Source organism: Acidovorax sp. Root219 (genome assembly GCF_001428665.1).
Classification (GTDB): Bacteria; Pseudomonadota; Gammaproteobacteria; order Burkholderiales; family Burkholderiaceae_C; genus Acidovorax.
In genome coordinates this window covers 401-56,118 of sequence record NZ_LMIJ01000034.1, presented here as the reverse complement: position 1 = coordinate 56,118, position 55,718 = coordinate 401, and the positions used below count along the sequence as shown (strand labels likewise).

47 protein-coding genes, 2 tRNA genes and 2 pseudogenes are annotated in these 55,718 nt (G+C 66.7%); 22 read left to right on the top strand and 29 right to left on the bottom strand.

Annotated elements, in window-relative coordinates:
• Positions 1-424: 424 nt before the first annotated feature.
• Together ASE28_RS27035 and ASE28_RS27030 are read left to right on the top strand one after the other, a co-directional pair.
• Positions 425-1,930: pseudogene (locus ASE28_RS27035) on the top strand (MATE family efflux transporter); the annotation flags it as partial.
• Positions 1,931-2,251: 321 nt separating this feature from the next.
• The gene (locus ASE28_RS27030; protein ID WP_057269242.1) at positions 2,252-3,106 is read left to right on the top strand and encodes a hypothetical protein; all 855 of its coding nucleotides are present in this window, start codon (positions 2,252-2,254) and stop codon (positions 3,104-3,106) included.
• A gap of 343 nt (positions 3,107-3,449) precedes the next feature.
• Here ASE28_RS27030 and ASE28_RS27025 read toward each other — a convergent pair whose 3' ends face one another.
• The 5 genes from ASE28_RS27025 to ASE28_RS27005 all read right to left on the bottom strand — a co-directional run bounded on the left by ASE28_RS27025 (position 3,450) and on the right by ASE28_RS27005 (position 8,873).
• Entirely contained in the window at positions 3,450-4,445 is a 996-nt protein-coding gene (locus tag ASE28_RS27025; protein ID WP_057269241.1) for an aldo/keto reductase, read from the bottom strand.
• A 72-nt stretch (positions 4,446-4,517) separates the two neighbouring features.
• The gene (locus tag ASE28_RS27020) at positions 4,518-5,498 is read right to left on the bottom strand and encodes an aldo/keto reductase (RefSeq protein WP_057269240.1); all 981 of its coding nucleotides are present in this window, start codon (positions 5,496-5,498) and stop codon (positions 4,518-4,520) included.
• A 131-nt stretch (positions 5,499-5,629) separates the two neighbouring features.
• Positions 5,630-6,604 (bottom strand): PDR/VanB family oxidoreductase, encoded by a 975-nt coding sequence (locus ASE28_RS27015; protein WP_057269239.1) that lies wholly within the window; start codon positions 6,602-6,604, stop codon positions 5,630-5,632.
• Complete coding sequence (locus tag ASE28_RS27010) at positions 6,601-7,809, bottom strand: aromatic ring-hydroxylating dioxygenase subunit alpha (RefSeq protein WP_057269337.1); 1,209 nt, start codon at positions 7,807-7,809, stop codon at positions 6,601-6,603. Before ASE28_RS27010 ends, ASE28_RS27015 begins: the two co-directional genes overlap by 4 nt.
• A 41-nt stretch (positions 7,810-7,850) precedes the next feature.
• Positions 7,851-8,873, bottom strand: coding sequence for a tripartite tricarboxylate transporter substrate binding protein (locus ASE28_RS27005; protein WP_057269238.1), 1,023 nt, complete (start codon positions 8,871-8,873; stop codon positions 7,851-7,853).
• 84 nt (positions 8,874-8,957) lie between these two features.
• Between ASE28_RS27005 and ASE28_RS27000 the strand changes: the two genes are divergently transcribed.
• Complete coding sequence (locus tag ASE28_RS27000; RefSeq protein WP_057269237.1) at positions 8,958-9,878, top strand: LysR family transcriptional regulator; 921 nt, start codon at positions 8,958-8,960, stop codon at positions 9,876-9,878.
• A 59-nt stretch (positions 9,879-9,937) separates the two neighbouring features.
• On the opposite strand, the gene ASE28_RS26995 is transcribed toward ASE28_RS27000, so the two are convergent.
• Both ASE28_RS26995 and ASE28_RS26990 read right to left on the bottom strand, forming a co-directional pair.
• A complete protein-coding gene (locus tag ASE28_RS26995) occupies positions 9,938-10,564 on the bottom strand; it encodes a TetR/AcrR family transcriptional regulator (protein ID WP_057269236.1) in 627 nt (208 codons plus the stop codon).
• A gap of 30 nt (positions 10,565-10,594) precedes the next feature.
• A complete protein-coding gene (locus ASE28_RS26990) occupies positions 10,595-11,200 on the bottom strand; it encodes an NAD(P)H-dependent oxidoreductase (RefSeq protein WP_057269235.1) in 606 nt (201 codons plus the stop codon).
• Between the two features lie 245 nt (positions 11,201-11,445).
• Here ASE28_RS26990 and ASE28_RS26985 point away from each other — a divergent pair, with 245 nt between their 5' ends.
• Positions 11,446-11,790 (top strand): hypothetical protein, encoded by a 345-nt coding sequence (locus ASE28_RS26985; RefSeq protein ID WP_057269234.1) that lies wholly within the window; start codon positions 11,446-11,448, stop codon positions 11,788-11,790.
• Positions 11,791-11,863: 73 nt separating this feature from the next.
• On the top strand, positions 11,864-12,175 hold the full coding sequence (locus ASE28_RS26980; RefSeq protein ID WP_057200907.1) for a hypothetical protein: 312 nt from the start codon (positions 11,864-11,866) through the stop codon (positions 12,173-12,175).
• Positions 12,176-12,520: 345 nt separating this feature from the next.
• Here the strand turns inward: ASE28_RS26980 and ASE28_RS26975 are convergent, their stop codons facing one another.
• The 8 genes from ASE28_RS26975 to uvrC all read right to left on the bottom strand — a co-directional run bounded on the left by ASE28_RS26975 (position 12,521) and on the right by uvrC (position 20,939).
• On the bottom strand, positions 12,521-14,323 hold the full coding sequence (locus ASE28_RS26975; RefSeq protein WP_057269233.1) for an AAA family ATPase: 1,803 nt from the start codon (positions 14,321-14,323) through the stop codon (positions 12,521-12,523).
• Between the two features lie 328 nt (positions 14,324-14,651).
• Positions 14,652-15,008, bottom strand: coding sequence for a hypothetical protein (locus ASE28_RS26970; RefSeq protein WP_157422140.1), 357 nt, complete (start codon positions 15,006-15,008; stop codon positions 14,652-14,654).
• A 155-nt stretch (positions 15,009-15,163) separates the two neighbouring features.
• Positions 15,164-15,239, bottom strand: a tRNA-His gene (locus ASE28_RS26965).
• 50 nt (positions 15,240-15,289) lie between these two features.
• The gene (locus ASE28_RS26960; protein ID WP_057269231.1) at positions 15,290-17,221 is read right to left on the bottom strand and encodes a SurA N-terminal domain-containing protein; all 1,932 of its coding nucleotides are present in this window, start codon (positions 17,219-17,221) and stop codon (positions 15,290-15,292) included.
• 65 nt (positions 17,222-17,286) lie between these two features.
• Positions 17,287-17,362, bottom strand: a tRNA-Val gene (locus ASE28_RS26955).
• Positions 17,363-17,377: 15 nt separating this feature from the next.
• On the bottom strand, positions 17,378-17,650 hold the full coding sequence (locus tag ASE28_RS26950; protein WP_007858657.1) for an HU family DNA-binding protein: 273 nt from the start codon (positions 17,648-17,650) through the stop codon (positions 17,378-17,380).
• 514 nt (positions 17,651-18,164) lie between these two features.
• Positions 18,165-18,731, bottom strand: coding sequence for a CDP-diacylglycerol--glycerol-3-phosphate 3-phosphatidyltransferase (pgsA, locus tag ASE28_RS26945; RefSeq protein WP_057200909.1), 567 nt, complete (start codon positions 18,729-18,731; stop codon positions 18,165-18,167).
• 156 nt (positions 18,732-18,887) lie between these two features.
• Positions 18,888-20,939: an excinuclease ABC subunit UvrC gene (uvrC, locus tag ASE28_RS26940; RefSeq protein ID WP_057269230.1), complete on the bottom strand. Its 2,052-nt coding sequence runs from the start codon at positions 20,937-20,939 to the stop codon at positions 18,888-18,890.
• A gap of 181 nt (positions 20,940-21,120) precedes the next feature.
• Between uvrC and fabV the strand changes: the two genes are divergently transcribed.
• The 4 genes from fabV to ASE28_RS26925 all read left to right on the top strand — a co-directional run bounded on the left by fabV (position 21,121) and on the right by ASE28_RS26925 (position 25,176).
• Positions 21,121-22,326: an enoyl-ACP reductase FabV gene (gene fabV, locus ASE28_RS26935; protein ID WP_057269229.1), complete on the top strand. Its 1,206-nt coding sequence runs from the start codon at positions 21,121-21,123 to the stop codon at positions 22,324-22,326.
• A gap of 189 nt (positions 22,327-22,515) precedes the next feature.
• The gene (locus tag ASE28_RS31665; protein ID WP_200964003.1) at positions 22,516-22,680 is read left to right on the top strand and encodes a hypothetical protein; all 165 of its coding nucleotides are present in this window, start codon (positions 22,516-22,518) and stop codon (positions 22,678-22,680) included.
• Between the two features lie 439 nt (positions 22,681-23,119).
• Positions 23,120-24,184 (top strand): DUF4034 domain-containing protein, encoded by a 1,065-nt coding sequence (locus ASE28_RS26930; protein ID WP_057269228.1) that lies wholly within the window; start codon positions 23,120-23,122, stop codon positions 24,182-24,184.
• Positions 24,185-24,216: 32 nt separating this feature from the next.
• Positions 24,217-25,176: a hypothetical protein gene (locus ASE28_RS26925; protein ID WP_157422139.1), complete on the top strand. Its 960-nt coding sequence runs from the start codon at positions 24,217-24,219 to the stop codon at positions 25,174-25,176.
• Positions 25,177-25,194: 18 nt separating this feature from the next.
• Here the strand turns inward: ASE28_RS26925 and ASE28_RS26920 are convergent, their stop codons facing one another.
• Entirely contained in the window at positions 25,195-26,166 is a 972-nt protein-coding gene (locus tag ASE28_RS26920) for a LysR family transcriptional regulator (RefSeq protein ID WP_057269226.1), read from the bottom strand.
• A gap of 238 nt (positions 26,167-26,404) precedes the next feature.
• On the opposite strand from ASE28_RS26920, the gene ASE28_RS26915 reads away from it, so the two are divergent.
• Both ASE28_RS26915 and ASE28_RS26910 read left to right on the top strand, forming a co-directional pair.
• The gene (locus ASE28_RS26915) at positions 26,405-27,598 is read left to right on the top strand and encodes a CynX/NimT family MFS transporter (protein ID WP_057269225.1); all 1,194 of its coding nucleotides are present in this window, start codon (positions 26,405-26,407) and stop codon (positions 27,596-27,598) included.
• Between the two features lie 90 nt (positions 27,599-27,688).
• The gene (locus tag ASE28_RS26910; protein WP_057269336.1) at positions 27,689-28,099 is read left to right on the top strand and encodes a DUF4279 domain-containing protein; all 411 of its coding nucleotides are present in this window, start codon (positions 27,689-27,691) and stop codon (positions 28,097-28,099) included.
• Between the two features lie 33 nt (positions 28,100-28,132).
• On the opposite strand, the gene ASE28_RS26905 is transcribed toward ASE28_RS26910, so the two are convergent.
• A complete protein-coding gene (locus tag ASE28_RS26905; RefSeq protein WP_057269224.1) occupies positions 28,133-28,843 on the bottom strand; it encodes an alpha/beta hydrolase in 711 nt (236 codons plus the stop codon).
• Between the two features lie 89 nt (positions 28,844-28,932).
• Here ASE28_RS26905 and ASE28_RS26900 point away from each other — a divergent pair, with 89 nt between their 5' ends.
• Positions 28,933-29,379 (top strand): GNAT family N-acetyltransferase, encoded by a 447-nt coding sequence (locus ASE28_RS26900; RefSeq protein WP_057269223.1) that lies wholly within the window; start codon positions 28,933-28,935, stop codon positions 29,377-29,379.
• Here the strand turns inward: ASE28_RS26900 and ASE28_RS26895 are convergent.
• Positions 29,360-30,205, bottom strand: coding sequence for a sigma-70 family RNA polymerase sigma factor (locus ASE28_RS26895; protein WP_057269222.1), 846 nt, complete (start codon positions 30,203-30,205; stop codon positions 29,360-29,362). The genes ASE28_RS26900 and ASE28_RS26895 overlap by 20 nt on opposite strands.
• A 113-nt stretch (positions 30,206-30,318) precedes the next feature.
• Between ASE28_RS26895 and ASE28_RS26890 the strand changes: the two genes are divergently transcribed.
• Together ASE28_RS26890 and ASE28_RS26885 are read left to right on the top strand one after the other, a co-directional pair.
• The gene (locus ASE28_RS26890) at positions 30,319-30,924 is read left to right on the top strand and encodes an ATP-dependent Clp protease proteolytic subunit (RefSeq protein ID WP_057200915.1); all 606 of its coding nucleotides are present in this window, start codon (positions 30,319-30,321) and stop codon (positions 30,922-30,924) included.
• Positions 30,925-31,120: 196 nt separating this feature from the next.
• Positions 31,121-31,756, top strand: a complete 636-nt coding sequence (locus ASE28_RS26885) for a hypothetical protein (protein WP_157422138.1) — start codon at positions 31,121-31,123, stop codon at positions 31,754-31,756.
• A 100-nt stretch (positions 31,757-31,856) separates the two neighbouring features.
• On the opposite strand, the gene ASE28_RS26880 is transcribed toward ASE28_RS26885, so the two are convergent.
• The 5 genes from ASE28_RS26880 to ASE28_RS26860 all read right to left on the bottom strand — a co-directional run bounded on the left by ASE28_RS26880 (position 31,857) and on the right by ASE28_RS26860 (position 38,854).
• Positions 31,857-32,162, bottom strand: a complete 306-nt coding sequence (locus ASE28_RS26880) for a hypothetical protein (protein ID WP_157422137.1) — start codon at positions 32,160-32,162, stop codon at positions 31,857-31,859.
• A gap of 28 nt (positions 32,163-32,190) precedes the next feature.
• On the bottom strand, positions 32,191-32,595 hold the full coding sequence (locus tag ASE28_RS26875; protein ID WP_057269219.1) for a VOC family protein: 405 nt from the start codon (positions 32,593-32,595) through the stop codon (positions 32,191-32,193).
• Positions 32,596-33,018: 423 nt separating this feature from the next.
• Positions 33,019-34,437 carry an AdeC/AdeK/OprM family multidrug efflux complex outer membrane factor gene (gene adeC / locus ASE28_RS26870; RefSeq protein ID WP_057269335.1) on the bottom strand — a complete coding sequence of 473 codons (1,419 nt, stop codon included), beginning with the start codon at positions 34,435-34,437 and terminating at the stop codon, positions 33,019-33,021.
• Between the two features lies 1 nt (position 34,438).
• On the bottom strand, positions 34,439-37,600 hold the full coding sequence (locus ASE28_RS26865) for an efflux RND transporter permease subunit (protein WP_057269218.1): 3,162 nt from the start codon (positions 37,598-37,600) through the stop codon (positions 34,439-34,441).
• A 21-nt stretch (positions 37,601-37,621) separates the two neighbouring features.
• Complete coding sequence (locus ASE28_RS26860; protein WP_235516234.1) at positions 37,622-38,854, bottom strand: efflux RND transporter periplasmic adaptor subunit; 1,233 nt, start codon at positions 38,852-38,854, stop codon at positions 37,622-37,624.
• Positions 38,855-39,025: 171 nt separating this feature from the next.
• Between ASE28_RS26860 and ASE28_RS26855 the strand changes: the two genes are divergently transcribed.
• Entirely contained in the window at positions 39,026-39,673 is a 648-nt protein-coding gene (locus ASE28_RS26855; protein ID WP_057269216.1) for a TetR/AcrR family transcriptional regulator, read from the top strand.
• Positions 39,674-39,776: 103 nt separating this feature from the next.
• Positions 39,777-40,403, top strand: coding sequence for a hypothetical protein (locus ASE28_RS26850; RefSeq protein WP_057269215.1), 627 nt, complete (start codon positions 39,777-39,779; stop codon positions 40,401-40,403).
• Between the two features lie 60 nt (positions 40,404-40,463).
• On the opposite strand, the gene ASE28_RS26845 is transcribed toward ASE28_RS26850, so the two are convergent.
• From ASE28_RS26845 to ASE28_RS26820, 6 genes are all read right to left on the bottom strand, one after another.
• Positions 40,464-40,856, bottom strand: coding sequence for a hypothetical protein (locus tag ASE28_RS26845; RefSeq protein WP_057269214.1), 393 nt, complete (start codon positions 40,854-40,856; stop codon positions 40,464-40,466).
• A 57-nt stretch (positions 40,857-40,913) separates the two neighbouring features.
• Complete coding sequence (locus ASE28_RS26840; protein ID WP_057269213.1) at positions 40,914-41,219, bottom strand: DUF2845 domain-containing protein; 306 nt, start codon at positions 41,217-41,219, stop codon at positions 40,914-40,916.
• A 264-nt stretch (positions 41,220-41,483) separates the two neighbouring features.
• On the bottom strand, positions 41,484-42,470 hold the full coding sequence (locus ASE28_RS26835; RefSeq protein WP_057269212.1) for a tripartite tricarboxylate transporter substrate binding protein: 987 nt from the start codon (positions 42,468-42,470) through the stop codon (positions 41,484-41,486).
• 70 nt (positions 42,471-42,540) lie between these two features.
• Positions 42,541-43,536, bottom strand: coding sequence for a tripartite tricarboxylate transporter substrate binding protein (locus ASE28_RS26830; RefSeq protein WP_057269211.1), 996 nt, complete (start codon positions 43,534-43,536; stop codon positions 42,541-42,543).
• Between the two features lie 69 nt (positions 43,537-43,605).
• A complete protein-coding gene (locus ASE28_RS26825; protein WP_057269210.1) occupies positions 43,606-44,628 on the bottom strand; it encodes a hydroxymethylglutaryl-CoA lyase in 1,023 nt (340 codons plus the stop codon).
• Entirely contained in the window at positions 44,625-45,836 is a 1,212-nt protein-coding gene (locus ASE28_RS26820) for a CaiB/BaiF CoA-transferase family protein (RefSeq protein WP_057269209.1), read from the bottom strand. Before ASE28_RS26820 ends, ASE28_RS26825 begins: the two co-directional genes overlap by 4 nt.
• Before the next feature lie 156 nt (positions 45,837-45,992).
• Between ASE28_RS26820 and ASE28_RS26815 the strand changes: the two genes are divergently transcribed.
• From ASE28_RS26815 to ASE28_RS33635, 6 genes and pseudogenes are all read left to right on the top strand, one after another.
• Positions 45,993-46,895 (top strand): LysR family transcriptional regulator, encoded by a 903-nt coding sequence (locus ASE28_RS26815; protein WP_057269208.1) that lies wholly within the window; start codon positions 45,993-45,995, stop codon positions 46,893-46,895.
• A complete protein-coding gene (gene earP / locus ASE28_RS26810) occupies positions 46,892-47,992 on the top strand; it encodes an elongation factor P maturation arginine rhamnosyltransferase EarP (RefSeq protein ID WP_057269207.1) in 1,101 nt (366 codons plus the stop codon). Before ASE28_RS26815 ends, earP begins: the two co-directional genes overlap by 4 nt.
• A 151-nt stretch (positions 47,993-48,143) precedes the next feature.
• Positions 48,144-48,698: an elongation factor P gene (gene efp, locus ASE28_RS26805; RefSeq protein ID WP_007852467.1), complete on the top strand. Its 555-nt coding sequence runs from the start codon at positions 48,144-48,146 to the stop codon at positions 48,696-48,698.
• Positions 48,699-48,854: 156 nt separating this feature from the next.
• The gene (locus ASE28_RS26800) at positions 48,855-49,301 is read left to right on the top strand and encodes a hypothetical protein (RefSeq protein WP_057269206.1); all 447 of its coding nucleotides are present in this window, start codon (positions 48,855-48,857) and stop codon (positions 49,299-49,301) included.
• A gap of 343 nt (positions 49,302-49,644) precedes the next feature.
• Positions 49,645-54,360, top strand: a pseudogene (locus ASE28_RS33640) (DUF4347 domain-containing protein); the annotation flags it as partial.
• Between the two features lie 968 nt (positions 54,361-55,328).
• Positions 55,329-55,718, top strand: a 390-nt coding sequence (locus tag ASE28_RS33635) for a calcium-binding protein (protein WP_369818307.1), incomplete at its 3' end; no start/stop codon positions are given.

Sequence of the window (55,718 nt, the reverse complement as noted above, 5' to 3'; positions counted from 1 at the left end):
CCCTCGGGCGAGGGGGACACGGGCAGCGGGGTCGCCTTTCTTTTGGGTACTTTTCTTTGGCGACGCAAAGAACAAGTGCCTCGGCCGCCGGGCCGAGACCCGGCCTCCGCCCTTGATACAAGCACGTCGTCACAGCGCCATCAGCCATCGAACGCCCCTCGGTCTCCGCCCATCGTCAACGAGGCGCGTAACGCTTCCGTGTCCTCCAGCAGACCCAGTTGATTGACCTTGCGCACCAGTACCACGGCTGCAAGGACCGCGGGGTTCAACAGGCTCCCTGGGAAGGTCCGGCCCTTGCCCCAAAAGGCCGCCAAGCCTGCGCCGGCCTCCGTGCGCTCGTGCTGCAATAAGATCATCCTGGCGGCGACGTCCTACGCGCACGGGCACGCCAGCACGTAGACTGCCTGCACCCCACGCCCCGCCAATGAATACCCCACCTCCCCGCCGAGCCCCCAACCGCGACCTCACCCAGGGCCCCATCGCCCGCACGCTGATCGCCTTTGCGCTGCCGGTGCTGGGCGCCAACGTGCTGCAGTCGCTCAACGGCTCGGTCAACGCGATCTGGATCGGCAACCTGCTGGGCGAAGAGGCGCTGACGGCCACCTCCAACGCCAACCTGGTGCTCTTTTTGCTGCTGGGCGCGGTGTTCGGCGTGTCCATGGCAGCCACCATCCTCATCGGGCAGGCCTACGGCGCGCGCGACATCGAGCGCGCCAAGTGCGTGGTGGGTACGGGCGCCACCTTCTTCCTGGCCGTATCGGCGCTGATAGCGGCCGCCGGCTGGGTGTGGACGCCCGAGATCCTGGGCCTGCTCAAGACGCCCGAGGCCGCCCTGCCCTCGGCCGTGGCCTACCTGCGCGTGATCTTCGTGGCGGTGCCGATCATGAATTCGTTTGCCTTCGCCATGGCCGTGCTGCGCGGCTCGGGCGATTCGCGCACGCCGTTTTATTTCATGGCCTTGTCGGTCGCCATCGACGTGGCCTTGAACCCGCTCTTGATTCGCGGCGCCGGGCCGCTGCCGGCCCTGGGCATTGCCGGCTCGGCCCTGGCCACGCTGCTGGCGCAGGGCATCAGCTTCACCGGCCTGCTGGTGCTGCTGGCGCGGCGCCGCCACCCGCTGCTGCCGGGGCGGCATGAGCTCTCGCACTTTCGCCCCAGGCCGCAGCTGTTGCGCACCATCGTGGTCAAGGGCGTGCCCATGGGGCTGCAGATGATCGTCATCTCGTCCGCCGCGCTGGTGATGATGGGCCTGGTCAACGGCTATGGCGTGCAGACAGCGGCGGCCTATGGCGTGGCCGCGCAGCTGTGGACCTATGTGCAGATGCCGGCCCTGGCCACGGGTGCGGCCGTCTCGTCCATGGCCGCGCAGAACGTGGGCGCGGGCCGCTGGGACCGCGTGGAGCAGATCGCGCGCGCGGGCGTGCTGTTCAACCTGCTGCTCACCGGCGCGCTGGTGCTGCTGCTGTATGGGGCCGACCGCTATGCGCTGGGCCTGTTCCTGCCCGGTGACAGCGGCGCCATCGGCGTGGCGGTGCACATCAACAACGTGGCCAGTTGGTCGTTCGTGCTGTTCGGGGTGACCATCGTGATCTTCGGCGTGGTGCGCGCCACGGGTGCGGTGCTGCCGCCGCTCATCATCCTGTTCATCTCCATGCTGCTGGTGCGAGTGCCCTTTGCCTGGGGCCTGCAGGATGCGTGGGGCGCCGAGGCGGTGTGGTGGAGCTTTCCGCTGGGCTCGGTCACCTCGGTGGTGCTGGCGGGGCTGTACTACCGCTATGGCGGCTGGCGCAGAAACTCGCTGGCGGCAAGGCCCCTGAAGGAAGAAGACCCGCCCGCCACCGGCACCGCAGCCGATACCGGCGTGGCCATGCCGGCGATGGACCGGGAGGCCAATTACGACGGCGCGGCCGCTACCGCAGGCACCAAGCCTNAGGCAGTACGAGCAGTACGACAAGACGCTGCAACGACGCCAGAAGAGTTTTGTTAGCCGCTCTAACAGCCCCGCAGCGCCCGCCAGTGGGCGTCCATGGGCCATGCGATTCATGCGGTGGGTGACCCTGCGAATTGAAGGGAATAGCCCCCTTGATAACGCCCCCTCTCCACGAAACCTCAGGTACGCTGCGCCGCTTCAACGCCCCGACGTCGCTTTAGCAATGAGCAGAGGCCCCCACCAAGAATGGCAGTTCATGCCCAGGGTGGGGCCGGCCAGGGGCGGCCAGCGTTTGCCGAGCGTAATTTTTGGAGTGTTTCAATGAGGTCCCTGTTTCTGGTATTTTTGGCGGCGTTCAGCACGTTTGCACAGGCTGCAAACTTTCTGTCGATTCACCAGCTCCCGCACAAAACGCCACTCCCCCCCGCAGCCGGCAGCTTCACCTACCCCTTTGACACCAAAGTCGGGTTCAAGGAGCAGTACGCCCCGACCGGCGTGACGGGCTGCGCGATCGGTTTTGGCACGGGCGGCTGCGCCTTCCCGGGCGGAGGCTCCCTGCCGCTGACCGAATTCACCGGCGCCCAACTGCAACACCACAAGGAGTTCAAGATCTTCATTCCCGCAGGCACGCGCTCGCTCCTGCTCTCGGGGTATGCCCCCCTCGCCACCCAATCGGCCTTTGTGCTGAGGTACGGCAAGGAACCTGTCCGTCTGGCCCCACTGAGCGATGCCGAATACCAGGCCGCCCGAACTGGCAAGCATGTCGAGGCCTTGTTCTCTCGCCTGGTCAAGGAAGATGCCGAGCAGTTCGTCGTGCACGATGGCAGCGGCAGCCTGCGCTTCATGGGCGGCCAGCTCGATGCCCATCGCGGCAGCACCGACCAGGGCCAGTGGCTCTATGTGCGCCAGCTGAGCGGCGCCCCGCTCATGACCTACCAGGGCGCCATCGACGTCGACATGCCCAAGTACGCCGCCGGCTATGCTGCGATCACCTGGAACACCCGCAGCGCTCCAGATCCCATCGACCCCGTCAGCGGTGACGGCCCTGCCGCCCCGCCGCCGGTGGCCACAACGCCCACCGCCCCCGAAACCAGGGCCCGCACCGCGATCATGACCGCCTCCGGCCTGCCCGTGATGCTGGGCCACCAGGGCGCCGTTCTTCAGGCGGCTGACTGATTCTTCTTTTGGCCCTGGTTGCCATAACCCGCCCAGGCAGGCCCGCAGCGCCGCAGCATGCTCTGCCCTCGACGGGCGTCCTGTCCACCACCGGCAGATCCAGCCGGTCGTGCTGGCCGGTGAACAGCGCCACCACGGTCCCGCGAATGGCCCAGCGCCGGTCCTGCCAGGCGAACTCCAGCGTCTCGACGATGCGTGTGCCGTGCTCGGCCTCTTCGGCTTGCGCCTGCGCATCCGCGGGCGGGTCCTTGGGCACCAGGGCGTAGCGCAGCATCACCCGGCCCAGAAAGGGCCGTACGGGGTGGCCAGGGCCAGAAACAGCGCGGCATCGCGGGACACCACATCACCCCTCAATGCCGACAAAGCCGGCATCCGGGTAGCGCGCACCAGTCACCTTGGCGGGGTGGAACAAACGGTCCAGCTCGGCCACCTCGGCGGGGCTCAGCGCCACCTCGGCAGCATGGGCATTGCTCTCCAGCCACTGGATGCGCCGCGTGCCCGGTATGGGCAGCACATGCGGCTGCCTGGCAAGCAACCACGCCAACGCCACCTGCGAACTGGCCAGACCGCGCGCCGTAGCAAACGCAGCCAGCGCCTGCACCAGTTGCCGGTTGGCGGCCTCGGCATCGCCCACGAAGCGCGGGTTGTGCTTGCGAAAATCATTGTCGGCCAGCGCCGTCACGTCCACCGTGCCGGTGAGAAAGGCGCGCCCCAACGGGCTGTACGCGACGAAGGCCGTGCCCAGCTCAGCGCAAAGGTCCAGCATGCCATCCTCCGGCCCCCGGCTCCACAGCGAATACTCGCTCTGCAGCGCCGCGATGGGGTGCACGGCATGGGCGCGGCGCAGGCTGTCGGCTGACACCTCGGACAGGCCGATGGCACCCACCTTGCCAGCCGCCACCAGCTCGCCCATGGCACCCACCACGTCTTCGATGGGCACCTCGGGGTTGCGCCGGTGGCAGTAGTAGAGGTCGATGCGTTCAACCCCCAAGCGCTTCAGTGACGCCTCGCACGCCTCGCGGATGTAGGCCGGCGAGTTGTCGATGCGCCGCTCGTACTGCCCGGCCTGGCGCACGATGCCGAACTTGGTGGCCACCACCATGCGCTCTCGCGCAGCCGGCCCGGCAGCGGCGATAAAGCGGCCCAGCAACGATTCGTTGTGGCCCAGGCCGTAAGTGTCGGCCGTGTCGAAATGGGTCACGCCGATGTCGAGCGCACGCGCCAGGGTGCGCAGCGAGCTGTCGTCATCGCTCGCCCCATAGAACTCACTCATGCCCATGCAGCCCAGGCCGATGGCGGAGGTCAGGGGCCCGTGGGCTCCCAGGTGGCGTTGCTGCATCGACAATCTCCTGGTGTGCTGGGGCACAGGCCCCTGCGGCATGCGCATGGTAGCCGGGTCATGCGCGCCCCTTCAGCTGAACCCGACCACCTGGTGGGGAATGTAAGGCGCCTGCAGTTGCTCGATTTCCTCGGCGGTGAGCTCGATGGCCAACGCCGCCAGCGCATCGTCGAGGTGCCCGGGCCTGGACACGCCGACGATGGGCGCCGTCACCCCGGGCTTGGCGAGCACCCAGGCCAGCGCGACCTGGGCCCGCGGCACGCCGCGCGCCGCCGCCACGCGGGCCACGGCCTCAACCACCTGGCGGTCGGCATCGGCGGTGCGCGCAAACAGGCCCTTGCCGAACTGGTCGCTCTCCATGCGCTCGCTGCTCTCGTTCCAGTCGCGCGTCAGGCGCCCGCGTGCCAGGGGGCTCCAGGGGATGACGGCGATGCCCTGATCGGCGCACAGCGGCAGCATCTCGCGCTCTTCTTCGCGGTACAGCAGGTTCAGGTAATTCTGCATGGACACGAACTGCGTCCACCCGTTGGACTTGGAAGCGTGCAACATGCTCGAGAACTGCCAGGCGAACATGGACGACGCGCCGATGTAGCGCACCTTGCCCGCCTTCACCACGTCGTGCAGCGCCTGCAGCGTCTCCTCGATGGGCACACCGTAGTCGAAGCGGTGGATCTGGTACAGGTCCACATAGTCCGTGCCCAGCCGCTTGAGCGACGCATCGATCTCGTGCAGGATGGCCTTGCGGCTGAGGCCCGCGCCGTTGGGGCCAGGCCGCATGCGGCCGTGGACCTTGGTGGCGATCACGATCTCCTCGCGCCGCGCAAACTCCTTGAGCGCCCGGCCCAGGATCTCCTCGCCCGTGCCGTCCGAATAGACGTTGGCCGTGTCGAAGAAGTTGATGCCTGCCTCCACGGCCTGGCGGATCAGGGGGCGGCTTTGGTCCTCGTCCAGCGTCCAGGGGTGGTTGCCCCGGTCGGGCACACCATAGGTCATGCCGCCCAGGCACAGCCGTGACACCTCCAGGCCCGTGCGGCCCAGCTTGCGATACTGCATGCGGTACTCCAGAAAGTCGTCCAGAACATCGAACGGAAGGCAGCAAGGTTACGCCCATCCGCCCAGGCTGGAAGGCCGCCAGGAGAAAGCCCTTCAAGACACGGCCTGCAACGCGGCAGGCCGCGGGCACCTCACCAATCCACCGTCAGCCGCGGCGTGAGCGAGCGCGAACAGCACGGCAGGAACTGGTCGTTGGCCTGCTGCTCCCCGGGCGAGAGGTACAGGTCGCGGTGGTCGGGCCGGCCGGCCGTCACGCGCAGCAGGCAGGTGCCGCACACGCCCTGCTCGCACGAGGTGGGCACGGCCACGCCGGCATCGGCCAGCGCCTCGGCCGCCGTGCGGCCGGCAGGCACGGGCACCACGCGGCCCGAGCGGGCCAGCACCAGCTCGAAAGCGGCATCGCCATCGTGGTGCACTGCCTCGGCAGCAAACCGCTCCACATGCACCCGCTCGCCGGCCCAGCCCTGGGCAGCCGCCGCCTCTTGCACCGCCTGCACGAAGCGCGCCGGCCCGCAGGCATACACATGGGTGCCGGCCGGCGCACCGGCCACCAGGGCGGCAATGTCCATGCGCGTGCCTGCGCGGTCACCGCTGCAGTACAGCGTGGTGTGCGGTGCCAGGCCCGCCTCGTCGATATCTGCCAGCAGCGCTGCGCGCTCGCGCGCCTGCACCGCGTAGTGCAAGGCGAAGCGGGCCCCCTCGTGCGCCAGCGCATGCGCCATGCTCAAGAGCGGCGTGATGCCGATGCCCCCGGCCAGCAGCAGGTGGTGGCTGGCCCCCTCGGCCAGCGCGAACAGGTTGCGCGGGCGGCCGATGCGCAGCATGTCCCCCTCGGCCACGGCATCGTGCAGCGCGCTCGATCCGCCGCGCGAGGCGGGCTCGCGCAGCACGCACAGCCGGTAGCGCGAAAGCTCGTGCGGCGCGCTGCAGATCGAATACGGCCGCACGGTGGCGCCGGGCAGGTGCACGTCCACATGCGCCCCGGCGCAAAAGGGCGGCAGCGCCTGCCCCTCGGGGTGCACCAGCTCGAAGCTGGCGATGTCCTGCGCCTCCTGCCGCTTGCGGGCGACCCGCACGGGAAAGGTCTCGTCGCTGGCAATGCTCATGCTTCTTCGAGATAGTTGCCTGCATCGAACACCACGGGCGGCACATCGGGGTCAAAACTCACGCCGGCAGGGTCTTCCCCGCGCTGCACCTTGTCCACCTGCTGCTGCAGCAGCCGGCGCAGCATGACGATGCCGCGGTCGGTGGTGGCCAGGTGCTCTTCGGAATGGTGGGCGATGGCGCCCTGGCTCACCATGGCCTCGTAGTCACCGGGCATGGCACGGTGTTCGGCCTCGGTCAGCTCCTCCCACAGCTTGCCATTCATGCGCGAGCGCATGCGCGCCAGCTCGCCCACCTCCTGCACGCGGCCCACCACGTAGATGCGAAAGTGGTGGTCGTCGATGGGCAGTATCCAGCCCAGCGATTCCACACGCCCATAGCGCCCCAGCCGGGGGCTCGGTATCACCCGCAGCGTGGGCAGCCCGGCCTGGCTGATGCGCCGGAACACCTTGCCGTCGGGCATGGCGCGGACGGACGTGGTGCGCACGCCCAGGGGCACGGTGTCCCAGGTCACCTGGGGCATCTGCGCCATCTGCTCGACGAACTGCGTGCCGCTGAAGGTGGAGTGCAACACGACGACGTGGAACGGGTCCACCAGGTTCTCGTAATGCTGCAGCCAATTGCAGGGCACGATGGCCGGCCCGCCGCCGCCGATGCTGGCGTCGTTGGCCTCCAGCAGCTCGCCTTCGTCCAGCCGCTCCAGCGCCTCGTAGCGCGGCAGCACGGGCTTCTTGTCAGCAGGGCCAAGGTAGGCCCAGACCAGGCCGTACTGCTCCTGCACGGGGTACCAGGGCTGGCGCACCTTGCCGCGTGCGCGGCCCAGCTCGGGCTCGCAGGGTTGCTCCACGCAGTGGCCCTGCACGTCGAACAGCCAGCCGTGGTAGCAGCAGCGTATGCCGCGCTCTTCCACCTTCCCGTAATACAGCGAGGTGCCGCGGTGCGCGCAGTGCGGGTACACCAGGCCGGGCCGGCCGCCCTTGTCGCGAAACAGGATCAGGTCCTCCCCCAGCACGCGCACCTTGCTCGGCGTGTCGGTGGCATCGGCCGCCAGGCCGATGGGGTGCCAGTAGCGGCGCAGCAGCTCGCCCATGGGCGTGCCCGCGCCCACCTGCGCCAGGGTCGTGTTGGAGCTGGGCGCGGGCAGGCCGTAGGCAGTGCCGGTGTCGACAGCTATGGGGATCACCCTGGGTGCGGTGCTGGGGTTCATGGTTCGGTCTTTCGGGAAATCCATCGAGGGATAGCGGTCCATCAATCAGCGGTCACGCCGGCGGCCTTGATCAGCTCGGCCACGCGCGGGTAGTCGGCTGCATAGCTGGCCTTGAACTGCGCGGCGGTGTTGCCCAGCGGCTCGAAGCCGAAGCTCGCCAGCTTGTCGCGCACGTCGGGCATCTTGGTGATCTCGCGCAGCGCGTCGTTCCACTTGCCCAGCACGGCGGGCGGCGTCTTGGCGGGGGCGTACACCCCGATCCAGCTGTCCAGATCGAAGCCGGCGAAGCCCTGCTCGGCAAAGGTCTTCACATCCGGCAGCGACGACACGCGCCCGCTGGCCGCGATGCCCAGCACCTTCATGCGCCCGCCCTGCACCTGGGCGCGTGCGGTGGCCGGGTTGGCCCAGGCAAAGTCCAGCTGGCCGCCGAACAGGTCGTTGTGCGCGGCCGACTCGGACTTGTAGGGCACGTGGATCAGCGCCAGCCCGGTCTGGCGCTTGAGCAGTTCGGCCATCAGGTGCGCGGCCGAGCCATTGCCCCAGGTGCCGTAGGTGAGGTTTTTCTGCTGCTTGCCGAAGGCCACGAACTCCTTGACGTTGCTGTACGGCGCATCGGCCCGTGCCACCAGCATGGGCCCGCCCAGCGCCAGCTGCGAGATGGGCTCGAAGTCTTTCACCGGGTCGTACGGCAGTTTGGGCTGCAGGATCGCGTTGTTGATGTGCGTGAGCGGCAGGGTCAGCATCACCGTGTGCCCGTCGGGCGCGGCCTTGGCCACCGCATCGGCGGCAATGATGCCGCTGGCCCCCGGCTTGGCATCCACGATCACGCTCTGGCCCCAGCGCTGCTGCAGCTTGTCGGCATACACGCGGGCAATGGCATCGATGGGGCCGCCCGCCGTGCCGAAGGGCACGATGCGGATCACCCGCGCAGGGAAGGCGGCCGCAGCGGCCTGCTGCGCCCATGCAGCCGCTCCGGGCAGTGTCAGGGCCGCGCCCATGGCCGCCACCATGGTTCTTCTGCGCACGCGCAGTCCATCCGGGCTGTTGCCAGCATTCTTCTTCATGTCTTGTCTCCGTTGTTTTCGTTGGGTGCCGGTACGATAGGAGACAACCCGATATGGATCAATTCAAACGTTTGGATAGCTGATATGGCCCAGTCTGATATCCGGGGCCTGGACCTGCCCATGCTGCGCACCTTCGATGCGCTGCTGCGCGAGGGCAGCGTGTCGCGCGCGGCCGCGCGCCTGTTCCTGAGCCAGCCGGCGGTGAGCGCCTCGCTCAAGCGCCTGCGCGAGGTCTTCGACGACCCGCTGTTCACGCGCACCGGCCACGGCATCGTGCCCACGCCGCGCGCACTGGCCCTGGCGCCACGCGTGGAGGCGGTGCTCAACGAGATGCACAAGCTGATGAACCTGGAGCAGGCGTTCGACCCCGCCACCTCCGACCGCATCCTGCGCATCACCGGCAGCGACCACACCTGCCGCGTGATGCTGCCGCTGCTGTGCACCGAGCTCTCGCAGCGCGGCTCGCGCATGCGCCTGTCGTGGGAGCTGGCCGACTACGGCCGCCTCACCGAGCGCCTGCGCAAGGGCGATGTGGACGTGGGCCTGCACCCGCGGCTGTCGCCGGCCACCGGTGTCGAATCCACGCTGCTGTACGAAGACAGCTACGTGGTCGTGGCGCGCCACGGCCACCCTGCCCTGGCCTCGTCGCCCATGCCGCTCGATGCCTTCTGCACCACACCGCACCTGGTGCTGGGCCAGACCCGCTCGGTGCTGGACGACACCGTCGAGCAGGCCCTCTCGCGCAAGGGCCGCGAGCGGCACGTGCAGGCCGCCGTGGCCACCTTCAGCCAGATGGTGGACCTGATGTGCGCCAGCGAGCTGATCGCCGTGTTCCCGCGCCGCGTGGCCCAGCACTACGCCAGCCAGCTCGGCAGCGCACCCCTTCCCGTGGAGCTGCCCGACTACCGCCTGTACGTGTGCTGGGCCGAGCGCTCCAACGCCGACCCCGCCGTGCTCTGGCTCAAGGACGAGATCCTGCGGCACGCCTGCGCATTGGCGGAGTGACGCACTTCCAAAGCCTCACGCCTCGGATCAGCCGCCGGGCTCAGAGTTTTGTTAGCCGCTCAGCGCTGCGTAGCGCTGCGCCGCACCATGGCCATGATGGTCTGCTGCAATTCATCGCGCGCCTGCACGTCGGTGATGTCGCCGCCCACTGCCGCGTCCGACAGCGCATCGGCCGCGCCCAGCATGGCCCACATCCCGGCGCGCGCCAGGCCCTGCTCGACGGCAAACGGCGCCAGGATGGCCTGGCACTTGGCGATGAAGGCCTCCTGGTACTGGCGCTTGACGGCGGCCATCTCGGGCGAGCCCTGCAGCGCCGCCAGCACCTGGGGTATCTCGCTGCCCTGCGTGAGCACGCACTGCACATAGGCCGCGGCGATGGCTCCGGCCTTGTCCCTCAGGCTGGGGCGCGCGGCGGAGATGGCAGCGTCCATGACCGCCGTCTGGCGCCCGTCGAAGTCCTGGTACAGCGCGGCCAGCAGCCCTTCGCGCGTGCCGAAATGGTCGTACACCACGGGCTTGGTCACGCCGGCCTCTTCGGCCAGGCGCCCGAGCGTGAGGGCGTCGGCGCCCTCGGTGCGCAGCAGCGTCCACGCCACATCGAGCAACTGCCGCGCACGCTCGCTCCGCGCCATGCGGCGGCGGGGTGCGTGCTCTGGCGGCGGCACAGCGATGGGTTTGCGGGGCATGCGGACGAGATGAGGGGAAAAGGGGAATGCTCAGGACGAGGGTGGAAACAGGCAACTGCCCAGCTCTCGCGCTGCCGCCAGATGCGCTGCCGCCATGTCCTGCTGCGACGACTGTAGCAGCAGCCTGGACGTGGCCACCGGCGCGCCGCAGTAGCCAAAAATGCCATGGTCGATCTGCGTCTTCATGGCTTCGGAATAGCCATGCCGCTCATAGGTGCCCGTGTCGGCGCCGCCAATGCCCAGCAAGTGCACCTGCAGGTGCCCGAGCTTCTTCGCCAGCTTGCCGCCCGCCCCCTCTTCATAGGCGTAGCCCTGGGTGAAAACCCGGTCGATCCAGCCCTTGAGCAGGGCCGGAAACGACCACCAGTACACCGGGTACACCAGCACCAGCGCATCGGCCCGGTCCAGCCGCGCATGCTCGGCCGCCACGTCGGGCGGGGGTGGAGCGTGCTGGAGGTGCAGCGCCAGGTCAGCCGCGGTGAAGCGCGGATCGAACCCCTCTGCGGCCAGGTCGGCGAGCTCGGCCGTGTGTGTACCTGGCGCAGTTGCTGACTGAACACTATGGCATACCTGCTCAGCCACAGCGTGGGTGAGGGAGCCCGGGTCGGGATGCGAGACGACGATAAATGCGTGCATGGCGAAAGCCCTGTAGGTTGCTATATACCCATGGTAACTTACCAATGGTACATAACGCACTGAAAGCGGCTTCGCCACACCATCGCCAAGGGTCGCGCAGAGGTGATCAGCCGCAGCTCCCCAATCGTCCGCGACAGCGATCCCTGGCCTTGTGTAACCAACGTGTCCGTTCGCCACAAAGGCCGCCCAAACGGGTATCAGAGCCCGCACCGCTGCTACATTGCGGCGAGGAGATCCCCACACCCATGCGCAGCAAGCCCGCAGTCACTTCAGCCGCCATCGCCAGCCCCAACGCCCCCGCCGCCTACCTGCTGCGGCAACCCGCCTTGCAGATCGCCTGCCTCATGGTCTTCGCCCTCGCCCACCCGGCCATCTTTGCCGACCGGCAGCCCGTGCTGGCCTGGGTGTCGGCCTGGGCCATCCCCATGGCGTTTGCGCTGTCCGCCTGCGCGCTGCATGGGGCCCTGCGGCAGGGGCGCTCGCCCGCCGCCTGGCCCGGGCGCTTTGCCGCCGTGGCCTGGGTGATGATGGTGCTGTCGATGGCCGGGCCGTGGATGGAGCAATGGGGCCAGCGCCTGCAGGGTGCGTAGCCATCCATTGAGGCCGCCCCACTGCCATAAAATCGGCCAGAACCGCCCCGTCGGGCGGCACAGACATGCACTGATGACGAGTTCCAAACAAACCATTGTGGACCGCGAGTTGTTCACCCAGGCCCTGCGCCACATGGGCGAAGAAGACCTGCTCTACCTCAACCGCATGGTGATCGAACGCCTGAACCTGCTGGCCCAGGCCAAGAGCACGGTAGCGCTGGCCCAGTTCACCGAAGGCGACCGGGTGCAGTTCACCGCCACCGATGGCAGCGTCAAGCAGGGCATCGTGCAGCGCCTGAACAAGAAGACAGCCAGCGTGCGCACCGACGAAGGCCAGGGCTGGAAGGTCTCGCCGGGGTTGCTGCGCAAGGTGGGTGCGGGGTGAGCCGGTTTCTACCGGGCGCCTCTAAAAACCCCTGATTTTTCAAAAGAAGCGAGCGTAAGTCGTTGATTCATATGGGGACGAATTTCAAGAATTGAGGTTTTTAGAGGTGCCCTACCGTTGTGGGCAACCCAGATGTGAGCCTGAAGCGCGTGCAAGAGCCGGCTTCTTAAACGACTGAAAGACGCCGCGAAATCCGGGATTGACTCCCAGCCTCGTGGAGGGACTAGAAAGAAATTTATCTGGCATTGCGGTTACGCCGTAGCGTCTGGTGCTTCGAATGCCTTCGTAGTGGCTGCGATAGCGCAGTCCGCCTCTGGGGAAAAGGGTCATTCAGAAGAAGGCCCCTCACTCCTCGACGGCCTCTGGGGGTACAGCCCGCGCGAAAAGAGTCTGCAACAAATTCAGCTTTTCAGTCACTTCCTGCGCAATGGAAGCCACAGGGGCGTAAGTCACGAGGCGATGCAATTCGCCCTTCGTCAGCAACATGGGACCACCCAGGCGCTGCGCCAGCCTACGGAAAAATTCCTGTGCGAACGTGCTCAGCTTGCGCCGCTCCGTCTTGCTCACCCAGACCAGCTGGGCTGCATCCTGTGGCAGCCCATTCCACGTGTCAAGGTCACTAGTTATCCCATCAAAAATCTGCTCCAGAACAAGCCCATCCAGCACCTCGTCGATTTCCGCGCGATGCCCTCCGAACAGGTCCATGTCTCCATACTGCCTTTGCGCATATTCGCGCAATAGCGACGGTGTGACAAAGTAGTTTTCGGCCTCGTAACGCCTCCAATAGCTGATGGTTAGCGCTCCCAAGGTAGCGCCAGAACGGTCCTTGCCATCGTTGTCGAGAATCGCAAGGCCCTTGAGAGCCGGCAGCAGTTTGCGCAAACCGTTGAAATGGTCGCGCGGCGTAATGCCAAAACCGCCTTCGACCCGCTCCAGTTCGGCTTCCGTGTCCTGAATAGGATAGTTGTTCTGTACATAGAACGAATTGATGCGCTCATCCCAAACCTGCGCAATGGGATGATCCAGCCGCTCGGCCAACGCGCGCAACATATCAATATCCGTAGCGCCTTCCACATACAGTACGTAGCCGCGTGCGCGTGCCTTGACATAGTGATCCGCGCCAAAATGCTTGAGGCTGTTTCGGATATCGGTCTTGTTGGCCAAATCGTCGGCACGCCCGTCCATCAGCAGGGTGAGATTCGTGTCGAGCGCCTCGTCCAGAATCACCTCGGAGTGTGTAACCAGCACCACCTGAGAGCCGTTCTCGGTGGCGATATCGCGCAGCAAGACATACACCTGCTTCTGACGCAGAATCTCCAAATGGGCATCGGGCTCATCCACCAACAAAACGCTGCGTTTGTGCGAGTAAAGGTACGCAAATACCAGCAGCATCTGCAGAAAGCCCCGGCCCGCAGAAGAAACGTCCAGCGCCTCTTTCGCCCCCGGCTGCCGGTACTGCATAGAAATGCTGCCACGGGCGGTCTCTTGTGGAGCCTCCAGTTCCACGCTGAACAAGCGCTTCATAAGCGCCACGATGCGCGCCCAATCCTCCTGCGAAGACTTGACGACAGAAAGGCACAAATTGCGCAGAACATCAGCAGTGCGCCCTTGCCCGAGCAGAACATCCACCCGACCCGGTTGGAGTATGGGCTCTTCCGTGTCCAGACCCGACATGGGATAGAGCAATTCCACTTTCAGCGAGGCGGCATGAGCGATAAGGCCCAGGTCTGCCATTGCCTCTTGGGTGTCCGGTGTGCAATAGATCAGCTCGTCACCCTGGTTGCGAAAGCGCATGGGCAACGGATGCACCTCCCCCTTGTATTCAACCCCCACCGTGATGACGAGAGCAATGTCTTTATTACCCGTTCTCACCTGCGTGTTGTGCCAAAAGAAACGGGTGCGCTGCACGGGGACCGAGACAATGTTCAGCCGGTTCATCGATGTAGCAGTACGCTCCTTGGCAGACGATGTTTTGCGCGTGTCATACCAAGTTTGCACGGCCTGTGACCAAAGCGCCAGTGCCTGGATGGCACTAGTCTTCCCACAGTTGTTGGGGCCGATCAGGACGGCAGGGTGGTCCAGCACAATACGCTGGCGCTCACCAAAACGCTTGAAATTCTGTATTTCGAGGTAGTGCAGAAGACGCATGCAAGAGATTCCGGTCAGGTTTTCAGATTGTTGCGCACGTCGATCTGACCCACAACTGCAGGTAACGAGAGTGCTGGGTCGTTCTTAGAACACAACGACTGCGCGCCCAAAACACTTAGACAGAGTATCCAGTTTCGCGGCCACCCCCGAAAGAAATCAGCGGAAGACCTGACGAAGGACACGAGGGCTCGGCGATTCATCGGACGGCAAAGGCCTGCTTCAAGGCGAGGCCAGCACAACTCACTAGGATACCTGCTGCATCCGGCAAGTCACGGTCGTGAAGTGTGCGCCAGCGTGCTCAACCAGCTACCGCGGGAGATGATCTGCCCTACAACCCAATCTTCGCCTCATTGAAGCACTGCACCTCGCCGCGCTCATGCTGGCGGCCCACGGCGCTGGCCATGTCTTGCGGCAGCTCACAGCCTGCGCCCTGCCCCAGCTTCTGGCAGTGCTCGGCCCGGGCGGCCCGGGTGCCTGAGCCTACGGCGCCCAGGCAGCGCGCGTAGTTGACGGTGCGGTCCACATCCCGGGCGTGGACCTCGGTGCGCTGGTGGGCTTCCAGGGCCTGCTGGTCGGCCTGCTCGCCCGGGAGGACCACGGCGTGGCGGTAGAGCGCGCCGCCCCCGGCCGCCAACAACAGGCAGCCCAGCGCCAGTGCTGTGCCGACGATGATCATCCGGTTCACGTCCATCACCCCCTGGGGAGGTTCACCCGCCCCTTGAGAAATGAACTCTAGCACCCGGCCCCGACCAGCGCCATGACCCGAAAAGGTGGCTACAGGGGGCCGCAAAAGACAAAACCCGCCAGCGCTTCACAGCACTGGCGGGTTTGTTTTTTATCTGGGGTGGCTGATGGGGCTCGAACCCACGACAACAGGAATCACAATCCTGGACTCTACCAACTGAGCTACAGCCACCGTTTGAGATTCAAATTATAACCCGGGTTTTTACCCTCCGGGCCCAATTTTCAATTTTCTGTCTGGCTGATGGTGAACTCGGAGGGGCGGGTCACCTTGATCTCGGTCTTGAAGCGCTCCTTGAGCATCTCGTAATAGGCCACGCCCTCGGCGGAGCTCCACCACTGCATGAGCTGCATGCGCTCTTGCTGGGCGCGCTGGGCTTCGGGCTTGTCGCGGGGGACGATGCGGTTGACCTTGATCACCGCGTAGCCCTGGCCTGCGCCCAGGTCGACGCTGGTCCAGGCGGGCAGCTTGTCGGCGTTGGCGCGCAGGGCGGCGTCGATCAGGGGGCGCGGGTAGTTCATGGGCGTGTCGCGGGCGATCACGGCGGGGGCCGTGAGGCCGCTGGCGGTGTCGGGCTTGGCGGTGTACTCGGCCAGCTTGGCCTCGCCTTCCTTGCGCGCCAGCTCGGCAGCCTTTTCGGCCACATACAGGGTGCGCACCTTGTCGCGGACCTTGTCCAGCGGCAGGGTTTCGGCCGGGGTGTACGAGACGATGCGGCCAGACGCCATCTGGCTGGGGCCCACTTCGACGGCTTCGGTGTTGCGCTTGTTCTGCACCGAATCCGAGGAGAACAGGGCTTCGAGGAACTTGGCGTTGGCAAACGCGCCGGTAGCGCCGGGCACGGGGGTGCGGGTCACGCCGTTGGCGGTCTGCACCTTGAGCTTGAGCTTCTCGGCCACGGGGGCCAGGCTGTCGGCCTGCTCGTACACGCCGTTGGCAAAGGCCTCGGCCACTTCGGCGTACTTGCGCTGGGCCTGCTGGGCCTTGAGCTCCTTCTCCATGGAGGGGCGCAGTTCTTCGAAGGTGGGCTGGCGCGGCGTCTTGATGTCGGTGACCTGGATGATGTGGTAGCCGAAGTCGGACTCCACCACGTCGCTGATATCGCCCTTCTTCAGGGCAAAGGCGGCGTCTTCAAACGGCTTGACCATGGCTTCGCGGGCGAAGAAGTTCAGGTCGCCACCCAGCGCGGCAGAGCCGGTGTCTTCCGACGACTTCTTGGCCACGTCGGCAAACGTGGCGGGCGCCTTGCGCACCTGGGCCAGCAGCTCGGTGGCGCGGGCCTTGGCCTTTTCGCGGTCGGCGGCGGACATGTCCTTGGGCGCCTTGATCAGAATGTGGCTCGCGCGGCGCTCTTCCTTGCCGGCCAGGCGGGCCACGTTTTCCTTGTAGTAGGTGCGCAGGTCGTCTTCGTTGAGCGTGATGCCGTCGCGCACGGAGTCGAGCGTGAGCAGCAGGTACTCGACGTTGGCCGATTCGAGCTGCTTGAACTGGTTGGGGTGGGCCTTGTAATAGGTTTCCAGGTCGGCATCGGTGGGGGTGACCTTGGCGGCGAAGTCAGCGGCGTTGAAGCGGGCGACCTGGATCTCGCGGCGCTGGTACAGCGCGTCGAGTGCCTGGCCGGTCTGCGCGTCGGTCACAAAGGCCGAGCCGACCACGCCACCCAGGATCTGGTTGACCGAGAGGTCGTTGCGCACGCGCGCCTCAAAGCCGGCGGGCGTGAGGCCCTGGCTGGCGACGAGGGTGCGGTAGCCTTCGGTGTCCATGGTGCCGTCGGGGCGCTTGAGCGCGGCGATCTGGGGGATCTCGGCCAGGCTGCGGGCCAGGCGGGCGTCGCTGGTCACCATGTGCATCTTCTGCGCGGCGGCGGCCAGCACGCGCTCGCGCACCATGCGCTCCAGCGTGGCGTAGCGCGCTGCGGGCGAGTCGAGCATCTTCGCGTCCATGGTGGGCTGCTGCGCACGGATGCGGTCGCTCTCCGCGCGGTGGGCATTTTCCCAGTCGGACTGGGTGATCTTGTTGCCATCAACGCGGGCGACCACTTCGCTCTTTTCAGAGAAGTACTTGCTGTCGATGCCCACCAACACGAAGGAGGGAATGACCAGCAAGAACAACAAGATCATGACGATCTTGGAGTGCTTGCGGATGGATTCAAACATGATCAAACTTTCAGTGACAAAAAAACAAAAGGCGAACTTGCGTTCGCCTTTTGGTCCGGTGGGGGTGGTGGGTCCTGACGGTCTCGAACCGCCGACCTACTCCGTGTAAAGGAGCCGCTCTACCAACTGAGCTAAGGACCCCACCTAAACGGGTCTTCAGTTCAAGGCGTCTTTCAAAGCCTTGCCTGGACGAAACTTCGGCACTTTAGCAGCTTTGATCTTGATCGTATCGCCCGTACGGGGATTACGGCCGGTGCGGGCAGCGCGCTTGCCCACGGCAAAGGTGCCAAAACCGACGAGCGAAACGGTACCACCCTTTTTCAGGGTCTTCTTGACGGCCTCGATCGTGGATTCCAGGGCACGCGCTGCAGCGGCCTTGGAGATGTCGGCGTTGTTAGCGATGTGCTCGATCAGTTCGGTTTTGTTCACAAGAAGCCTCTCGGGAAAAGCGTTGATGAATGAAGTGTGTCTTGGGGTATCTGGTCTTCACACGTCAGAAGGCTCAACCGAGTGAGGCTGGATGTCTGCAGACGGGGGAATGACTGGCGTACACAGCAGGGGCTGCTGCATCAGATTAAAGCCATCGACTTTCAAGGTGTCAATACAACACGCCGTATTGCAACAGCGTTGGGCTGAATTCTAGTCGTATTTCACGCCCTGGCCGGGCTTGCGGCGCGCTTTTGTCTCAAACGCGCCGTATGCGCGCGATTCCCGATTGACAGCCTTGCCAGGCCTGCGCTTGCAGGCTTTGGGTGCCCCAACACGGGGCACAAAAAGAGCATAGCAGCCATGCCGATGCGCGATTTCAGAGCAAGCTTATACACAAAGAATTGATCGGCCCACAAAACTCAGCGCAGCGGTTCTGGCTAGGCGCTGCGTCGCAGGCAGTACCAGCGGTACGACAAGACGCAGCAACGATGCCAGAAGAGTTTTTTGGGTCGATCTACTTCACACGGGCGCGGATTTCGGGCAGTGCCTTCTGCAGGTAGTACACCATGGACCATACCGTGAGCACAGCAGAGGCCCAGATCAGCCAGGTGCCCCACACGCCCGTATCGATCACGCCGAGGATGCGTCCGTCGTACAGCAAGAAGGGGATGGCCACCATCTGCACGGTGGTCTTGACCTTGCCGATCATGTGCACGGCCACGCTCTTGCTGGCCCCGATCTGCGCCATCCATTCGCGCAGGGCCGAGATGGCGATCTCGCGCCCGATGATGATCAGCGCCACGAACACGTCGGCGCGCTGCAGATGCACCAGCACCAGCAACGACGCGCACACCAGGAACTTGTCGGCCACCGGGTCGAGGAAGGCGCCGAAGGACGAGGTCTGGTTGAGCTTGCGCGCCAGGTAGCCGTCGAGCCAGTCGGTGGCGGCGAACACCACGAACATCACCGTGGCGATGAGGTTGCGCATGCCGGGGTCGATCGGCGCATAGAACACCCCCACGATCAAAGGTATCGCGACGATGCGCGTCCACGTCATCAGGGTGGGGATAGTCCAGAACATGGCCGCGATTGTGCACCACTGGTGGATAGCCTTCAGGCCTGAACTGACGCTCCGCCTGAACCGCGCATCGCGCTGGCACAAGCCCCCTGCAGCCGATGGCCATGGCGGGGCGCCTGCCAGCGCGGTTGCGGCATGCAGGCGCCACGATGACGCCCCCTACCTCAGGGCCTTGTAGATCTCTTCCGCCAGGTCGCGCGATATGCCATCCACCGTGATCAGATCCTCCACGCTGGCGCTGGCCACGCCGCGCACGCCGCCAAAGCGCTGCAGCAGGCGCGCGCGCTTCTTGGGGCCCACGCCGGGGATCTCTTCGAGCTGGCCGCCGCCCACGCGCACCTTGGCGCGCGCGGCGCGCATGCCGGTGATGGCAAAGCGGTGGGCCTCGTCGCGGATCTGGGCCACCAGCATCAGTGCAGCCGAGTCCTTGCCCAGGTAGACCTTCTCGCGGCCATCGGCAAACACCAGTTCCTCCAGGCCCACCTTGCGGCCCTCGCCCTTTTCCACGCCGACGATGCGCGTCAGGTCCAGCCCCAGGGCGGTGAACACCTCGCGCGCCACGCCCACCTGGCCCTTGCCGCCGTCGATCAGTACCAGGTCGGGCAGGCGCGCCACGCCCTTGGGCTTGACCGCCCCCTCGGCATTGCCGGTATCCGGCGGCGGCGCGGCAGCAAAGTCGATGCCACCGGCCTCGCGTGCGGCCTCCACCACCTTGCTGTAGCGGCGCGTGAGCACCTGGCGCATGGCGGCATAGTCGTCGCCGCCGGTGATGCCCTCGATCTTGTAGCGGCGGTACTCGCTGCTCTGCATCTTGTGGTGGTGGAACACCACGCACGAGGCCTGCGTCGATTCGCCCGCCGTGTGCGAGATGTCGAAGCACTCGATGGTGAGCTGGTCCAGGTCCTCGGGCGGCAGGTCCAGCGCCTCCACCAGGGCGCGGGTGCGCGCCTGCTGCGAGCCCTCTTCGGCCAGCAGGCGGGCCAGTTGCAGGTCGGCATTTTTTTGTGCCATGTCCAGCCAGGCGCGGCGCTGCTCGCGCGGCTGGTGGATGGCGTTCACGCGCACACCGGTCTGCTCCGACAGGGCCTCCATCAGCGCCTTGTCCACCGGTTCGCTGCACACCAGCACCGGCGGCACGGGCACGCCGATGTAGTGCTGGGCGATGAAGGCTTCAAGCACCAGCGCCTCGACGCGGCGCTTGCGCGCTGGGGAGGCAGGGGCAGTATCGGCGCCGCCCTCCCCTTCGGCTAGCGCTGGCACTGCGGCATCCTCTTCCTCTTCATGGATGGCCGCGGCGTCTTCCACATGCACCGGAAAGTACGGCCGGTCGCCCAGGTGGCGCCCGCCGCGCACCATGGCCAGGTTCACGCAGGCACGGCCGCCCTGCACGCGCACGGCCAGGATGTCCACGTCCTTGTCGTCCGTGGTCTCGATGGACTGCTGGTGCAGCACGCGCGACAGTGCCTGCATCTGGTTGCGCACGTCGGCCGCCTGCTCGAACTCCAGCTTGTCCGAGTGCGCCATCATGCGCACCTCCATGGCCTTGAGCACCTCCTGCGTCTCGCCGCGCAGCAGCGCCTCGGCGTGCTGCACGTCGGCCGCATAGGCCTCGGGCGAGACCAGGTCCACGCACGGCCCCGAGCAGCGCTTGATCTGGAACAACAGGCAGGGCCGCGTACGGTTGGCGAACACCGTGTCCTCGCAGGTGCGCAGGCGAAACACCTTCTGCAGCAGCTGAATCGACTCCTTCACCGCCCAGGCGCTCGGGTACGGCCCGAAGTAGCGGTGCTTCTTGTCCACCGACCCCCGGTAATAGGCCATGCGCGGAAACACCTGCGAGGGCGAGCCCTGCCCCACTGGTGCGCCCGGTGCGCCGGTGATCTTGAGGTAGGGGTAGCTCTTGTCGTCGCGAAACAGGATGTTGAACTTGGGGTTCTGCGTCTTGATCAGGTTGTTTTCAAGCAGCAGCGCCTCGGCCTCGGAGCGCACCACCGTGGTCTCCATGCGCGCGATCTTGCTCACCATGTGGCCGATGCGCGTGCCGCCATGGTTCTTGGTGAAATAGCTCGACACCCGGCGCTTGAGGTGCCGCGCCTTGCCCACGTAGAGCAGCGCGCCCTGCGCGTCGAAATAGCGGTACACGCCCGGCAGGGGCGGCAGCGCGGCCACCTGGGCCAGCAGTTCTTCGGAATGCAATTCTTCTTCGGACATGGGGGCTATTGTCGCGGCAACGCAGGCAGGGCTTACAGACCACGCGGCCCGGCATCCGATGGGCAGGGGCCGGGCAGGTAAGGGGCAGGTGAGGGGCAGGTGAGGGGCAGGCGCCATCGCGTGGGCGCAGTTACGGGTGCGGTATTCTCAAGCCAACTGGCACTCTATCCCCGGATTTTTCATGATCATTCAACCCCGCATACGCGGCTTCATCTGCGTCACGGCGCACCCCCTGGGCTGCGCGGCCAACGTTCGCCAGCAGATCGATTACGTCAAGGCGCGCGGCCCCCTCGGCGGTGCAGGCGGGGCACCCAAGCGGGTGCTGGTGATCGGCGCATCCACCGGCTACGGCCTGGCCGCCCGCATCACCGCTGCCTTTGCGGGCGGCGCGGGCACGCTCGGCGTCTTCTTCGAACGCCCCGGCACGCCGGACAAGCCAGGCTCCGCCGGCTGGTACAACACCGCCGCCTTCCACCAGCAGGCGGCAGCCGAGGGCCTGTACGCGGCCAGCATCAACGGCGACGGCTTCTCCGACGAGGTCAAGCAGCAAACCATCGAAACCATCCGGCGCGACTGGGGCCAGGTCGACCTGGTCGTCTACAGCCTTGCCGCACCCCGGCGCAAGCATCCCCGCACCGGCGAAGTCTTCAACTCGACCCTCAAGCCCATCGGCCAGGCCATCCAGGTGCGCAGCCTCGACACCGACAGCGCCGTGATCAAGGAGACCGCCCTGCAGCCTGCGACACAGAAAGAAATCGACGACACCGTGGCGGTGATGGGCGGTGAGGACTGGCAGATGTGGATCGACGCCCTGCAGGCCGCCGGCGTGCTGGCCGACGGCGCCAAGACGACCGCCTTCACCTACCTGGGCGAGCAGATCACCCGCGACATCTACTGGAACGGCTCCATCGGCGCCGCCAAGAAAGACCTGGACCGCCGGGTCATCGGCATCCGCAGCCAACTGGCCGCCCACGGTGGCGATGCGCGCGTATCGGTGCTCAAGGCCGTGGTCACCCAGGCGAGCTCCGCCATCCCCATGATGCCGCTGTACCTGTCGCTGCTGTTCAAGGTCATGAAGGCGCAAGGCACCCACGAAGGCTGCATCGAACAGGTCGACGGGCTTTTTCGCGACAGCCTGTATGGCGCGGCGCCCCACCTGGACGAAGAGGGCCGACTCAGGGCCGACGAGAAGGAGCTGGAAGAAAAAGTCCAGGCCCCCGTCGGCCAGGCCTGGCACCAGGTGACTACGGAGAACCTGCGCGAGACCACGGATTTCGCAGGCTACCAATCGGAATTCCTGCGCCTGTTCGGTTTCGGGGTCGAAGGCGTCGACTACGGGGCCGATGTGGCGACCGATGTGCAGATACCCGGCGTCGTGAGCGTCTGAACGAAGTCTGGCGCCTGCCAGTCTGCAGGCTTTGCGCCTATGGACTGGATCAGGGAGCCTGCGGGCCGGTGCCCCATATCACCACACCGCATAGACACATGCGGTTTTCGCGCTTGGCGGCCCTGCGGGGAATGCTACCTTGGCGGTGACGTGTCACGCCACGTTTCACCCCTGCCCACCAGCCACGCCATGACCTACACCCCCACCTACCTGCAGGCCCGCTACGGCGCCCAGGCCGCCACCTGGCCCGTGCCCCGCCACCCCGTGGTCGAGCACATCCTGTCGCACCGCTCGGTGCGCAACTTTCTGCCCGACGCCCTGCCGCCCGACACGGTGCAGACCCGAGTCCACTGAAGCGGGGAAATCAGCTGTGCGTGAGGGTCTGGCAGGGCCGCAATCTAGGCGCCAGGCGCAGCCGGGTTGGATACCCAGCGAGCACGGCAACGACAAGTGCGGCCCTGCCAGACCCTCACCCTTCGGGCCGGGTGGCAGCGGGCGCATCACGGCGTTGCGGACTTTGCCAAGGCGTGCACTTTGCAAGCGCGGGCAACGCCGCAGACGGCTCCCAGGCCAGGCAAAGCGATCCCTGAAAACAGGGTTAACAGGCCCTGGCGACCTGGTGCTGCAGCGCCTGGCCAATGCCGATGCGCTCAAGGGCCGGCACCGGCTGGTGGAGGCGCTCAAGGGCGCGGGGTTTGCGCTGCGGTGAACGGGCCCTGAACAATCACTTGCATTTGCGCGCCACACAAGCGGTGTAAATTCCCTCCCATCAAAAAAGAGAGGGAATCGAATCATGAGGAAACTCACCACGCGCTGGGCAGCCGCGGTTGCCCTGGCTTTGCCATTGTTCATTGCACCCGCCGGCCCAGCCCATGCCGGCGATGCCGAGGAGCGCAGCGAAATCGCCGTGCTGTTCATCAAGAATTATTCGTCGGGCGAGTACGCGAAGCTGGACGCTTGGTACACCAAGGCGCTGCGCGAGGACGCCCGCATGCCCTCCGGCGTCTACCGCGCCAACCGCATGGTGCGCTCCATCGCCAGCGGATTCGGCGGGGCTTCACCCCCGCCCCCGTGCGCCAAGGAGCCTTGCCCGCGCGTGAACGACGCCTTCTGGGTCGAGCACCAGCAACGGGCCCAGGCCTGGCTGAAGCAGAACCCCCAGTCCACCCTGGCCGCGATGACCCTGGCCAGCGCCTACAGCAAGCAGGCCTGGGCGCACCGCGGCGGCGGCTACGCCAACACCGTGCGTGACGAGGACATGAAAAAATTCCAGGAGCTCAACCAGCAGGCCTTGCGCACCTTGTTCGCGAGTGCCGAATACGGCCGCAAGGACCCCAACTGGTGGTCCGAGTTGCTGACCTACGCGCAGTACGGCCAGGCCAGCCGCCAGGACTATGCCAAGCTGGCCCAGGACGCGATCGCTGCCTTCCCCCGCAACCACGACGTCTACTTCACCATCTCGCAAAGCCTGCTGCCGCAATGGGGCGGCAGCTACAAGGCGATTGCCGACCTGGCGGCGCAGGCGGTGGAGAACACCAAGGCCGAACAAGGCCAGACTTTCTACGCCCGCATCTACTGGAACGTGTACTACGGCCTGAACCACCAGGGCGCCGCGGTCTTCGCCCGCCCCGACGTGGACTGGCCGCGCATCCGCGCAGGCTTCGAGGACTTGGTCAAGCGCTACCCCGACAACTACAACCTCAACTCGTACGCCCGCATGGCCTGCGTGGCCGCCCAGGACAAGAAGACCACGGCCGAGGTGCTGCAGCGCATCGCCCAGGACGTGGTGCCCGACGCCTGGGAAGGCCGCAACGAGTACGTGCGCTGCAAGAGCTGGTCGCAGGGCAACGCCTCGTGATGCGGCGCCCATCGCTGGCGGTAGCCACCGCCTTGCTCCTGTATCTCGGCATGGCCGGCACGGGACTGGCCCAGCCGACCTTTCGCGACTACATGGGCGCCTACCAACTGCTTGAACGACAGGCGTTCTCCCAGGTGGAGAGCCTGTACGCCGCAGCGTCGGAGCAGCCCGCCACCAACTCCAGCCGCAATGGTGCCGAGTCCTTCTTCAGCGCCCTGCGGGCGCGCAGCGGCGGCGTGGGCGGCAACACGCCCGAAGCCACAGCCGCCTGGGACGTGGCCAGGCAGTGGGTGCAGGCATCGCCCACCAGCGTGCCGGCTGCCATCTTCCTGGGCCGGCTGGCGGTGCGCGATGCCCCCGCCAACCGCGACTGGGCTGCGCAGGAACGCCAGACATCAGAGGCCATCCAGGCGCTGGACAAGGTGAAGGAGCAAGGCCGCAAGGACCCGATGTGGAACGCCACCTACATCGCCCTCAAGACCATGGGCGGCGCCACTCCCGCGCAGACGGTGGCCCTGGTCAAGGCCCACCTGCCCGCCATGTCGGAGCCAGGGGAAATGTTCTTCGAGGAAGTGGTGACCGCGCTCGACCTCAAGAGCACCGACGCCCTGCCCCAGTTGCGGGAGCTGGCGGACATGGCCGTGCAGCGCACGGCCAAGACCCGGGGCAAGGGCATGCACGCGGTCATCTACCTGTCGGCCTTCTTCCACGCGCCGGCCCTGCGGCTGGCACCCTTCAAGCCCGGGGTGACCGACTGGAACACCATGGACACAGCACTCACTGACCTGGTCAGCCACCGCCCCAGCAGCACCGACCTGGTCCAGCACGCCGCCATGGCCTGCGTGGCCCAGGACAGGAAGCGCACCACCGAGCTCATGGGCCGGGCCCCTGGCACCAACGGCCCGGAGGCCGCCTTCTGGCGGGCCTGGGGCGGCGAGCCCTTCTACGAGCGGTGCAAGGCCTGGGCGTTCGGGCGGCAGGTGCCGGCCTGAATGGCGCCGGCAGCCCGCTCAGGCTGCCTTTGCACCCGCACCAACCGGAGACTCACCCGGCACTCGCCTTCGCACTCGCGCAACCGGAGCCGCCGCCAGCCGGTGCAGCACTTCCCGCAACGCCAGCGCCGCAACCCCCAAGGCCCGGTCCGTGCGCCAGGCCAGGTAGGTCTGCGTCTGCGCCACGCCCTGCGGGCCCAGGGCCGTGGCGGGCAGGGGCAGCAGGTGCCCTTCGGCCAGCTCGCGCTCCACCGCCCATTGCGGCAGGCGGCCCCAGCCCACGCCGGCCAATATCAGGGCGCGCTTGGCGTCCTGGGTGCCTACGCGCAGGGTCTGGGGTGAGAGGACGCCAAAGTCGCGCCCTTCAGACAGGTCGCTCGGGTCCTCCAGCACGATCTGCAGGTGGTCGGCCAGGTCCGCGCCCGCCAGGGTCTTGGTGCGGCGCTGGGCCAAGGGGTGTGCCCGGGCCGCCACCGCCACGATGGGCACCGCCTGCAATGCCTCGGTCTCGATGCGCGGGTCGCGGAAATCCTCGCCCGCCATGATGGCCAGGTCGCAGGCCTCGTCGCGCAGTGCCTGCAGCGTGCCGCCCAGCGGTGCGGTGGCCAGGCGCAACCGCACCGATGGCAGTGCGGCGCGCAACTCGCCCAGCGCTGCAGCCGCCAGGGGCAGCGGGTAGAGCGTGTCCACCATCAGGGCCAGCTCGGTCTCCACGCCCTCGCCCAGGCCGCGCGCACGCGCCCGCAAGAAGTCCACCTTGAGCAGCACGGCGCGCGCGTCCTCCAGCAGGGCGGCGCCCGCCGCCGTGAGCGTGGGCCGGTGGCCACTGCGGTCGAACACGGCCACGCCCAGCTGGTTCTCGAGGTTGGCGATGGCATGGCTCACGGCCGACTGGGCGCGCAGCAGGCGCGCGGCCCCGGCGCGAAAGCTGCCGGCCTCGGCCACAGTGACGAACATGCGGATCTGATCGAGGGTGAGGGCGTCGAGCATGAAGGGCCTTGTTGATCTGTTTCATAGATCAAGATGGCCTGAATTTTATGGCTTCCGTAGATCAATCCATGTGCCGATACTTGGACTCATCCCGATCACAGAAAGACGTTGGCGCCACCATGACCCAGGCTCTCGTTCCCTCCTATCCCTCCTGCGGTCACACCACACCCACGTCCCAAGGCATGCGCAGCCCGGGTAGCGGCACCGAGGCGCTCGGGTTTGCGCAGGGGGTGGCGTGATGCACGCAAACGAAATTGCACGACCACTACCCGCCCCGCCACCCACCGACTGGCGCGCCGTGGCCGTGGTGGTGGCCGCCGGCGTGGCCTCGTCCTTCCACCTGGGCAAGGTGGCCATTGCGGCACCGCAGCTGCAGTCCGGCCTGGGGCTCAGCCTGGCCATGCTGGGCGCCCTGGGCGGCACCTTCGCCGTGCTTGGCGCGCTGGGTGGCGTGGCTGCGGGCTCTGTCATCGCCCGTGCGGGAGACCGCCGCATGCTGGCCCTGGGCCTGGTGGCCACGGTGCTTGGCGCGCTGCTCGCCGTACTGTCCGGCAGCTATGCGGCGCTGCTCGCCTCGCGCGGGGTGGAGGGGCTGGGCTTTGTGCTCATCACCGTGGGCGGGCCCACCGTGCTGGCGCGGCTGGTGCAGGCCGCCGACCGCAGCCGCGCCATGGCGCTGTGGAGCTGCTTCATGCCCACCGGCATCGCGCTGGCCATGCTCACTGGGCCGTGGTTTGGTGGCTGGCGCAGTCTGTGGGTTGCCGTAGCGCTGGCCTCGGGCCTCATTGCAGCGCTGGTGCTGTGGGCGGTTCCCCGCGCCACCGGCGCGCATGCCACGGCCGCATCGCCGCCCGCGCGCATCGCCGAGGTATGGCGCGGCCCCGCACTGGCGCTGGCCACCACCTTTCTGCTCTACAGCCTGATGTTCTTCGCGCTCTTCAGCTTTCTGCCCGTGCTGCTGCAGCAGCGCATGCAGGTGGGCCCCGGCGCGGTGGGCCTGCTCGCGGCCCTGGCCAGCGCCGCCAACATCGCGGGCAACCTGGCCGCAGGCGCGCTGCTGCCCCGGGTGGGCCGCACCATGCTGGGCACGGCCGCCGCCGCCGCGATGGCGCTGTGCGCCCTGGGCATCTTCGTGCCGGTGCTGCCCCCGTGGGCCGCCTTTGCGCTGTGCCTGGTGTTCTCGGCCATGGGCGGCCTGGTGCCATCCAGCCTGCTGTCGTCGGTGCCGCAGGTCACAGCGACCCCCGCCCACGCCGCGCTGGCCGTGGGCCTGCTCATGCAGGGCAGCAACCTGGGCCAGGCGCTCGGGCCGCTGCTTGTCGGCAATGCGGTGGACCGCCATGGCTGGCCGGCGGCGGCGGTGTGCGTGGTGGTGGCGGCGCTGGCGATGGGGGGGGCGGTGCGCTGGCGGGCTGGTGCTGGGGGCTCTTGAACAGCCAGCCCGTACCATAGCGCCCACTGCTCAGCCCAAACCTCCGTGAACGGCAGGTACCGTCAAATCATCCAGGTCTACACACTCAACATGGGTCCCGTTCATCGCTCTGTTGCCACGCTCCGATTCATCGGGGACGACCTTGATCCTGATGAGATAACAGCGTTACTGCGTTCCCTACCGACACAGGCCTACCGCATGGGCGAGCAAATCATGGGTAGCAACGGCAGGATTCGCGTTGCCAGAACCGGTAGCTGGCGGCTGAATGCCACCGAGAGCAAGCCGCAAGACTTGAATGCCCAAATCGCTGAACTCCTTGATCAGCTCACCTCGGACCTGCATATCTGGGCCCATCTCAACAGCAGATACCAACTCGATCTGTTCTGCGGAATTTTCTTGAACAGTTCAAACGAAGGGCTGAGCCTGTCTCCTCAATCGCTGCGTGCGTTAGGGGAGCGGGGCATAGAACTCGACCTGGACATTTACCGTGCAGACGACTGAGTCCGACCCCGACGTTCGTGCGCGACAGCCCCCTCAGCCCGTCCCTTCCAGGATCGCAAGCACCCGCTGCGCCACGTGCGCGAACTCTACCGGCCGGTCCTTGAGCCAGGCATGCAGGTGGTGGGCCGCGCCATCGAGCCGCAGCACCTCCACGCTCCGGGCCTTGCGGGCACGCCGGATGTATTGGTCCTCCACCTGCCGTGGGATCACCGCATCCTCGGCGCCCAGCACCAGCAGCAAGCGCCCTTCGAAGCGTTCGAGCGCATCGAATGCGGGTGAGGCCGCAAAGTCGCTCGTCGCGCGGATCACCTGCTGGAACGCCGGTGCAAAGGGCACCTCCAGCGCCGCAGCCTCATAGGCGGCTGGGCAATACAGCACCAGAGCGGGCGGGGCCAGCGCCTCGATCAGCGAACAGGCGATATGCCCGCCCATGCTGGATGCGATCAGCGACACGGGCCGGGGCATCTGGAGGAAGTCCACCACCGCCAGGGCCTGCTGCGCCCGGTCGAGCAGGCCCGACGCGGCCATGCTGCCCGTGCTCTCGCCCTGGCCTGCAAAGTCGAACGCAACGCTGGCGTGGCTGCGCTCAGCCAGAAAGTCCAGCAAGGGCTGGTACCCCAGGCGCGACGAGGCGCCGCAGCCATGCAGGGCCAGGGTGCGTGGCGTGCTGTGGGATGGGCTGTGGGTGGTGGTTCCGTGCAGTTGCACGCCGCGAAAGGGAACCTGGAAATGAGAACGCACCATGGCTGCTTTCAGGTAGAGCCGGATGATGGCACGCCCCAGCCGCTACAGTGGACCAGCCGACCGAACCCAGCCAATCTGGAGCCCACACGATGATCGCCCGCCGTGCTATCGCATCCGACATGGACGCCGTGCTCGCCCTGTACCGCGAGCTGCGGCCGCACGACCCGCCGCTGGCCCCAGGCCGGGCCCTGGAGCTGTGGAACAACGTCCACGACAGCCCCCAATCCTTCATTGTGGTGTGCGAGCACGAAGGCCAGGCAGGCGCGACCTGCATGCTGGCCCTGGTGGCCAACCTCGCCAGCGCAGGCCGCCCCATCGGCTTCATCGAGCATGTGGTCACCGCATCGGCCTTTCAGCGTCTGGGTCTGGCCGAGGCATGTCTCCAGTTCGCCGTCCATGAAGCCTGGCGCCTTGGCTGCTGCAAGGTGGTGTTGCTCTCGGGTTCCCAGCGGCCGCAAGCCCACCGCCTCTACGAAAAACTGGGCTTCAACGGGGATACGGAGCGGGGCTTCGTGATCAAGCGGCCGATGGAGTGAGCGTCTCGCACTCCGCCCGCACACCCAGCGGCAGCACACACAGCCTGACACCATCGAGCGTCAACACCAGGCCCAGCTGCCCGCCCACCTGCACGATGCCGCAGGTGGTCGTGGCGGCGGTGGCCGCATGCGCCGAAGCCGGGCCACCCGATGCCGACAGGGCCCGCACCACCGCACGCACCGGCGGCTGGCCCAGCATGGCCCACAGCGCCTGCGGGTCGCGCAGCTGCAGTGCCTGCAGATAGACGCGAAATGCGGCCTCTTCACGCTCGCCCGGTTCAGGCGGTGCAAGGGGCTCGGCAGTGCCACCCCCATCGGCTTGCCGCAACCGCAGCAGCGCCCGCCGCAGTTGCTGGCGGCTGCCGGCCTCGGTCTTGCCGCCGGCCTGGGCCAATTCAGCATGGCTGGCTTCGAACACCTCGTACAGCAGCACTGCGGCCCCATCGGCTGGCGCCAAACGGGCCGCGAGCATGCGAAGGGCGTGCGTGGCCTGCTGCGCCAGCAACGCCTCGGACTCGGACTCGGCCGAGGGCGACGACGCCCGCTCCGTGCCGCCATCGCGGCCGGCCACTTCGGCCAGCCACTGCTGCATCCACTGCCGGCGCCGCAGCCGGTCGATGGCCAGGTTGCGCACCACCGTGTGCAGCCAGGCCTGCGCGGCACCAAGCCCGCGCATGGTGGCGGCATCGGCCTCCAGCACGCGCACATAGGCATCCTGCACGGCATCCTCGGCCTCTGCCGGGCCCAGCAGGCGCGCGGCGGCACGCACCAGGCTGCGGCGGTAGGATGGGTCTGTCAGGGGCAGGTGGTGGCGGTCATCAAGCATCCACAAATCTTGCCATAGCACCGCGCACTCTGCTGGCGCGGCCACACGGGCCATGTCACGAAACCGCAGGCTCGTTCGTCAAGGCAGTTCATCTCAACCGAAAGACCCATTCCATGTACTACGCCGCAGACGACACCCCTCCCCCACCCTCCAGCGCCACCGAGCCGCGCACCTCCTACCTGGAGGAAAAGGCCTTCAAGGCGCGCACCCTGCTGATCTTCGGCACCGTGACCGACGTGACCGCCGCCGATGTCACGCGCCGCCTCATCGCCCTGGATGCCGAGGGCCCCGAGCCCATCGACATCATCGTCAGCTCGCCCGGCGGCCACCTCGAATCGGGCGACGCCATCCACGACATCGTGCGCTTCATCGCCGCGCCGGTGAACATGATCGGCACCGGCTGGGTGGGCAGCGCTGCCACCCACCTGTACCTCGCGGCCCCGCGCGAGCGGCGCTACTGCCTGCCCAACACGCGCTTTCTGATCCACCAGCCCAGCGGCGGCGCCGGCGGCCAGGCCACCGACATCGCCGTGCAGGCGCGCGAAATCGTCAAGGCCCGCGAGCGCATCGCCCGCACCATCGCCCGCGAGACCGGCAAGCCCATCGAAGTGGTGCTGGCCGACATCGAGCGCGACCACTGGCTCTCGGCCGAGGAGGCGGTGGAGTACGGGCTGGTGTCGCGGGTCATCGAGCGCAAGACCGAGCTGCGCAGGGCCTGAAGCCAGCGCTGGCCTCAATGGGCGCACGCGGCGAGCGACCGGGGAGCGCCCTGCGGCCCGACTGCACGCAGTGACGCAAGCCCCTGCGGCGTATTCGGCCCCAACTGCCTTGCTGCGCCTGAAGCCTGCTTACATCGCCCAATCTGCACAACCTGTATGCTCCGCAGATTCATCCACCCACCCATCCGGCCCCCGCATGTCAACAGCGCTTATCGTGATCTTTGTGATCGTTGCCGCCCTGGCAGCCTGCGGCGCGCTCAGCTGGAAGCTGTACGAAATCAACGAAGGCACGGCCTTCAACAGAGTCCGCTACGAGCAGCATGTGGGGCAGTTGCGGGTGGCGCTTCAGGCGTCGGAGGCCAAGCTTGCGCTGATCCGCGAAGCGTTCGAATCCCCCACGGGCGTCGCCGCCCGGGTCGGCGCCCAGCAAGAGCTGGCGACGGCCATCCGCACCTACGCGCCCCACCTGCCCACCAGGTACCGGCACACCCTGAGCTCCCTGCAGGCGAACGAGAAGTTCTTTCTCAGCCTGCACAAGGCGGTGCCCGATTTATTTTCTGACGCGATCAAGACGCGGCTCGACAAGCACAAGCCCATCCGCGACGACTTTTTCGAGATCGACAAAACTGATCTGATCGCTGAGGCCGGGGTGCTGCTGCTGCGGGCCAGGGATGTCCTCAGCGCCGCAGACGCGCCCCCCAGCCTGGACCTGGGGGCCAAGCACATCGTCGCCGCGATATCGCAAGGCCTGCAGATCGGCACCAAGCGCAGCCCCAAGCTGGCAGAAATCGTGGACGCCTGGAACGTGCAGATGGAGCCCGACGCGGCGTAGCGACCATCGGCGTCGCAGATGCGGTGATCGATGCCAAGGCTGCAGTGCGGTTGCGCGCCTTTTTTGCATACGGCAGGAGCCAGATAGCTGCGGCCCGCTTCTATTGGGCATGTAGAAAGCAAAAGTCCAACGTGTGCAAGCCGATGACGGAGCCCACCGATGCCGCCGGGTCCACATGAAACTCCGGCTTGCTGCCCCACCCTGCCAACACCTCCACCACACATGCCCCCTGCACCAGGCCAGACAGCCGGTTGTGCGTGGATGAAAACTGCAGGAATTTCGACACCCGGATGCGCTCCACCAGATCCGCGAGGGTGCAATGCTCGTCCACCGAGTAAACGGCTTGCAGCGGCCCCGCCTGGTCGTCGGCAGAGCAGCAGGCCTGCCGGGTGACCTGGATATCCATGGTGGTGGATTTCTCGGCGCCGGGGCCCCTATGCATGGGGAACTTCATTGCAGAAAAGCGCAATCTTGTTCCCCACCGGGTCCCGGACATACGCGACAAAGAAATTCTTGCTGTAGGCAGCACGAAACCCGGGCGGGCCCTCATCGGTGCCACCGGCGGCAACCGCCGCCGCGTGCACCTGCCGAACCAAGTCGTGCGAGCCGGTGCGAAACGCCGCCATCGAACCATTGCCCACGGTCGCCGGCTTTCCGTCGAAAGGCGGCTTCACGTAGACGACGCAGGGGCTGCCGGATTGGCTAGCATGCTCGGGCAGCGAGAACGCCAGGCCCTCGCTATCGACCTGCTTGCGGTAACCCAGCGGCCCCAGCAACGCAGAGTAGAAGCGGTCGGATGCATGCATATCGTTCGCACCCAGGGTGATATAGCTCAGCATGGCGGCGGGGCCCCCCAAAGATCGGACACCCAGCATAAACGAAGGCTAGAGCCACCTGGGGCACCACCCCACCAACGCGCGCAGCAGCCCAGAGCACGGCAACGGCTGTTGCCACCTCCCCCATTTGGGTGCCTGCCAAGACCGCCCCCCGCTTCTACAATCGTTAACAAAGAAGAGAGGAAGTAGGGAGAGGGCCCTCAAGGGCCCAGTGGCTTGCCGGTTTGTCCCCGGGTTTGCCTGGCGTGTTTCACCCACCAGTGGGATGCGGCAAGGCAGGCCCGGGGCGCATTTCCACCCCGGTCAAGGCCGCTGAGAAGCGCTGCCGGCAATGAACATGGGGTTGCTTGGCAAGGGCGCTCTTGACGGGCATGCCATGCGTCACACTGGCGCCATTCGCCAAGGCGTTGCCGCTCCTTGCGTCACTCATGACTGCGGGGTCGACCAGCCACCCCCCAGCGCCTTGTACAAGGTGACGCCATTGCTCAACCGTGCCAGGCGCGTGCCGATCAGAGCCTGGCGCGCGCTGTACCAGGTGCGCTGCGCGTCCAGCACGTCCAGGTAGCCGTCCACCCCCCGGTCAAAGCGGGCCTGCGACATCTGCAGCACCTCGCCACCGGCTTGCACCAACGCAGTTTGCGCCTGCAGTTGATCGCCGACGGCGCTGCGTTGCGCCAGCGCGTCCGCCACCTCGCGAAACGCGGTCTGGATGGCCTTCTCGTACTGCGCCACCGCGATGTCGCGCGCAGCCACGGCGCTTTCCAGATTGGCCTGGTTGGCCCCGCCGTCAAAAATGGGCAGGCTGATCTGCGGGATGAAGCTCCAGCTGCCCGAGCCCGCCTTGAACAGGCCCGACAGGTCTGCACTGCCGCTGCCGGCCGTGGCCGTCAGGCTGATGCGTGGATAGAACGCCGCCCGCGCAGCGCCGATGTTGGCGGTGGCGGCCTTGAGCTGGTGCTCCGATTGCAGCAGGTCGGGCCGGCGCAGCAACAGGTCCGACGGCACGCCCGCTGGCAACTCGGGCAAGGCATTCAGTGTGTCGCCCAGAGCGTCGGCCTCCAGCGCCTGGGGCACCTGCGCGCCCAGCAGCAGCGCCAGGGCGTTGCGGTCTTGCGCCACCTGGCCGGTATAGCGGGCCAGGTCCACGCGGGCGCTCTCCACACTGGTCTGCAGCTGGCGCAGCGTCAGGGCAGACGCCGCGCCCAGTTCAAAGCGCGTCTGCGTCAGCCGGTACGACTCGCCCTGGCTGCGCAAGGTCTCGCGGGCCAGGGCCAGCCGCTCCAGGTCGGCTGCCCAGGTCAGGTAGGCGGTGGTCACCTCGCCCACCAGGCTGATCTGGGTGGCGTGGCGCGCCTGCTCAGTGGCCAGAAACTGCTGCAGCGCCTGATCACTCAGGTTGCGCACGCGGCCAAACAGGTCCAGCTCATAGGCGCTCACCCCCAGATTGGCGCTGTACTGGTGGCTGGTGACCGCCGCGCCGGTGCCCGACAGGCCGGGCGGCGTGCGCGCCGCAGTGCCGCTGCCCGCAGCGTTGATGCTGGGCAGCATCTGCGCGTCCTGCACACGGTACTGCGCGCGGGCCTGCTCGATGTTGAGGATGGCCACGCGCAGATCGCGGTTGTTGGCCAGTGCCAGCTCGATCAGGCGGCGCAGTTTGGCATCTGCAAAAAAATCGCCCCAGGCCAGGCTGGCCATGGCCGGTACATCAGCCGGGCCATCGGCCGACGCGGCGGGGTACACCGCCGGCACCACGGCAGCGGGCCGCTCGTAATGCGGTGCCAGGTTGGCGCAACCGCTCAGCAGCAGCGCTGCAGCCACAAGGGTCAGGGTCAGGGAACGAGGCATGTCAGTGGCCCTCCGAAAGAACAGGTGCACCAGCGTGCGGAGCATCCGAGGGGGCCTGGTTTTTGCGCCCGACAAGCCGTTGCACGACCACGAAGAAAAGCGGCACGAAGAAGATGGCCAGCACCGTGCCAGACACCATGCCCCCCACCACGGCAGTACCCAGCGCGTTCTGCGCACCGGCGCCCGCGCCCTTGCTCAGCATGAGGGGCAGCACCCCCAGGATGAACGCCAGCGAGGTCATCAGGATGGGTCGCAACCGCATGCGCGCGGCGGTGATGGCCGACTCGACCAGCGGCATGCCCTTGGCATACAACTCCTTGGCGAACTCGACGATCAGGATCGCGTTCTTGGACGCCAGTCCCACCGTGGTCAGCAGGCCGACCTGAAAGTACACGTCGTTCATCTTCCAGGTCAGCACTGCGGCGACCAGGGTGCCCAGCACCCCGAGCGGCACCACCAGCAGCACCGAAAACGGAATCGACCAGCTCTCGTACAGTGCCGCAAGGCACAGGAACACGACCAGGATGGACACCGCATACAGCAGCGAAGCCTTGCCACCGGCCTCCCGCTCCTGGCGCGACACGCCGGTCCACTCAAAGCCGATGCCAGCGGGCAAATCGGCCGCATGGCGCTCCACCAGGTCCAGAGCCTGACCGCTGGACATGGCGCCGGGCATCGCCATGCCCATGATTTCCACCGATGGCACGCCGTTGTAACGCTCCAGCCGGGGCGAGCCACTGATCCAGCCCGAGGTCGAGAACGCGCTGAACGGAACCATCGTGCCGCTGCTGTTGCGCACGTACCATTTGTCGATGTCCGAAGGCGACATGCGATGGGCTGCATCGGCCTGCAGAAAGACCTTTTTCACACGGCCCTTGTCGATGAAGTCATTGACGTAGCTGCTGCCCCAGGCGGCGGAGAAGGTGTTGTTGATGTCGCCCATCGACAGCCCCAGCGCGCCCGCCTTGTGCTCATCGATCTCCAGGCGGAACTCGGGTGCGTCCTCCATGCCGTTGGGCCGCACGGCCACCAGGCCGGGCTCTTTCATCAAGGCCCCCAAGAGCTGGTTGCGCGCCTGCATGAGTGCCGCGTGGCCCAGGTTGCCCCGGTCCTGCAGCATCAGATCGAAACCGCTGGCATTGCCCAGCTCGGACACAGCAGGGGGCGCAAATGCAAAGACCGAGGCATTGCGGATCTGCGACAGTGCGCCCATGGCCTTGTTGGCCACGGCCTGTGCCTTCAGGCCAGGCGCCGTGCGCTCATCCCAGGCCTTGAGCTTGATGAACGCGAAGCCCGTGTTCTGCCCGCTGCCCGCAAAGCTGAAGCCAGCCACCGTGAAGATGGCGTCGACGGCGTCCTTTTGCTCTTTCAGAAAATGGTGCTGCACCTGTTCGAGCACCTTCTGCGTGTTCTTCTGTGTGGCGCCGGGTGGCAATTGCACGATGGCGAACAAGGTACCCTGGTCTTCGTCGGGCAAGAATCCGGCGGGGATCTTGGTGAACACAAAGCCCACGGCCACCACCACGATGGCGTAGCCCACCATCCAGCGCCCGCCGCGTTTGAGCATGCGCTGCACCACGCCCTGGTAGCCCCGGTTGCTGCGGTCGAACGCGCGGTTGAAGGCGCCAAAGAACCCCTTGTCCGTCAGCGCATGGCCCTTGGGAACCGGCTTGAGCAGGGTGGCGCACAGGGCCGGCGTGAGCACCATGGCGACCAGCACCGACAGCGTCATTGCCGAGACGATGGTGACGGTGAACTGGCGGTAGATGACGCCCGTGGAACCACCGAAAAACGCCATGGGCACGAACACGGCAGCCAGCACCAGCGCCACGCCCACCAGGGCGCCCGTGATCTGCCCCATGGATTTGCGGGTCGCCTCCAGCGGCGAGAGCCCCTCTTCGCCCATGACCCGCTCGACGTTCTCGACCACCACGATGGCATCGTCCACCAGCAAGCCGATGGCCAGCACCATCGCCAGCATGGTCAGGGTGTTGAGCGAATATCCAAACGCAGCCAGCACGCCGAAGGTGCCCAGCAGCACCACCGGCACGGCGATGGTGGGGATGAGCGTGGCGCGCCAATTCTGCAGGAACAGGTACATCACCACGAAGACCAGCACCACGGCCTCCACCAGCGTCTTGATCACTTCCTGGATGGAGATGCGCACGAACGGGGTGGTGTCATACGGCTTGATGACCTTGACACCGGGGGGGAAGAACCTGGACAGCTCCTCCAGCTTGGCATCCACCGCCTTGACGGTGTTCAGTGCGTTGGCGCCCGTGGCCAGCTTGATGGCCAGGCCGGCGGCGGGCTTGCCGTTGAAGTGGGCCACCGTGGCGTAGTTCTCACTGCCCAGCTCGATCCGTGCCACGTCGCTCAGCCGCACGGCTGCGCCGTTGGCCTGCGTGCGCAGCAAGATGGCGGCGAACTCATCGGCCGTCTTCAGGCGCGTTTGCGCGGTGATGGTGGCATTGAGTTCCTGATTGGCCGCCGATGGCAGGCCTCCCAGTTGGCCGGCAGATACCTGCGCGTTCTGGGCCTGTATGGCGGCCTTCACATCCAGCGGTGTCAGGTTGAAGCTGTTGAGCTTGCTGGGGTCCAGCCAGATGCGCATGGCGTACTGCGAGCCAAACAGCGTGGTGTCACCCACGCCCTCCACGCGGCTGATGGGGTCCTGCACGTTGGCGGCCACATAGTCCGACAGGTCGGAGCCATTGAGCTTGCCATCCTCCGAGACGAAGGCCAGCACGTTCAGGAAGTTGTTGGCCGACTTGGTGACCTGCACGCCCTGCTGCTGCACCTCTTGCGGCAGCAGGGGCGTGGCCAGGGCCAGCTTGTTCTGCACCTGCACCTGGGCGGTGTCCGGGTTGGTGCCATTCTCGAAGGTCAGCGTGATGGTCACGTTGCCCGACGACTCGCTGTTCGACGCGATGTAGGACAGCCGGTCCAGCCCCTTCATCTTCTGCTCGATGACCTGGGTGACGGTGTCTTCCAGCGTCTTGGACGATGCACCAGGGTAGGACGCCGATATGGCGATGGCAGGGGGCGCGATGGTGGGGTACTGGGCGATGGGCAGCGTGAGCACTGCCATCACGCCCGCCAGCATCGTGATGATGGCGAGCACCCATGCAAAGATGGGGCGGTCTATGAAAAAACGGGCCATGGTGGTCTCTGTTGGCGGTGCTCAATGGGCCGCGGCGGTGGCGGCGGTAGCGCCGGGGGCAGCAGCAGCGGTGCTGGTGGCCGCCACCTTCTGGGTGGCAGCCGGCTTGTGCGATGGGGCAGGCGCGTAGGGCTGCGGCTGCACCGGCTGGCCGGCGCGCACCTTTTGCTGGCCCTCGACCACGACCACGTCGCCTGCCTTGAGCCCGTCGCGCACCAGCCACTGCTCGCCCACCGCACGGTCGGTGACCAAGGCACGCTGCTCCAGCTTGCCATCGCTGCCCAGCACGAAGGCATAGGGCTGGCCCGTGGCATCGCGGCCCACGGCCGGTTGCGGCACCAGCAAGGCCTGCTCCAGCACGCCCTCTTCCAGCACGGCGCGCGCATACATGCCGGGCAGCAGCTCTGCACGCGGGTTGGGGAACTCGGCGCGCAAGGTCACCGCCCCGGTGGCCTGGTCCACCGTCACGTCGGAAAACTGCAGCGTTCCGGCCTGCGCATAGACACTGCCGTCCTCCAGCACCAGCCGTACCTTGGCCGTCCCGCTCTTGAGAGTGCCCGCATCCATGGACCGCCTGAGCGCCAGCAGTGCGGTCGTGGACTGGGTCACATCCACATAGATCGGGTTCAGCTGCTGCACCGTGGCCAGGGCGTTGGCCTGGTTCGCCGTCACCAGCGCACCCGGCGTCACCGCCGAGCGCCCGATGCGCCCACTGATGGGCGACGTGATGCGGGTGTAGTCCAGGTTGATGCGCTGCGTTTGCAACGCCGACTTGGCAGAGCTGACCTCCGCCTCGGCCTGCAGCAGCGCAGCAGCAGCATCGTCCGCATCCTGCTGGCTCACCGCCTTGATGGCAGCCAACTCCTTGAACCGCCCCGCCTTGAGCCGCACCGTGACCAGATTGGCTTCGGACTTGGACAGCGTGGCCTGGGCGCTGTCCACATTGGCGCGGTACACCGCAGGATCGATCTGGTACAGCACATCGCCCGCCTTCACGTCGCTGCCCTCCTTGAAGCGGCGCTGCAGCACCAGCCCCGTGATCTGGGGCCGCACCTCGGCAATCAGGGCGGGGGCGACACGGCCCGGCAACTCGGTCGTCAGCGGCAGGCGCTGGGGCTGCACGGTGACCACGCTGACCTGGGGGACGCCCTGGCCCCCCGCGGCAGGGGGCTGGGGTGCTTCGCCACAGGCCGCCAGCGCCAGGGCTGAAACGGCAGCCATCCAGGCCACGGGTCGTTGAATAGCGGTATGCATGCGCATGGAAAGAGCTCCTGGGCCCAGGCATCTCGCAATGCCAGGCAGACACAAAAAGGTCAAAAATGAAGGTTTTAACTGTACCGAACGGTACGGTATTGTTAATTATCGAATTGACACAGCCCGCCTGTCAAGCAAAAATGGACCCATCGGTACACTTAAGGAGACAACATGAAGGTCCGGACGGAAGCGCGCCGCGAGGCGATCCTGGAGGTCGCCTCGGAGGTTTTTCTGGAACTTGGCTTCGAACGCGCCTCCATCGCCGAGATCGTTCGCCGCATCGGGGGCTCCAAATCCACCATCTACGGCTACTACCCGTCCAAGGAGGCCCTTTTTCAGGCGGTTACCCTGGCAGCGGGCGAGAGGCACATCCGCACCGCCTTCGATGAACTGGCGGCCCACGACATCCGCAGCGGCATCCATGAGGTGCTGGGCAGCTTTTGCAACAAGCTGGTGCAGTTTCTGTGCAGCCCGCAAATGCTGGCCACCCACCGCATGGTGCTGGCCGAGGCGGGGCACTCGAACATGGGCGAGCTGTTCTACGAGGCAGGGCCCCAACGGGGCGCTTGCGAACTGGCGGAGTTCTTGCGCGCTGCCATGGACAACGGCCACCTGCGCATGGAGGACCCGCAGGTGGCGGCGCTGCAGCTTTTCTCGCTGCTCAACGCAGAAACCCAGCTGCGCTGGTACTACCGCAACCCACCGCCCCTGACGGAGCAGGAGATGCAAGGTGTAGCCGAGCGTGCGCTGGCCACTTTTGCCAGGGCGTATGCGCCGCCATCGGCAACAAAGCACTGCAACGATGATGCTGAGAGATAGCAAAATTCAGCGGCGACCAGGGTCACACTGCACACCCGGCCCCTCAGCACGGTGACCCTGCAAACAGACGAAAATATTCTCCGTTTATTGACAAGGATTCCCGATGACAGGTGTGGTGCTGGGTAAACCCAACTTCGAGGCGATGACCACCGCCGAATTCAAGAGCTTGCTGAACGCGCTGATCAGCGCAGGCTACGTGTCCCTCGACACCCTGCGCCCCGAGATCGACGCCTTCTTCCAAAGCGACCTGGCCAACACCCCGCGCACGCCGCAAGAAGATGCCCAGGTGGACCCCGACATCGTCGGCGACCATTTCTACGACCTGTTCCAGACCATCACCTTCGGCTCGGCAGACGAGGTCGTTGCGCACTACCAGACCTACCAGAACCGCTCCCTGCCCTTCACGGACAAGCTCTACGACTGGTCCACCATCGAGGGCGACTACGGCTACAGGCTCGCCCTGCCCGCCGGCCACCCCGTGCGCACACTGATGGAGCTGGTCATCGACGCTGCCCGCGAAGGCAATGCGCTGCTGAAATGGGACGACGCGCCCATGCCCGAGGTGTCGTTCATGTGCCTGTGCCAGTTCGGCATCTTCATCAACCTGCGGCCCTGTCCGCCGCGCATGGTGGAGCTCATTCCCAAGCAGCCCCGCTATGCGCAGGTACGCGACCTGCTGGCGGGGGTGTTCGGCGTGGCGCCGCAGATCTATGCGCAGGATGAGCAGTGAGCCGTGCGTTGGGGTAATGGGGCCGCGCGAAGCCGATGGGCATGTTGCCGATCCCTGGCCCTACCGCACATCCTTGACCTTGTTGGAGCACACCCGCTGGTGGACGCGGCCAAAAATCCCCTGCAGCATGGCCTCCCCCGGCGTTGCCCCCGGGCCGGCCTGGGGGTCGAACATCGAGTCCAGTGTGTCCTCGACCAGGAAGCGCCTGAACCCCGTGTACCTGCCCGTTCGGTCCTTGCCGTTGATCTCGCCACACAGCGTGATTTTGGAATCACCATGCTCCGACAGGAACAAACCGCGAAACCGCACGCTCTTGGGATCAGGCAGGGCGTCGGCAGCGGCCTGCTTGGCCTCGCTCACGACGAGGTAGTCGTTGTATGTCCGCGCGGCAGCCGTGGCCGACGCCATGGCCGCCGCGACGAGGATGGTGCACTGTAGTAGGGTCGTTGGCATGGGGTGAATTTTGCATTCGATGCGGGACCTGCCCCGTGAAGTACCAGAGGCGCCCGGTCACGGCACCCGCGCCCCATCCCGTATCTGCGACACCGCCCCGTTCTGCAGCCGCACCACCGACATGAAGTTGCCCGGGCCGCGGTGGTAGGTCCACTCGTCGACGTATTCACACTGCTCGGTCACGATCTGGCGCGGCGCCTCGCGCGGGTGCATGGGCACGGTCCACACGACGCGCGGGACGCGGATGCACACCGTGTCGGTGGCAAACGGCTGGCCGCACTTCATGACCAGGCTGGCGCGCGAGTCGCCCGCGCCCACCAGCAGTCCGCCGCAACCCAGGCCTTGGGCACTGGCTTCTTTCATCGGAGACAGGGTGCAGATGATGGCGATGGCCGCCAGGGGAGCAAGGCGCCGGGTAGCACCAGTGACCGGCGGATGCGGTGGACCATGGCATGGCCGAGAGAGTGGGCGTGGGTCAGCGGCATGGTCGTTTGGATGCGAAACAGATGCGGAAGTTTGACGCTGAAAGACACCCCCATGACAAAGGCCCGCACGCGGCGGGCCCTTCTGGCGCTTGCAGCCTGCCTGCTCAACGGGTGAGCCTGCAGACGCGTTGACCAAGCCGTCTTACTCGGCTTCGATCTTGGAGGTCTTCACCACCGTCGCCCAGTTCGCCAGCTCCACCTTGGCCTTGTCACCCAGTTGCTGCGGCGTCTGGTAGTCGGCCGTGGCGCCCTGCTCCTGGGCCTTTTGCTTGAAGGCGGGGCTCTGCACCACGGTGCGGATGTCGGCGGCGAGCTTGTCGATCACGGGCTTGGGCACGGCGGCCGGGGCGAACACGGCGAACCAGGAGGTGGCGTCCACCTTGGGGTAGCCGGCCTCGGCGGTGGTGGGCGCATCGGGCAGGCTGGGCAGGCGCTCCTTGCCGGTCACGGCCAGCACGCGCAGCTTGCCGGCGGCGATGTGGGGCATGAAGGGCGGCGCGGTGCCAAAGGTCAGGTCCACCTGGCCACCCAGCAGGTCCTGCAGCGCGGGGCCGGTGCCTTTGTAGGGCACGTGCACCATCTTCACGCCGCCCTGCTGCTCCAGCATGGCGCCGGTCACGTGCTGCAGCGAGCCGTTGCCCGACGAGGCGTAGTTGAGCTTGCCGGGGTTGGCCTTGGCATAGGCAATGAGCTCGGCCAGGGTCTTCACCGGCAGGTCGTTGCGCACCACGATGATCTGCGGGGCCGAGATCACGTTGGCCACGGGCTGGAAGTCGCTCTGCTCCCACTGCTTTTGCTTGGTGAGGTGGGGCGAGATGACGTGGTAGCCCGAGTACTGCATGAGCAGGGTGTAGCCATCGGGCTCGGCACGCTTGACGGCGCTGGCCGCGATGGAGCCGTTGCCGCCGCCCTTGTTGTCGGCAATGACCGACTGGCCCAGCACCGGGCCCAGCGCCTGCGCCAGCATGCGGGCCGACAGGTCGGTGGTGCCGCCTGCCGCCGTGGGCACGACCAGGGTGACGGGCTTGGCGGGGTAGGTGCTGCCGCCCTGGGCAAAGGCGCTGCCGCCAAGGCTCGCGGCCAGTGCGGCCAAGGCCAGAAGGGTGAATTGTTTGCGGGTCGTTGTCATGAGGGATGTGTCTCCGTTATCTCAGTTGTTTCAGTTGCCAATGAATCTCGAAGGGGGTGCTGCTCGGGCGTCAGTCGACCTTTGCGCCCGTGTCCTGAACCACCCTGTGCCAGCGCGCCAGGTCGTCCTTGACCAGCGTGCCCAGCTGCGCCGACGTGCCCTTGAACGGCTCGCAACCCACGTTGGCCAGTTTGTCGATCACGTCCTTGTGGTCCAGGGCCTTGGCCACCTCGGCCTGCAGCAAGGCCACCACGGCGGGCGGGGTGCCAGCGGGCGCGAACATGCCGTACCAGGGCGTTTGCCCAAAGCCCTTGAGCGTTTCGCCCATGGTGGGCGCATCGGGCAGCGCGGCCACGCGCTTTTCATTGACGACGCCCAGCACCTTGAGCTTGCCGGCCTTGATGAAGGCAATCGACGACGGCAGGCTCTGCACCGACAGCGGCACCTGCCCGCCCACCACGTCGGTGGCTGCGGCGGCAGAGCCCTTGTAGGGAATGTGCTGCAGCTCGATGCCAGCGGCCTTTTGCAGCATCTCGCCGATCAGGTGGTTGAGGGTGCCGTTGCCGGCCGAGGCGATCGAATACTTGCCCGGGCTGGCCTTGGCCACGGCGATCAGCTCGGCCATGTTCTTGGCCGGAAAGGACGGGTGCGCCACCAGCACATAGCCCGCCGTGGCCAGCGGCGCCACGGGCTCGAAGTCCTTGACCGGGTCGAACCCGGTGCTCTTGTACAGCCAGGGGTTGATGACCTGGGCGCTGTCGGCCGTCACCAGCAGGGTGTAGCCGTCGGCCTTGGTCTTGGCGGTGTAGGCCGTGCCCACGTTGCCGCCCGCGCCGGGGCGGTTGTCCACCACCACTGGCTGGCCCAGCTGCTCGCTGAGCTTTTGCGCCAGCACGCGCGCAATCGCGTCGTTGGCGCCGCCCGCGGCCTGGGGCACGACCACGGTGAGGGGCTTGCCGGGGAACTTGGCGGCATCCTGCGCGGTGGCGGTGAACGCCATGGTGCACAGCACTGCGGCAAACACCAGCCTGCGCGGCAGGCTGAAATGGGGTCTCGAATCGCTCATGGTCTTGTCTCCTGTCTATCGTTTTCTTTGAATGAACCAGAACAGCGTGGTAACGGGTGGGGGGCCTGGCTATGCGGCGCGCCCTCCCCCCAGCAGCTCTTTATCGCGCGCCAGCGCCCTTTCCTTGATCGCCTCGAAGTCCCCCGGCACCGGGTGCAGCGCCAGGCGCGGCCCGGCCTTGGCGATCTGGCTGGGGATGTCGTGGCCGATCAGCGCGGGCAGGCGCTGCGCGGCGGCCAGCAGGCGCGGCAAATCCACGCCGGTGGCGTAGCCCATGCAGTCGAGCGCATGCACGATCTCCTCGCTGCACACATTGCCGCTGGCGCCGGGCGCATAGGGGCAGCCGCCCAGGCCGCCCAGTGAGGCGTCGAACCGGTCGGCCCCGGCGCTGATGCCCGCCAGCACATTGGCCAGGCCCATGCCGCGCGTGTTGTGAAAGTGCAAAGTGAACTCCACACCCGGCCAGCGCGCGCGCGCCGCCGCGGTGATGGCCGCCACCTGCGTGGGGTAGGCCATGCCCGTGGTGTCGCACAGCGTGACGCCGCCCACGCCCAGGTCGACGAAGCGCTGCACCCAGCCGAACACGGCCTCGGGCGCAACCTCGCCCTCCATCGGGCAGCCGAACACGCACGACAGCGACACGTTGACCGCCACGCGCGCGGCCTGCGCCGTGGCCACAACCTGGGCCAGCGCGGCGAACGAATGCTCCTGCGTCATGCGCAGGTTGGCGATGTTGTGCGTGGCACTGGCCGACATGACCAGGTTGAGCTCATCGGCCCGCGACTCGATGGCCCGCTCGGCCCCGCGCACATTGGGCACCAGGGCCGTGTACACGGTGCCGGGGCGGCGCGTGATCTCGCGCATCACCACCTCGGCATCGCGCAGCGCAGGGATGGCCGTGGGCGAGGTGAACGAGGTCACCTCGATCTTGGAGAGGCCCGCGTCGGACAGCGCATTGGCCAGCGCGATCTTGTCCTCCGTGGGCACAAAGGTGGCCTCCATCTGCAAGCCGTCGCGCAGGCCCACCTCCTGCATGTGGATGCGCTTGCCCGCGCCAGCCCATACGCCACCTACTTGCGTTGCGGTAGTCATTGGATCACCCCCTTGCTGCGCAGCAGCGCGATCTGCTCGGCCGTCAGGCCCGCCTCGGCCAGCACCGCATCGGTATCGTCGCCCAGGTGCGGTGCACTGCTGCGTATGCTGCCCGGCGTGGCCGAGAGCTTGGGCACGATGCCCGGCACCTGCACGCTGTAGCCGTCGCGCGTCTCCTGCGTGAGCAGCATGTCGCGCGCCTTGTAATGCGGGTCTTCGGCAATGTCGCGCGCGGTGTAGACCTTGCCGGCCGGCACGCGGGCCGTGCCCAGGGCATCGAGCACCTGCTGCACGGTGAGCGGCGCGCTCCAGGCGCCGATGGCGGCGTCGATCTCGTCCACGCGCGCCACGCGGCCGGCGTTGTCGGCCAGGTCGGGCGCGGCGCCCAGGTCGGGCCGGCCGATGGCCTGCATCAGCCGCTTGAAGATGCTGTCGCCATTGCCCGCCACCAGCACCCAGCCGTCGGTGCACGGGTAGGCGTTGGAGGGCGCAATGCCCGGCAGCGCGCTGCCCGCCGCCTCGCGCACCGCGCCAAAGGCGCTGTACTCGGGGATCAGGCTTTCCATCACGTTGAACACGGCCTCGTGCAGCGCCACGTCGATCACCTGGCCCTGGCCGCCGTTGACCTTGCGGTGGTACAGCGCCGTGAGCACGCCGATGGCGCCGTGCAGCGCCGCCAGCGTGTCGCCAATCGACACCCCCACACGCACCGGCACCCGGCCCGGCTCGCCCGTCAGGTGGCGCAGGCCGCCCATGGCCTCGCCGATGGCGCCAAAACCCGGCAGGTCGCGGTAGGGCCCGGTCTGCCCGTAGCCCGAGATGCGCAGCATCACCAGCCCGGGGTTGATGCGGTGCAGCTCTTCGGGCGACATGCCCCAGCCCTCCAGCGTGCCGGGGCGAAAGTTCTCGATCAGCACGTCGGCCTCGGCGATCAGCTGGCGGGCGATGTCCTGGCCCTCCTTCTGTCGCAGATCCAAAGCCACCGAGCGCTTGTTGCGCGACTGCACCTGCCACCAGACGGAGGTGCCCTCCTTGATCAGGCGCCAGTTGCGCAGCGGGTCGCCCGATTCTGGCGCTTCGATCTTGATGACCTCGGCGCCAAAGTCGCCCAGCGTCTTGCCGCAGAAGGGGCCGGCGATCAGCTGGCCCATCTCGATCACGCGCACGCCCTGCAGGGCGGCGGCGGTGGGGGTTGGTGTGGCACCCATCGTGTTCTTGTCTCCAATGTGGCGCAGCCTGCGGATCAGGCCTGCCTGTGTTGCCCCGCATGATGCGCAAAGAAGCCCTGCGGGCAAAACGCTCTTACGACAGCCCACCATCGCAAACCGGCATGGCAGAGCACTCCCGTTGGTACCATTGCAGGCATGAAGCTCGACCCCGTCTCCCTGCGCCTGTTCGTTGCCGTGATGGAAGAAAGCACCATCGCCGCCGCCGCCGCGCGCGAGCACCTGGCCGCGTCGGCCGTGAGCCGGCGCCTGGCCGACCTGGAAGACGCCCTGCACGTCACCCTGTTCACCCGCAGCAACAAGGGCACCGAGCCCACCGCCGCGGCCTATGCCCTGTTGAACCTGGCGCGCGGCGTGCTCAACGACCTCGACGGCATCGCCACGCAGATGCGCGACTACGGCGCCGGCCTGCGCGGCCACGTGCGCGTGGTGGCCAATATCTCGGCCATCAGCCAGTTTTTGCCGGCGCAGCTGCAAAGCTTCATGGCCCTGCACCCGCAGGTGGACGTGCGGCTGCAGGAGCAGATCAGCACCGCCATCGCCCAGTCGGTGGCCGAGAACGCGGCCGACATCGGCATCCTCAACCACGGCCACTATGGCGACCGCGTGGTGCAGCTGCCGTACCGCACCGACGAGCTGGCCCTGGTGGTGCCGCGCGACCACCCCCTGGCGCGGCGCAAATCCGTGCGCCTGGTGGATGCCTTGCCCTACGACTTCGTGGGCGCGCACCCGGGCAGCGCCATCAACAACCAGCTCACCAAGGCCGCCGCCGAAACCGGGCTGCCGCTGCGCCTGCGCATGCAGGTCACCAGCTACGACGCACTGTGCCTCATGGTCGCGGCCGGCCTGGGCGTGGGCGTCATGCCGCGCGGCAGCGCTGCGCTGTACAAGGGCAGCCAGCCCATCCGCGTGGTCACGCTCAACGAGCCCTGGGCGCACCGCCAGCTGGTGCTGTGCGTGCGCTCGGAAGAATCGCTCTCGAGCGTGGCGCGCCTGCTGGTGGACCACCTGCGCGCCCCCGCCGAAGGGCCTGCCGCATGACGGCCCCGGCCCTGCCCCCGCTGCAGTGGGATGTGTTCTGCCAGGTCATCGACAACTACGGCGACATCGGCGTGTGCTGGCGCCTGGCCAGCCAGTTGGCCGCGCGCGGCCAGCGCGTGCGCCTGTGGGTGGACGATGCCTCGGCCCTGGCCTGGATGGCGCCTGAGGGATGCCCCGGCGTGGAGCTGCGCCCCTGGGGCGGCGGGCTGCCCGCCGCGCACGAGGCAGCGCCCGATGTGGTGGTCGAAGCCTTCGGCTGCGAGATCCCCGAGCCCTTCCTGGCCTGGGCTGTGGGGCGGGCCCCAGACCGGCAACCCGTGTGGATCAACCTCGAATACCTCTCGGCAGAGGCCTATGTGGAGCGCAACCACCGCCTGCCCTCGCTCATCATGTCCGGCCCGGCTGCGGGCTGGACGCGCTGGTTCTTCTACCCCGGCTTCACCCCCGCCACGGGCGGCCTGCTGCGAGAGAGCGGCCTGCTGGAGCAGCCCCCGCCCCGCTTTGCCGCCGCCTGGCGCGCGGGCCAGTCCCCGGCACCCAACACGCCCCAGCGCTGGATGTCGCTGTTCTGCTATGAGCCCGCCGCCCTGCCCGCGCTGCTGGCCCAGGCCATGCAGCCCGGTGCCGTACCCACCCGCCTGCTGGTCACGCCTGGCCGTGCCACCCAGGCGGTGCGGTCCGCATTGGCCACCTTGCCGGCAGAGCATGGCCCGCTGCAATTGCAGTTTCTGGCCCCCACCGACCAGCCCGGTTTCGACGACCTGCTCTGGGCCAGCGACTTCAACGCCGTGCGCGGCGAGGACTCGCTGGTGCGCGCCCTGTGGGCCGGCCGCGCCCTGGTCTGGCACATCTACCCGCAGGACGACGGTGCCCACCACGCCAAGCTTGCGGCGTTTCTCGACTGGCTGCAGGCCCCGGCCTCGCTGCGCGGCTTTCACGCCGCGTGGAACGGCATCCCCGGCCACGGCCCGCTGACCATTCCAGATGATGAAACCCTGGCCGAGTGGACCGCCTGCGTGCAGGCGGCACGCGCGCGCCTCATGCAACAAACCGACCTGGTGGGCCAGTTGGTAGGATTTATCGCGGAAAAAAGGTAAAATCCGAGGCTTTGCGCAAATTGAGGCGCGGCACCATGGTGCCCGTACCCCGCGCAATCCCGCCGCGGAACATGCGCCGGCCAGTTGCACAGCCCCCAGGGGCGTGTGGCCAGCGCGTTGAGCGGCCCCCAACCCAAGCAACCAAACTGCTATGAAAATCGCTCAAGAAATCCGCGCCGGCAACGTCATCATGCACGGCAAGGACCCCATGGTCGTCCTCAAGACCGAATACGCCCGTGGCGGCCGCGGTGCAGCCACCGTGCGCATGAAGCTCAAGAGCCTGATCGGCAACTTCGGCACCGAAAACGTGTTCAAGGCCGACGACAAGATCGACAACGTGATCCTGGACAAGAAGGACTGCACGTACTCCTACTTCGCCGACCCCATGTACGTCTGCATGGACACCGACTACAACCAGTACGAAGTCGAAGCCGAAAACATGGGCGACGCACTGAACTACCTGGAAGACGGCATGGCCCTCGAAGTGGTGTTCTACGACGGCAAGGCCATCTCGGTCGAACTGCCCACCAGCGTCGAGCGCGAAATCACCTGGACGGAACCCGCCGTCAAGGGCGACACCTCCGGCAAGGTCCTGAAGCCCGCCAAGATCGCCACCGGCTTCGAAGTGCCCGTGCCCCTGTTCGTCTCGCAAGGCGACAAGATCGAAATCGACACCCGCACCGGCGAATACCGCAAGCGCGTTTAAGGTTCTGCAGGCCCACCTGCAAGACCTCCGAAAAAGGCTTCCTCCGGGAAGCCTTTTTTGTTGGTACCCCCTGCACGGTGCGGGCCTTGCTGCCCGATCCGCCGCCGGTGCAGCGATTTCTTGCGAGCGTCACAGGCCTCGCGCACAATCATTGCCATGGACCCCACCGCCGACCTCGCCACCGACCTCACCGCACTCCTCCCCCGCTGGCGCATCGATGGGGTCGACATGCTGCCCCCCGGCGATCCTGCGCAGGTCCAGGCGCTGTTTGCCCAACTGGGCCAGCCCGCCACCCCCGAAGTGCTCACCCTGTACGCCACCCTGGGCGGCATGGTCACCATGGACGGCGAGTTCTGGCGCCTGTGGTCGCTGGACGAAGTCAGCCGCGCCAACCAGGGCCCGCCCTCCGAGTGGGGCGTGCAGTTTGCAGATTTTCTGACCCATAGCCAGGTGTTTCGCCTGCGCACGGCGGCGGATGGCCGCTCGGAAGTCTTCGCCGGCCCCTTGAGCGCAGACAGCCCACCCGTGCGGGTAGCGGCCTCGCTCAACGAGTTCTTTGCGCTGTACCGCGGCGACCCGGACCAGGTGCTGCAGCCGCGCTGAATCGGCGTCAGGCGCGACGGAGCTGTCGCATCGGGGTAACTACCAGCACGGGCATCCAACGACGAGTATTCGTTTGTAAATGACTTGCTTTCTGGTAAAACCGGTTTCACAGTGTGCGATCGCAGCAGGGGTGCCCCACCTGACGATGGGCAGGGCCCCTCTACATGCACGCACCCGTCGCCCGCTGTGACCCGCCCATGTTCCGGGATGCCGCGCACCACGCGGCAGTGCCGTTGCAGGTCTTGTCAGGCCTGTGCGCCACGTGCCCCCGTCAATCCAGAACACATGGCGACCGCCCCGCTCCGGCGGGCAGCAGGTCTGCCACATCCATGAGGAAACGCCCATGACCAGCCCGAACGCCACCGACAACTACCTGCCACCGGGCACACGCGACTCTGTTGAGCTGGTCTTCGTGTTCGATGACCTGCACGACTGGCAGATGCTGGCGGCCGCCGCGCCCGAAGGTGCCGAGGTGGTGATGATCGATGGCTGGAGCGATGGGCTGGCGCAGATGGCCGCGCACCTGCAGGGGCGAAGCGGCATCGGCGCGCTGCATGTGCTGTCCCATGGCAGCCACGGCCGCCTTCACTGGGGAACCACCGTGCTGGATGCGGGCAATGCGCCTGGCCATGCCGACATGCTGCGTTCCATCGGCACCACTCTGGCAGAAGATGGTGACGTACTGCTCTATGGGTGTCACTCAGGGGCAGGCGCTGCGGGCGCTGCACTACTGCGCACCCTGTCAGACTTTTTCGGTGCCAGCGTTGCCGCATCGACCAACCTCACAGGTGCGGCAGCCTTGGGCGGCGACTGGTTGCTGGGGCGCCAGCACGGTGCGATACATACCCCCGCCATGGAGGGGCCGGCATCCTACGGCGGCTTGCTGGCAGCGCCGGTCAGCGAAACCTTCGACGGGGTCGCCGTCAATGGCGGTACCGGCCAAAGCCAGGGCACGACCGGGGTGGCACGCCCGATCAATGGCTGGACATTCACCCTATTGAACAGCGCCGGAACCCAGGATGCCGGGGGCTATGTCGACGTGACGCAACTGAGCACCGACACGTCCATGGCCGACGGGGGCAGCGACCACGCGGCATACATGAACGGCACCTATGTCGCTGCTTCCAGCGGTACCCAGGCTGCGGGGGTGCTCAAGGCGACCACGGGCGAGGAGTTTTCCTTTGTCTCCATCACCGTGGAAAACGGCGGGGGTGCCAACACCTACCGACTCGTCGGCTACCTGAACGGCAGTGCCGTCTCGGGCGCCACGCAGAACTTCACGGCACCGGCATTCGGCAGCAACACCACCGTTTCGGTATCGGGCTCCCAGTGGCAGTACGTGGACGAAGTGCGAATCGTGCAGCAGAACGGCGCTGCCGATATCTCGATCTACATCGACGACATCGTGGTGGCGGCTGCAGTGCCACCCGCCACCATCACCAGCGCCACCTACGATGCCTCCAACGGCGTTCTGTCGGTCACAGCCGCCGGCATGACCAACGGGGACACCATCGACGTTACCAAGCTCAGCCTCACCGGCCAGGGTGGCGCAAGCTACACCCTGACCACCGCCAACACCACGGCCACCAGCGCCACGGCGTTTTCGGTGACGTTGAACTCCGCAGACAAGCTGGCCATCAATGGCGTGCTGAACAACAACGGCACCTCGGCCGCCGGCGGCACCACTTTCAATCTGGCTGGCGCTGCCAACTGGGACACCACGGCGTCCGCCCCCGCCGACACCACCGGCAACGGCGTCACGGTCAGCAACGTCACCGCCCCCACCATCACCTCGGCCAGCTACGACGCTGCCACCGGAATACTGACTGTCACCGGCACCGGTCTGGTCAAGGTCGTTGGCGCGACCAATGACATCACCGTGAACAAGCTGCGGATCGTCGGTGAGGGCGGCACGGGCCGCACCCTGGTGCTGTCGGCCAATGTCGAAGTGACGGATGCCACCAGCTTTTCGGTGCAACTGTCCGGCAACGACCGGATCATTGTTGACAGCCTGCTCAACAAGACTGGCGCTACATCCTCCAGCGGCTCAACCTACAACGTCGTCGCCTTCGATGACTGGAATAGCACGATCACGAACGGCGACATCGCCGACGCCACCAACCCGCTGACTGTCTCGAATGTGCCTGCACCGACGATTACGTCGGCCACATACGACGCGTCCACCGGGACTCTCAGTTTTGTGGGAACCGGCCTGGTGCAGCTGACGGGCGTCAACAACGACATCGTCGCCAACAAGTTCACCCTGACCGGCGAGGGCGGTGCCACCTACACCCTGACCGACACGGCCAATGTCGATATCACCACCACATCGAACACGGCGTTCACGCTGACCCTGAGCGCTACCGACAAATCCGGCATCAACCAGATCATCAACAAGAACGGCAGCAGTTCCACCGGCGGCACCACGTACAACGTGGCCGCAGCAGAGGACTGGGCTGCCGGGGCTGATGCAGCAGTGGTGGTTGCAGACATCACGGGCAATGGCATCACTGCCACCGTCGCGGCCCCCACCGTGACCTCGGCCACCTACGATGCCAGCACCGGTACCCTGGTCGTCACAGGCACCGGCTTCACGCACCGCAGTGGCGCCACCAACGACATCATTGCCAACAAGTTCACCCTCACCGGCCAGGGCGGCGGCACTTACACGCTGACCGATACCTCCAACGTGGAGATCACCTCGGACACGGGGTTCACGCTCACCCTGTCCGCTACCGACAAAAACGGCCTGCGCACGCTGGCCACCGCCAACGGCACACAATCCGCAGGCGGCACCACCTACAACCTGGCTGCGGCAGACGATTGGGCCAATGGTGCCGATGCTGCACTGAATATCGCCGACACCACGGGCAACGGCATCACGGTGTCCAACGTGGTCTCGCCCACCCTCACCTCGGCCACCTACGATGCCGCCACCGGCATCCTGTCCGTCACCGGCACCGGCATGGTGACCGGTGATGCCATCGATGTATCCAAGCTGTCCCTCACCGGCCAGGCTGGCAGCTACACGCTGACCAGCACCAACGTCACCACCACCAGCGCCACGGCGTTCTCCGTCACCCTGAATGCCGCAGACAAGCTGGCCCTCAACGGCGTACTGAACAACAACGGCACAAGCGCAGTCGATACCACCACCTTCAACCTCGCCGGGGCCACGGGCTGGAATTCCACTGTCGGCGCTGCGGCCGACCTCACGGGCAACGGTGTCACCGTCTCCAACGTGGCCGCCCCCACCGTCACCTCGGCTACCTACGACGGCACCACCAACACCCTGGTGGTCACCGGCACCGGCCTGGTCAAGACCATCGGCGCCACCAACGACGTCACGGTGTCCACCCTGACCATCACCGGCGAGGGCGGTGCCACCCGCACCCTGTCCACCACGGGCAATGTGGAAGTGACTTCGGCCACCAGCTTCACCGTCACCCTCACGGGCGCAGACATCGCCGGCGTCGCCTCGTTGCTCAACAAGAACGGTATTTCTTCGGCCAGCAGCGCCACCACCTACAACATCGCGGCGGCCGATGACTGGAACAGCGTGGTCACGGGCGGCAACATCGCCGACCTCACCGGCAACGGCATCACCGTTGCCAACGCCGCCCCAAGCATCCTTTCTTCCACCTACGATGCCGCCACCGGCATCCTCTCGGTATCGGCCGTGAACATCGTCACCGGCGACACCATCGACGTCTCCAAGCTGTCGGTCGTCGGCCAGGGCGGGGGCTCCTACACCCTGACCAGTGGCAACGTCGCCGCTGCCAGCGCCACGGCGTTCTCGGTCACCCTGAACGCCGCAGACAAGCTGGCCGTGGGCGGCCTGCTGAACAAGGCCGGCACCACGGCCGCAGACGCCACCACCTTCAACCTGGCCGCCGCCGCCAGCTGGGATGCGACGACCACCTCGGGTGCAGACCTGACGGGCAACGCGGTGACCGTGTCAAATGTCTCGGCACCCACCATCACCTCGGCCACCTACGACGTCACCACCCACGTCCTCACCGTGACCGGCACGGGTCTGGTCCAGACCCTGGGGGCAACGAACGACGTCACGGTGTCCAACCTGACCATCACTGGCGAAGGTGGTACCACCCGCTCGCTGAGCACCACGGGCAACGTCGAAGTGATCTCGGGCACCAGCTTTGCCGTGACCCTGGCCGGCGCAGACCAGGTGGCTGTGGAGGCCCTGTTCAACAAGAACGGCACCACGTCCACCAGCGGCACCACCTACAACCTGGCTGCGGCCGACGACTGGAACAGCGTGGTCACCGGCGGCGACATTGCCGATGCCACTTCGCCCATCACGGTGAGCAACGTGGCTGTCCCGACCATCACCAGCTCCGTCTACAACGCCAACACCGGCGTGCTGACGGTCACCGGTACCGGGCTCACAGCTGCGTCCGGCGCGGTCAATGACATCGTGGCCAACAAGCTGAGCCTGCAGGGCGAAGGCGGTGCCAGCTACACGCTGACCACCACCAGCAATGTGGAGATCACCAGCGGCACCAGTTTCACGCTGACCCTGAGCGCGGCCGACCGCCTGGGTGCCAACCTGATCATGAACAAGAACGGCACCAGCTCCACCAGTGTCAATACGTACAACCTGATCGCCGCAGAGGACTGGGCCGCCGGGGCAGACGCCGCCGTGGTGGTGGCCGACCTGACGGGCAATGGTGTCACGGTGACCAATGTGGTGGCCCCCACCGTCACCAGCGCCACCTACAACGTGGCCACCGGCGTGCTGGTGGTCACGGGCAACAACTTCCTCTCGCTGACCGGGGCGAACAATGACATCACGGCCAACCGCATTCGCTTTCTGGGCCAGGGGGCGTTCAACTACACGCTGACCGATACGTCCAATGTGGACATCACGTCCAACACCAGCTTCACCATGACCATGAGCGCCAACGACAAGGCCCAGTTGGCGTTGCGGCTGAACAAGGATGGCACGAGCTCCACCGACACCACCACCTACAACATCGGCATGCTGGAGGACTGGAACACGGGTGCGGCCGTGGCGGTGGTGATTGCGGACCTGTTTNCCCCGCCGTGAGTGGGGTCGTGGCGGGGCAAGCCGTCAACGACAACGCGACGGTTTCTCCGTTCGCGGGCATCGTCATCAGCGACCCGGATGTGGGTGCTTCGGAGACGGTGATCATCACGCTGGACACTGCGGCCAAGGGGGCGTTCACTGCGGCCTCGCTCACGGCCTCGGGCTTCTCCACCGCCGATGGCGGGCTCACGTACACCCATGCGGCAGGCACCCCCGCCGACATCCAGGCCGCGCTTCGCGCCCTGGTGTTCAAACCGGCAGTGGGTCGTGTGGCTCCGGGGGCGACCGAGACCACCACGTTCACGATCAGCGTCAATGACGGCATTGCGTCGGCGGTGCTGAACAACACCACCACGGTGGTCAGCACGGCCATTGCAGTCGATTCTGGCGGCGGCACCCCACCGGCCACCACCATCGACGGCGTGCCCGTCACCACCGAGTCGGGCCCTGCAGGCTCCACCATCATCACCGTGCCGGTGGTGCTGCCCACCCGGCCCGATACCGCAGGCACACCCACTCCGCTGGCCGACATCCCTATCGTCAAGGCAGCCGATGGCCATTCCATCGTCTCCGTCAGCGTGCCCACCGGGGTGGGGCTGTCGGCTGAAGGCCTCTCCGGCACGTCCACAGGGGCTGCGGCCCTGGCAGAACTGGGGTTCCGCATCGAGCGCGTGACCGGCAACAACCCCGAGCTGACCAACGCCGGCCAGGTGTTCTATGCCACCCTGGGGCCCAATGAACCGCTGTCGGTGCAGATCTTGAAGCCTACGGCAGGGGTGGGCTTCAATCCCAGCGTGCCGCTCGTCATCAACGGCAGCGCCAACCCTGCCGATGGCAAGCAGGCGGTGATCATCGACGCGCGCGGCCTGCCTGCAGGTTCGGTGATCCAGGTGGACAACATCGAGTTCATCGCCGTGGTGGGCAATGTGCGCGTCATCGGCGGCGCGGGCCAGAACATGGCCAGCGGCGACAGCGGTGCCCAGTGGATCGTGCTCGGCCCCGATGACGACATCATCCATGGCGGCGGCGGCAACGATGTGGTGGGCAGCGAGGGCGGCGATGACCAGGTCTTTGGCGATGCCGGCGACGACATCGTGTTTGGCGGCGCAGGCAATGACCTGCTCTCCGGTGGCACGGGCAGTGACCGCCTGAATGGGGGCACGGGCTTTGACGTGGCGATCCAGGAAGGCACACGCGCCGACTACACCGTCGTGCTGGAAGGCGCAGGCATCAAGCTCACGCACACCGCCACCGGTGTCTCCGATTGGCTGGTGGATGTGGAGCAGGTGCGCTTTGCAACGGGCCCGAGCCTCACGGTGGCGCACAGCGCCGCCGAAGAAGCAGGC

Excerpts from the sequence above, each read along its gene's own strand:
- ASE28_RS26885 (WP_157422138.1), top strand. The coding sequence starts at position 31,121 with ATGTCAACAGCGCTTATCGTGATCTTTGTGATCGTTGCCGCCCTGGCA.
- efp (WP_007852467.1), top strand. The coding sequence starts at position 48,144 with ATGAAAATCGCTCAAGAAATCCGCGCCGGCAACGTCATCATGCACGGC.
- ASE28_RS26930 (WP_057269228.1), top strand. The coding sequence starts at position 23,120 with ATGAGGAAACTCACCACGCGCTGGGCAGCCGCGGTTGCCCTGGCTTTG.
- ASE28_RS26865 (WP_057269218.1), bottom strand. The coding sequence starts at position 37,600 with ATGGCCCGTTTTTTCATAGACCGCCCCATCTTTGCATGGGTGCTCGCC.
- ASE28_RS26825 (WP_057269210.1), bottom strand. The coding sequence starts at position 44,628 with ATGACTACCGCAACGCAAGTAGGTGGCGTATGGGCTGGCGCGGGCAAG.
- ASE28_RS27025 (WP_057269241.1), bottom strand. The coding sequence starts at position 4,445 with ATGCAGCAACGCCACCTGGGAGCCCACGGGCCCCTGACCTCCGCCATC.
- ASE28_RS27020 (WP_057269240.1), bottom strand. The coding sequence starts at position 5,498 with ATGCAGTATCGCAAGCTGGGCCGCACGGGCCTGGAGGTGTCACGGCTG.
- ASE28_RS26980 (WP_057200907.1), top strand. The coding sequence starts at position 11,864 with ATGACGAGTTCCAAACAAACCATTGTGGACCGCGAGTTGTTCACCCAG.
- ASE28_RS26835 (WP_057269212.1), bottom strand. The coding sequence starts at position 42,470 with ATGACAACGACCCGCAAACAATTCACCCTTCTGGCCTTGGCCGCACTG.
- ASE28_RS26855 (WP_057269216.1), top strand. The coding sequence starts at position 39,026 with ATGAAGGTCCGGACGGAAGCGCGCCGCGAGGCGATCCTGGAGGTCGCC.
- ASE28_RS26860 (WP_235516234.1), bottom strand. The coding sequence starts at position 38,854 with ATGCATACCGCTATTCAACGACCCGTGGCCTGGATGGCTGCCGTTTCA.
- ASE28_RS26915 (WP_057269225.1), top strand. The coding sequence starts at position 26,405 with ATGCACGCAAACGAAATTGCACGACCACTACCCGCCCCGCCACCCACC.
- ASE28_RS26990 (WP_057269235.1), bottom strand. The coding sequence starts at position 11,200 with ATGCACGCATTTATCGTCGTCTCGCATCCCGACCCGGGCTCCCTCACC.
- ASE28_RS27015 (WP_057269239.1), bottom strand. The coding sequence starts at position 6,604 with ATGAGCATTGCCAGCGACGAGACCTTTCCCGTGCGGGTCGCCCGCAAG.
- ASE28_RS27030 (WP_057269242.1), top strand. The coding sequence starts at position 2,252 with ATGAGGTCCCTGTTTCTGGTATTTTTGGCGGCGTTCAGCACGTTTGCA.
- ASE28_RS27000 (WP_057269237.1), top strand. The coding sequence starts at position 8,958 with ATGGCCCAGTCTGATATCCGGGGCCTGGACCTGCCCATGCTGCGCACC.
- ASE28_RS26890 (WP_057200915.1), top strand. The coding sequence starts at position 30,319 with ATGTACTACGCCGCAGACGACACCCCTCCCCCACCCTCCAGCGCCACC.
- ASE28_RS26920 (WP_057269226.1), bottom strand. The coding sequence starts at position 26,166 with ATGCTCGACGCCCTCACCCTCGATCAGATCCGCATGTTCGTCACTGTG.
- ASE28_RS26875 (WP_057269219.1), bottom strand. The coding sequence starts at position 32,595 with ATGCTGAGCTATATCACCCTGGGTGCGAACGATATGCATGCATCCGAC.
- ASE28_RS26815 (WP_057269208.1), top strand. The coding sequence starts at position 45,993 with ATGAAGCTCGACCCCGTCTCCCTGCGCCTGTTCGTTGCCGTGATGGAA.
- ASE28_RS27010 (WP_057269337.1), bottom strand. The coding sequence starts at position 7,809 with ATGAACCCCAGCACCGCACCCAGGGTGATCCCCATAGCTGTCGACACC.
- ASE28_RS26850 (WP_057269215.1), top strand. The coding sequence starts at position 39,777 with ATGACAGGTGTGGTGCTGGGTAAACCCAACTTCGAGGCGATGACCACC.
- ASE28_RS26895 (WP_057269222.1), bottom strand. The coding sequence starts at position 30,205 with ATGCTTGATGACCGCCACCACCTGCCCCTGACAGACCCATCCTACCGC.
- ASE28_RS26975 (WP_057269233.1), bottom strand. The coding sequence starts at position 14,323 with ATGCGTCTTCTGCACTACCTCGAAATACAGAATTTCAAGCGTTTTGGT.
- pgsA (WP_057200909.1), bottom strand. The coding sequence starts at position 18,731 with ATGTTCTGGACTATCCCCACCCTGATGACGTGGACGCGCATCGTCGCG.
- uvrC (WP_057269230.1), bottom strand. The coding sequence starts at position 20,939 with ATGTCCGAAGAAGAATTGCATTCCGAAGAACTGCTGGCCCAGGTGGCC.
- ASE28_RS26800 (WP_057269206.1), top strand. The coding sequence starts at position 48,855 with ATGGACCCCACCGCCGACCTCGCCACCGACCTCACCGCACTCCTCCCC.
- ASE28_RS26910 (WP_057269336.1), top strand. The coding sequence starts at position 27,689 with ATGGGTCCCGTTCATCGCTCTGTTGCCACGCTCCGATTCATCGGGGAC.
- ASE28_RS26960 (WP_057269231.1), bottom strand. The coding sequence starts at position 17,221 with ATGTTTGAATCCATCCGCAAGCACTCCAAGATCGTCATGATCTTGTTG.
- ASE28_RS27005 (WP_057269238.1), bottom strand. The coding sequence starts at position 8,873 with ATGAAGAAGAATGCTGGCAACAGCCCGGATGGACTGCGCGTGCGCAGA.
- ASE28_RS26820 (WP_057269209.1), bottom strand. The coding sequence starts at position 45,836 with ATGGGTGCCACACCAACCCCCACCGCCGCCGCCCTGCAGGGCGTGCGC.
- ASE28_RS26840 (WP_057269213.1), bottom strand. The coding sequence starts at position 41,219 with ATGAAAGAAGCCAGTGCCCAAGGCCTGGGTTGCGGCGGACTGCTGGTG.
- adeC (WP_057269335.1), bottom strand. The coding sequence starts at position 34,437 with ATGCCTCGTTCCCTGACCCTGACCCTTGTGGCTGCAGCGCTGCTGCTG.
- ASE28_RS26985 (WP_057269234.1), top strand. The coding sequence starts at position 11,446 with ATGCGCAGCAAGCCCGCAGTCACTTCAGCCGCCATCGCCAGCCCCAAC.
- earP (WP_057269207.1), top strand. The coding sequence starts at position 46,892 with ATGACGGCCCCGGCCCTGCCCCCGCTGCAGTGGGATGTGTTCTGCCAG.
- ASE28_RS26845 (WP_057269214.1), bottom strand. The coding sequence starts at position 40,856 with ATGCCAACGACCCTACTACAGTGCACCATCCTCGTCGCGGCGGCCATG.
- ASE28_RS26995 (WP_057269236.1), bottom strand. The coding sequence starts at position 10,564 with ATGCCCCGCAAACCCATCGCTGTGCCGCCGCCAGAGCACGCACCCCGC.
- ASE28_RS26905 (WP_057269224.1), bottom strand. The coding sequence starts at position 28,843 with ATGGTGCGTTCTCATTTCCAGGTTCCCTTTCGCGGCGTGCAACTGCAC.
- ASE28_RS26880 (WP_157422137.1), bottom strand. The coding sequence starts at position 32,162 with ATGGATATCCAGGTCACCCGGCAGGCCTGCTGCTCTGCCGACGACCAG.
- fabV (WP_057269229.1), top strand. The coding sequence starts at position 21,121 with ATGATCATTCAACCCCGCATACGCGGCTTCATCTGCGTCACGGCGCAC.
- ASE28_RS26900 (WP_057269223.1), top strand. The coding sequence starts at position 28,933 with ATGATCGCCCGCCGTGCTATCGCATCCGACATGGACGCCGTGCTCGCC.
- ASE28_RS31665 (WP_200964003.1), top strand. The coding sequence starts at position 22,516 with ATGACCTACACCCCCACCTACCTGCAGGCCCGCTACGGCGCCCAGGCC.
- ASE28_RS26830 (WP_057269211.1), bottom strand. The coding sequence starts at position 43,536 with ATGAGCGATTCGAGACCCCATTTCAGCCTGCCGCGCAGGCTGGTGTTT.